Annotated in this window: 48 protein-coding genes, 1 tRNA gene and 1 riboswitch (1 of these 50 running past the window's edge); of the genes, 26 read left to right on the forward strand and 23 right to left on the reverse strand. The window is 36.7% G+C overall.

The genetic code is table 11. The features are described 5' to 3' along the window. Positions 1-55 precede the first annotated feature (55 nt). The 3 genes from Q0794_RS13740 to Q0794_RS13750 form a co-directional block, all read right to left on the reverse strand. Positions 56-265: a hypothetical protein gene (locus Q0794_RS13740; protein ID WP_298942842.1), complete on the reverse strand. Its 210-nt coding sequence runs from the start codon at positions 263-265 to the stop codon at positions 56-58. Positions 266-1142: 877 nt separating this feature from the next. Further along, positions 1143-1781 (reverse strand): cAMP-activated global transcriptional regulator CRP, encoded by a 639-nt coding sequence (crp, locus tag Q0794_RS13745; protein WP_025565472.1) that lies wholly within the window; start codon positions 1779-1781, stop codon positions 1143-1145. A gap of 226 nt (positions 1782-2007) precedes the next feature. Next, on the reverse strand, positions 2008-2238 hold the full coding sequence (locus Q0794_RS13750) for a YheU family protein (RefSeq protein ID WP_298942848.1): 231 nt from the start codon (positions 2236-2238) through the stop codon (positions 2008-2010). Between the two features lie 286 nt (positions 2239-2524). On the opposite strand from Q0794_RS13750, the gene Q0794_RS13755 reads away from it, so the two are divergent. After that, entirely contained in the window at positions 2525-2830 is a 306-nt protein-coding gene (locus Q0794_RS13755; RefSeq protein WP_298942849.1) for a cytochrome c, read from the forward strand. Between the two features lie 101 nt (positions 2831-2931). Here the strand turns inward: Q0794_RS13755 and Q0794_RS13760 are convergent, their stop codons facing one another. From Q0794_RS13760 to Q0794_RS13780, 5 genes are all read right to left on the reverse strand, one after another. Beyond that, the gene (locus tag Q0794_RS13760) at positions 2932-3534 is read right to left on the reverse strand and encodes a peroxiredoxin C (protein ID WP_298942851.1); all 603 of its coding nucleotides are present in this window, start codon (positions 3532-3534) and stop codon (positions 2932-2934) included. 242 nt (positions 3535-3776) lie between these two features. Then, a complete protein-coding gene (gene menB, locus Q0794_RS13765) occupies positions 3777-4619 on the reverse strand; it encodes a 1,4-dihydroxy-2-naphthoyl-CoA synthase (RefSeq protein ID WP_298942853.1) in 843 nt (280 codons plus the stop codon). A gap of 32 nt (positions 4620-4651) precedes the next feature. Beyond that, positions 4652-5437: a 2-succinyl-6-hydroxy-2,4-cyclohexadiene-1-carboxylate synthase gene (menH, locus tag Q0794_RS13770; RefSeq protein WP_298942855.1), complete on the reverse strand. Its 786-nt coding sequence runs from the start codon at positions 5435-5437 to the stop codon at positions 4652-4654. Further along, positions 5424-7187 (reverse strand): 2-succinyl-5-enolpyruvyl-6-hydroxy-3-cyclohexene-1-carboxylic-acid synthase, encoded by a 1764-nt coding sequence (gene menD, locus Q0794_RS13775; protein ID WP_298942857.1) that lies wholly within the window; start codon positions 7185-7187, stop codon positions 5424-5426. Before menD ends, menH begins: the two co-directional genes overlap by 14 nt. A gap of 10 nt (positions 7188-7197) precedes the next feature. Next, on the reverse strand, positions 7198-8520 hold the full coding sequence (locus tag Q0794_RS13780) for an isochorismate synthase (protein WP_298942858.1): 1323 nt from the start codon (positions 8518-8520) through the stop codon (positions 7198-7200). Positions 8521-8693: 173 nt separating this feature from the next. On the opposite strand from Q0794_RS13780, the gene menA reads away from it, so the two are divergent. From menA to Q0794_RS13795, 3 genes are all read left to right on the forward strand, one after another. Beyond that, the gene (gene menA / locus Q0794_RS13785; protein ID WP_298942860.1) at positions 8694-9608 is read left to right on the forward strand and encodes a 1,4-dihydroxy-2-naphthoate octaprenyltransferase; all 915 of its coding nucleotides are present in this window, start codon (positions 8694-8696) and stop codon (positions 9606-9608) included. A gap of 204 nt (positions 9609-9812) precedes the next feature. Beyond that, complete coding sequence (gene fusA, locus Q0794_RS13790; protein ID WP_298942861.1) at positions 9813-11906, forward strand: elongation factor G; 2094 nt, start codon at positions 9813-9815, stop codon at positions 11904-11906. A gap of 168 nt (positions 11907-12074) precedes the next feature. After that, positions 12075-12221, forward strand: coding sequence for a hypothetical protein (locus tag Q0794_RS13795; protein ID WP_298942863.1), 147 nt, complete (start codon positions 12075-12077; stop codon positions 12219-12221). Between the two features lie 423 nt (positions 12222-12644). Here the strand turns inward: Q0794_RS13795 and Q0794_RS13800 are convergent, their stop codons facing one another. Beyond that, positions 12645-13145 carry a PaaI family thioesterase gene (locus Q0794_RS13800; RefSeq protein WP_298942864.1) on the reverse strand — a complete coding sequence of 167 codons (501 nt, stop codon included), beginning with the start codon at positions 13143-13145 and terminating at the stop codon, positions 12645-12647. Positions 13146-13258: 113 nt separating this feature from the next. Here Q0794_RS13800 and Q0794_RS13805 point away from each other — a divergent pair, with 113 nt between their 5' ends. The 9 genes from Q0794_RS13805 to Q0794_RS13845 all read left to right on the forward strand — a co-directional run bounded on the left by Q0794_RS13805 (position 13259) and on the right by Q0794_RS13845 (position 21504). Then, positions 13259-13558, forward strand: coding sequence for a DUF134 domain-containing protein (locus tag Q0794_RS13805; RefSeq protein ID WP_298942866.1), 300 nt, complete (start codon positions 13259-13261; stop codon positions 13556-13558). 11 nt (positions 13559-13569) lie between these two features. Continuing rightward, positions 13570-13962, forward strand: a complete 393-nt coding sequence (locus tag Q0794_RS13810) for a NifB/NifX family molybdenum-iron cluster-binding protein (protein WP_298942868.1) — start codon at positions 13570-13572, stop codon at positions 13960-13962. A gap of 248 nt (positions 13963-14210) precedes the next feature. Beyond that, positions 14211-14352, forward strand: a riboswitch (TPP riboswitch). A 91-nt stretch (positions 14353-14443) separates the two neighbouring features. After that, a complete protein-coding gene (gene thiC / locus Q0794_RS13815; RefSeq protein WP_298942870.1) occupies positions 14444-16438 on the forward strand; it encodes a phosphomethylpyrimidine synthase ThiC in 1995 nt (664 codons plus the stop codon). Between the two features lie 191 nt (positions 16439-16629). Continuing rightward, a complete protein-coding gene (thiE, locus tag Q0794_RS13820; RefSeq protein ID WP_298942872.1) occupies positions 16630-18138 on the forward strand; it encodes a thiamine phosphate synthase in 1509 nt (502 codons plus the stop codon). A 12-nt stretch (positions 18139-18150) separates the two neighbouring features. Beyond that, a complete protein-coding gene (locus Q0794_RS13825; RefSeq protein WP_298942874.1) occupies positions 18151-18900 on the forward strand; it encodes a HesA/MoeB/ThiF family protein in 750 nt (249 codons plus the stop codon). Between the two features lie 54 nt (positions 18901-18954). Beyond that, entirely contained in the window at positions 18955-19155 is a 201-nt protein-coding gene (thiS, locus tag Q0794_RS13830) for a sulfur carrier protein ThiS (RefSeq protein WP_298942876.1), read from the forward strand. A gap of 3 nt (positions 19156-19158) precedes the next feature. Further along, positions 19159-19971 carry a thiazole synthase gene (locus tag Q0794_RS13835; protein ID WP_298942878.1) on the forward strand — a complete coding sequence of 271 codons (813 nt, stop codon included), beginning with the start codon at positions 19159-19161 and terminating at the stop codon, positions 19969-19971. Next, positions 19955-21073: a 2-iminoacetate synthase ThiH gene (gene thiH / locus Q0794_RS13840; protein WP_298942880.1), complete on the forward strand. Its 1119-nt coding sequence runs from the start codon at positions 19955-19957 to the stop codon at positions 21071-21073. Before Q0794_RS13835 ends, thiH begins: the two co-directional genes overlap by 17 nt. A gap of 62 nt (positions 21074-21135) precedes the next feature. Further along, positions 21136-21504 (forward strand): RNA-binding S4 domain-containing protein, encoded by a 369-nt coding sequence (locus Q0794_RS13845; protein WP_298942882.1) that lies wholly within the window; start codon positions 21136-21138, stop codon positions 21502-21504. 107 nt (positions 21505-21611) lie between these two features. On the opposite strand, the gene Q0794_RS13850 is transcribed toward Q0794_RS13845, so the two are convergent. The 5 genes from Q0794_RS13850 to mutH form a co-directional block, all read right to left on the reverse strand. Continuing rightward, complete coding sequence (locus tag Q0794_RS13850) at positions 21612-22256, reverse strand: lytic transglycosylase domain-containing protein (protein ID WP_298942884.1); 645 nt, start codon at positions 22254-22256, stop codon at positions 21612-21614. 1 nt (position 22257) lies between these two features. After that, positions 22258-22443 (reverse strand): hypothetical protein, encoded by a 186-nt coding sequence (locus Q0794_RS13855; protein ID WP_298942885.1) that lies wholly within the window; start codon positions 22441-22443, stop codon positions 22258-22260. A 53-nt stretch (positions 22444-22496) separates the two neighbouring features. Further along, a complete protein-coding gene (uvrA, locus tag Q0794_RS13860) occupies positions 22497-25343 on the reverse strand; it encodes an excinuclease ABC subunit UvrA (RefSeq protein ID WP_298942887.1) in 2847 nt (948 codons plus the stop codon). Positions 25344-25728: 385 nt separating this feature from the next. Next, positions 25729-26058 (reverse strand): hypothetical protein, encoded by a 330-nt coding sequence (locus Q0794_RS13865; RefSeq protein ID WP_298942889.1) that lies wholly within the window; start codon positions 26056-26058, stop codon positions 25729-25731. A gap of 80 nt (positions 26059-26138) precedes the next feature. Beyond that, complete coding sequence (gene mutH / locus Q0794_RS13870) at positions 26139-26810, reverse strand: DNA mismatch repair endonuclease MutH (protein WP_298942891.1); 672 nt, start codon at positions 26808-26810, stop codon at positions 26139-26141. A gap of 652 nt (positions 26811-27462) precedes the next feature. On the opposite strand from mutH, the gene rppH reads away from it, so the two are divergent. Both rppH and ptsP read left to right on the forward strand, forming a co-directional pair. Then, the gene (rppH, locus tag Q0794_RS13875) at positions 27463-27999 is read left to right on the forward strand and encodes an RNA pyrophosphohydrolase (RefSeq protein WP_298942893.1); all 537 of its coding nucleotides are present in this window, start codon (positions 27463-27465) and stop codon (positions 27997-27999) included. 32 nt (positions 28000-28031) lie between these two features. Beyond that, a complete protein-coding gene (ptsP, locus tag Q0794_RS13880; RefSeq protein WP_298942895.1) occupies positions 28032-30302 on the forward strand; it encodes a phosphoenolpyruvate--protein phosphotransferase in 2271 nt (756 codons plus the stop codon). A gap of 124 nt (positions 30303-30426) precedes the next feature. On the opposite strand, the gene sstT is transcribed toward ptsP, so the two are convergent. Next, entirely contained in the window at positions 30427-31659 is a 1233-nt protein-coding gene (gene sstT, locus Q0794_RS13885; protein ID WP_298942897.1) for a serine/threonine transporter SstT, read from the reverse strand. A gap of 370 nt (positions 31660-32029) precedes the next feature. On the opposite strand from sstT, the gene lgt reads away from it, so the two are divergent. Together lgt and Q0794_RS13895 are read left to right on the forward strand one after the other, a co-directional pair. After that, on the forward strand, positions 32030-32866 hold the full coding sequence (lgt, locus tag Q0794_RS13890; protein ID WP_298942899.1) for a prolipoprotein diacylglyceryl transferase: 837 nt from the start codon (positions 32030-32032) through the stop codon (positions 32864-32866). Further along, complete coding sequence (locus Q0794_RS13895; protein WP_298942900.1) at positions 32866-33717, forward strand: thymidylate synthase; 852 nt, start codon at positions 32866-32868, stop codon at positions 33715-33717. The genes lgt and Q0794_RS13895 overlap by 1 nt, the downstream gene beginning before the upstream one ends. 128 nt (positions 33718-33845) lie before the next feature. On the opposite strand, the gene Q0794_RS13900 is transcribed toward Q0794_RS13895, so the two are convergent. Next, the gene (locus tag Q0794_RS13900) at positions 33846-34436 is read right to left on the reverse strand and encodes a LysE family translocator (RefSeq protein ID WP_298942901.1); all 591 of its coding nucleotides are present in this window, start codon (positions 34434-34436) and stop codon (positions 33846-33848) included. Between the two features lie 106 nt (positions 34437-34542). On the opposite strand from Q0794_RS13900, the gene Q0794_RS13905 reads away from it, so the two are divergent. Further along, positions 34543-34986, forward strand: a complete 444-nt coding sequence (locus Q0794_RS13905; RefSeq protein WP_298942903.1) for an Lrp/AsnC family transcriptional regulator — start codon at positions 34543-34545, stop codon at positions 34984-34986. Positions 34987-35060: 74 nt separating this feature from the next. Here the strand turns inward: Q0794_RS13905 and Q0794_RS13910 are convergent, their stop codons facing one another. Continuing rightward, positions 35061-35297, reverse strand: coding sequence for a DUF1059 domain-containing protein (locus tag Q0794_RS13910; RefSeq protein ID WP_298942905.1), 237 nt, complete (start codon positions 35295-35297; stop codon positions 35061-35063). Positions 35298-35952: 655 nt separating this feature from the next. On the opposite strand from Q0794_RS13910, the gene Q0794_RS13915 reads away from it, so the two are divergent. The 3 genes from Q0794_RS13915 to Q0794_RS13925 all read left to right on the forward strand — a co-directional run bounded on the left by Q0794_RS13915 (position 35953) and on the right by Q0794_RS13925 (position 39723). Next, the gene (locus Q0794_RS13915) at positions 35953-36666 is read left to right on the forward strand and encodes a FadR/GntR family transcriptional regulator (protein ID WP_298942906.1); all 714 of its coding nucleotides are present in this window, start codon (positions 35953-35955) and stop codon (positions 36664-36666) included. 439 nt (positions 36667-37105) lie between these two features. Continuing rightward, a complete protein-coding gene (locus Q0794_RS13920) occupies positions 37106-38968 on the forward strand; it encodes a putative nucleotidyltransferase substrate binding domain-containing protein (protein ID WP_298942907.1) in 1863 nt (620 codons plus the stop codon). A gap of 29 nt (positions 38969-38997) precedes the next feature. After that, complete coding sequence (locus tag Q0794_RS13925; protein ID WP_298942909.1) at positions 38998-39723, forward strand: 3'-5' exonuclease; 726 nt, start codon at positions 38998-39000, stop codon at positions 39721-39723. A 678-nt stretch (positions 39724-40401) separates the two neighbouring features. Here Q0794_RS13925 and Q0794_RS13930 read toward each other — a convergent pair. After that, entirely contained in the window at positions 40402-41142 is a 741-nt protein-coding gene (locus Q0794_RS13930) for an oligogalacturonate-specific porin KdgM family protein (protein WP_298942911.1), read from the reverse strand. Between the two features lie 777 nt (positions 41143-41919). On the opposite strand from Q0794_RS13930, the gene Q0794_RS13935 reads away from it, so the two are divergent. Continuing rightward, positions 41920-43719, forward strand: a complete 1800-nt coding sequence (locus tag Q0794_RS13935; protein ID WP_298942913.1) for a transporter — start codon at positions 41920-41922, stop codon at positions 43717-43719. Positions 43720-45025: 1306 nt separating this feature from the next. On the opposite strand, the gene Q0794_RS13940 is transcribed toward Q0794_RS13935, so the two are convergent. The 4 genes from Q0794_RS13940 to Q0794_RS13955 all read right to left on the reverse strand — a co-directional run bounded on the left by Q0794_RS13940 (position 45026) and on the right by Q0794_RS13955 (position 52500). After that, on the reverse strand, positions 45026-46870 hold the full coding sequence (locus Q0794_RS13940) for a polysaccharide lyase family 7 protein (protein WP_298942915.1): 1845 nt from the start codon (positions 46868-46870) through the stop codon (positions 45026-45028). Positions 46871-47156: 286 nt separating this feature from the next. Continuing rightward, positions 47157-48581: a hypothetical protein gene (locus Q0794_RS13945; RefSeq protein WP_298942917.1), complete on the reverse strand. Its 1425-nt coding sequence runs from the start codon at positions 48579-48581 to the stop codon at positions 47157-47159. Positions 48582-49444: 863 nt separating this feature from the next. Then, positions 49445-50809, reverse strand: a complete 1365-nt coding sequence (gorA, locus tag Q0794_RS13950) for a glutathione-disulfide reductase (protein WP_298942919.1) — start codon at positions 50807-50809, stop codon at positions 49445-49447. 563 nt (positions 50810-51372) lie between these two features. Then, positions 51373-52500 (reverse strand): phosphoserine transaminase, encoded by a 1128-nt coding sequence (locus Q0794_RS13955; protein WP_298942921.1) that lies wholly within the window; start codon positions 52498-52500, stop codon positions 51373-51375. Between the two features lie 426 nt (positions 52501-52926). On the opposite strand from Q0794_RS13955, the gene Q0794_RS13960 reads away from it, so the two are divergent. From Q0794_RS13960 to fbaA, 4 genes are all read left to right on the forward strand, one after another. Beyond that, positions 52927-53002, forward strand: a tRNA-Trp gene (locus Q0794_RS13960). Between the two features lie 407 nt (positions 53003-53409). Further along, on the forward strand, positions 53410-54018 hold the full coding sequence (locus Q0794_RS13965) for a MarC family protein (protein WP_298942923.1): 609 nt from the start codon (positions 53410-53412) through the stop codon (positions 54016-54018). 554 nt (positions 54019-54572) lie between these two features. Then, the gene (locus Q0794_RS13970; RefSeq protein WP_298942925.1) at positions 54573-55745 is read left to right on the forward strand and encodes a phosphoglycerate kinase; all 1173 of its coding nucleotides are present in this window, start codon (positions 54573-54575) and stop codon (positions 55743-55745) included. Between the two features lie 122 nt (positions 55746-55867). Further along, a complete protein-coding gene (fbaA, locus tag Q0794_RS13975) occupies positions 55868-56944 on the forward strand; it encodes a class II fructose-bisphosphate aldolase (protein ID WP_298942927.1) in 1077 nt (358 codons plus the stop codon). A gap of 110 nt (positions 56945-57054) precedes the next feature. On the opposite strand, the gene Q0794_RS13980 is transcribed toward fbaA, so the two are convergent. Beyond that, positions 57055-57671, reverse strand: partial view of a fructose bisphosphate aldolase gene (locus tag Q0794_RS13980; protein WP_298942929.1) — the 3' portion only. 277 nt of this gene lie beyond the right edge of the window; 617 of the gene's 894 nt are visible here — the last part of the coding sequence; the start codon falls outside the window, past its right edge; it ends in the stop codon at positions 57055-57057.

A 57671-nucleotide genomic window follows, 5' to 3' on the forward strand; every position in this document is an offset into this window, starting at 1 on the left:
GTGATAGTCAAAGAGTAATAAAAATGTGCACTAGGGATTGGATGAATCTGATCAGCTAATTAGGCGGAATGGTATTAGGTACGAGTGGTAGAGGGCTATGACGGCTTTCCATTGCTAAACACTTAATACGAACATCTCTGTTGACTGACGTCAGCAGTTTTTCATTTAGCGTGTTCAATAATGACTGATGAGTTACGTTGATAGTCTGACGAGTTGACGGACAGGCAAGGTTGACGAGTCGTAGAGCTCTACGACGTATTTCCATTGCCAAGCTTGCTACACTTTAAATACACTAATAATCCCTATTGACTATGAAAGCAGAGATTTTTCGTTTTATCATTTCATTTTATTAGAAGAGCGTTTTTTGACCTTGGGGCGCAGGCTTTAGCCTGCCAGTATGCGAGCCATCGCATACAACGATTAGCAACACTGAGCAAAGCGAAATAATATGATTTTGAATACGTCAAAAGACCAACCTCAAAAAGTCGGCTAACAAGGAATTGTAGAACCCCTCCGCTCAGACTATTAGGCGGCGCCTAATACGGCAACCAGTAATATTAAGCTAAAGCTAAAGCATCATTGTCGTCACTACTTATTAGCGTTCATCATTGAAAGGTATTAAGTAGGTATTGAACTCCATTTACTTCGTTGGCCATAGTTAATACTTTTAAGCATACTGTCAGTTTGAAAAAGGATGTGCACAGAGCTTATTTGCTGATCATATTAACTTACTGGTTAATTTGTCTAGCGCTCCTAATCGTAAGCTCTGCTTAATTACTATCACTACTTATTAATACATTGAAATACTAAAAAGTGTACCAAAGCTTATCACCTGATAAGACTAAACAGTGGTTAACTCTCACTGAATCCTTAATGCGAAGCTTTTACTTAATTGCTGTCGTTTGATTGTATCGACTCTCTATTAGTTTACTTCGCTCACCATGTTTTATCGTTATATACACCGAGGAGGATATTTGTAAGCTCAATAGAGGTTTTCATTGATGTTATTAATATCTCCTATAAAAAGACGCTTAATCCTATTCGTGTGCTTTAGTGATTTATAACATGAGGAACTAAGGGAAGTGTTTAGATATAAAAAAACCGCAATTAAGCGGCTTTTTTATTATTATATTTAGAGACGACTAACGCGTACCAAATACAACGATTGTTTTACCATGAGCAGAGATAAGACCTTGCTCTTCTAACATTTTCAAAATACGTCCAACAGTCTCACGTGAACAACCTACGATTTGACCAATTTCTTGACGAGTAATTTTGATTTGCATTCCGTCTGGATGAGTCATTGCATCAGGTTGTTTAGCTAAATCTAGTAAAGTATTAGCAATGCGGCCTGTTACGTCTAGAAACGCTAAGTTACCTACTTTTTGACTTGTCACTTGCAGTCTATTTGCCATTTGGCGTGAAAGACGCATTAATATCTCTGGATTTACAGTAATTAGCTGAGTAAATTTTTTGTAAGATATTTCTGCAACTTCACATGCTGATTTTGCTTTTACAGATGCGCTACGAATTGGGTTTTCTTCTTTATCAAATAAGCCTAATTCACCGATGAAATCACCTTGGTTAAGATAAGATAGAATCATTTCTTTTCCATCTTCATCTTTAATCACAACAGCAACAGATCCTTTAACAATAAAGTATAAAGTATCAGCTTTTTCACCTGCGTGGATTAGCATGCTTTTTGCTGGGTATTTATGTGTATGACAGTGTGATAAAAACCATTCTAACGTTGGATCGGTTTGAGGTTTGGTAATGATCATAAACTTCCCTTTGTCTGTAGTGAATAGCTAAGCGCTATTTCTTTTAATTTGTTGCACTAAAAAATAGTTATGTATGAATTGTATCGTTTTTTTTTCAAACTCTGTAATATTTATGAGTATTAGTTGTGCAATAAATTAGATCTTTGTCATAAATAAGGTTTAATTATAACTATGATTTTTAATTCTGTACTAGAGCACACTGATTTTAGCTAAAAACTCGATAAAATCATTTTATTTGTGTTTGTTGGAACTCTTGTTTACTAATTAAAGTAACGCTCTCATTTAGCTCTGAATACATGATATAAATATCTTCATTTTTTATTTGCTGGGTAATTTGTGCAGTCTTTTCTTGCAATGAAAATTCAACTTCACCGTAATCTGTACCTTCCCGTAAAATATATTGTTCAATTAAATTATTTAATGTTGTTTGATCAAGTTGTTGATAAGGTATTTTCATAGAGGCTCATTTAGTCTTTTATTTAACAATACATGAATTTACTCGTTAAGTAAGGGGTTGTCAGGGGATTGATTAAAAAAACAATAAGTAATAACTTAATACCCTATTATAATGAGATCCTTTTTTATTATTGAGCGAAACTTAATGGTATAAAATGAATTAACGTTTATTTTAAAAAAATTTAATTGTATTAATATTGATGCATTAATGATTTATATCATATCAATTAATTTGTAAGTGATTAGATTAGCAAAGTATAAAGTGATTGTTTTTATGAGGGATTAAAATGAACAAAAAGTTACTTGGGTTATTATTTGTAGGTCTTCCTTTTTTTGCTCATGCTGCTGATATTGATGCAGGCAAAGCTAAATCTGCTGTTTGTGCTGCATGTCATGGTGCAGAAGGTATCTCTGCTATACCGATTTATCCTAATCTTAAAGGTCAAAAAGAAGCTTATCTTGTTTCTGCATTGAAAGCGTATAAAGCGAATCAACGTCAAGGTGGTATGGCTGCCGTGATGACAGGGCAAGCGACTTTATTAAGTGATGATGATATAGCTAACCTTGCTGCTTATTATTCATCGTTAAAATAATCTAGTGACGATTACTGTCATAAAATCTATTAGATAGTAAGTTGCACGATCAAAAATGGCCTCAAAGAGGCCATTTTATTAATAATCAAACACAATGTTGATTATAGGTCGTCTGAGTGACCAGATAAGTATTTTGCTACGCCTTCTGGAGAAGCTTCCATACCAGCTTTGTCTTTTGCCCATTGTGCAGGACAAACTTCACCGTGCTCTTCATGGAATTGTAATGCGTCAACCATACGTAACATTTCATCGATGTTACGACCTAAAGGTAGGTCATTAACTACTTGATGACGAACAACACCGTTTTTGTCGATTAAGAAAGAACCACGTAATGCAACGCCTGCTTCTTCTAATTCAACATCGTATGCTTTACATATTTCGTGCTTAACATCAGCAACTAGTGGGTATTGAACTGCGCCGATACCGCCATCATTGATAGCAGTGTTACGCCATGCATTATGAGAAAATTGTGAATCGATTGATACACCAATAACTTCAACACCACGAGCCTGAAAATCTCCAAAGCGCTTGTCAAAAGCAATTAGTTCAGAAGGGCATACGAAAGTGAAATCTAATGGGTAAAAGAAGATGACTGTTTCTTTACCATTTGAAAATTCTTTTAGGTTGAAACTATCTACAATTTCACCATTACCTAATACTGCTGCTGCTGTAAAGTCTGGAGCTTGTTTGCCTACTAATACCATGGGATTTTCCTATATATTAATTAAAATGTTGTTATGGTTTTGTTAATGACCATAACGGCCTATGATGCTTTAAATTAATGCTTTATGGAATTGTTTTATCAATTAACTTGATAGGGGTTAGCTATTATAATGTTTTTAATTATATGTATTTAAAAACAGAACAAGTACTGTCCGCACAATGAATGTGCGGATTTACTGGTTGAATATAGATGAAGAGTGTTAAATATTTATTAAGACATCAATTATGGATTTCTGGAGTATTTACTAAAGTCTGGTTTACGCTTTTCATTAAAGGCATTTCGTCCTTCTTGCCCTTCTTCGCTCATATAGAAAAGCATGGTTGCATTACCGGCTAGCTCTTGTAATCCTGCTTGACCATCACAGTCTGCATTGAGTGCCGCTTTTAGGCAGCGTAATGCCATTGGACTATTTTGTAATATTTCACGGCACCATTTCACGGTTTCTTGCTCAAGTTCATTTAATGGGACAACGGTATTCACTAACCCCATGTCGACCGCTTCTTGAGCATCATACATGCGGCAAAGAAACCAGATCTCACGTGCTTTCTTTTGACCCACAATACGTGCCATATAACTAGCCCCCCAACCCCCATCAAAAGATCCTACTTTAGGGCCTGTTTGACCGAACTGAGCATTATCAGCGGCAATGGTTAAATCGCACATCATATGCAAAACATGTCCTCCACCTACTGCGTAACCTGCCACCATTGCAATAACTGGTTTAGGACAAGTACGAATTTGGCGTTGAAAATCTAACACATTTAAATGATGACCACCTTGTTCATCTTTATAACCTGAATCACCACGAACACTTTGATCGCCACCTGAACAGAATGCTAAATCGCCTTCTCCAGTCAGAATAATGACACCTATATCTTGGTCGTAACGCGCATCATTCAAAGCTTGCATCATTTCATTAACCGTATGTGGTCGAAACGCATTACGAACTTGTGGGCGATTGATAGTTATTTTGGCGATACCCTCTGCTTTATGATAATAAATATCTTCAAATGCTAAAGGGCTAGCTTGCCATTGTATCTTTGCATATAAGTCTGATTCGTTCATCGCGGATCCCATCATTAAATTAGGTAAAATTATTAATCATCTAAAAGAATATGTTTAATGTTGTTCGCGTAGTTTATTGGGTCTTGTTGATGCGTGTTATGACCTAGACCATTAAAACATTGAATTTTTATATTTTTTGTTTGTGGAATGAGTGCTGCTATACCTGTAAATTTGGTATCTTTTTGTCCATAAAAATAAGAAATAGGTAAGGTTGTTTTATTTAAAAAGGGCAGTGAGCATTGTTGATTGGCAAGGCTGGTTGAAAGCAACATATTAGCTAAAAAAACACCATAATTATGATTTCTTTTTTCAATGGTGTCGTCTTTTTGCTGATCGCTTAAATCATCAAAAATAGGTTGCTCATACCATTGATATAAACTTTCTTCGATTGACTGTGTAGAGAATCGTTCTGCCCAATTATGATCAAATTGATAACGCTTTTTTTTATCTTGGTCGTTATCTAATCCTACATGACAAGACTCTAACATTAAGTGCTTCAATCGAGGATCGTTCTGAGTACGCGCATAATCTAATGCAATGCGGCCACCTAATGAGTAACCAATTAAAGTAAAAGACTTAATATCAAGTGCATCTAAGGCAAACCGAATGAGCCTATGGCAACTACCAAAACCATCTTCTAATGCCACCGCACTACTCACTGAACGACCGTGACCAGGTAAATCAATGGTGACACAATGAAAATCATTTTTAAGTTCTTCAATAGTACTTTGCCAATCCTTCCGGTTACCTAAAAATCCATGTAAGAAAACTAAAGTAGGGTGTTGATTTGAACCTTGTTGTTCACTATATAATGGCATGTTGTAACTGCTCCTTGATAGCTTGTAACTGAGTTGCGGTTAATTGATTGCTGACACACACTTCAATTAACGTTGTTTTATTATCTTTAGTAATAAGTGCATCTTGATAATGGGTTTTAAATTCAGAGAACGTTGTTGGTTGTTGATAGTTAATTGAAAATTGAGCACAGGTATTTTTGAAGGTTAAACCGTGTGGTAATTGATAAAATACCTGTTTCTCAGATTCAGGGACGGGTAATAAATTAAAAATACCGCCACCATCATTGTTCAATAGCACAATCACAAAAGGTTGTTGTAATTGTGTTAGTAAAGTTAAAGAATTTAAATCATATAAAAAAGAAGTATCGCCAATCACTAGACTCGTAGAGGTCTTCTTATTTTTAGCAATACCGATAGCAGTTGCAACTAATCCATCAATACCGCTTGCTCCTCGATTACTATAAATATGCGCTTTTGTTTGTGCGAACATATCGGCTAAACGAATGGCCATACTGTTTGCTAATACTATGTTGTTAGTACTTTGATTGAGCATATAAGTTGCACAGTTAATTTCACTCATTTGCTCGCCTGTTACATATTCATTAGTGATGGTTGCTAATGCGCTTTTATAACGAGTTACTTTGTTAAACCAATTGCTATCTATGCTTTTATTATTCGTCACTTGTTGAACAAAACAACTTGGATAGGCAACAAAACGTTGTCCTACACAATGGCTAGGATCAAGGCGTTGTGTATGCTCTGAGATTTCCCAAATAGTGGCGGTAGATGAACTGATTAGTTGATTTAAACGCTTACTGATTAAGTGATCGGAAAATTGCAAAATAAGATCGGTTTGTTGCACTAGTTGCTTAAAGTTTTCATTCTCTAATAATAAATCATAGCCATTTATATTATGAGATGAGCCTTGTAGTTGCGATTGAATATCTGAAAATAATATTAAGTTAAATCGAATACAAAACTGTTCAATTGCCAATGCTTGTTTCTTATCTTTAATACGACCGACAACAACCAATATTTTTTGTGCATTCAAATCTATTTTTTGGTTTTCTGGAAATACATTGCTTGAAAGTGATCGGTTCTGCGCAGCGCTATTCGCATGATGATAGATGGTAAAGGGAGATTGATGAGTGTCCCATCCCTTTAAGCTGCTTAAATAAGCTTTGAAATCTATTGTTTCATTGTGAGGATAGAAAGGTTCCGTAAACGCGATATTAAAATGAATTGGGCCTAATTTCATTTGTTGTTGAAATAAACCTTGGTCAATCGTTGTTAATAGAAAGTTGCTTTTAATAGACGTTGTTGGGCTTGGTATTTGGCAAAAAAACACCGGGTAATCAGCAAAGATTTTATGTTGATCAATTGCTTGATTAGCAGTGCAGTCGATCAGCTCAGGTGGCCTGTCGGCAGAAATGATAATCAGTGGAACATGGCTTTGTTTAGCTTCGATCACTGCTGGGTATAAATTGGCAACGGCGGTGCCCGATGTGACGATAACGACAACAGGTTTGGCTGATGCTTGGCTTAACCCTAAGGCAAAAAAACCTAAACCGCGCTCGTCAAAATGTACATGTGTTTTAGCATTAGGATGTTTAGCCGCTGCTAAGGTTAAAGGGGTTGAGCGTGAACCTGGCGCAATACAAAAGTCGTTAATACCATGGCGTACTAATTCTTCAATAAATAAACTAGCCCATAATAAATTAATATTATGATACTTATGAGTGAAGGTATTTTCTTTCTCTACCTGCGCCATCGAGAGTCCTCTAATGTGTACCTAGTATTGTTAAAATAGTTTGTATTTTATTATCGAGTTCTTGCCACTCTTGTTCTGCAATAGAGCCTGTGACGATACCTGCGCCTGCGAATAATTTAATACAATTTTTACTGATTAAAGCGCTTCGTATTGCGACACTAAAATCGCTTTCATGTTCACTTATACAACCAACCGCACCAGCATACCAACCTCTATTATAAGGTTCGTTATCATTAATAAATTGCAATGCAGGTAATTTAGGAATACCACCTACAGCAGGTGTTGGGTGTAATTTATGTAATAAGTGACTATCTTGCGTGTCTTTTGTTAACTGTGCTTTGATCGGGACACATAAATGCTGCACATTTTGTAATTGCATGACATGAGTGGGTAAACAAGTGACTTGGGCTTTTAATTGTTTTAAATTAGCAATAATAAATTCTTGAACGATGTGATTTTCTCGATCTATTTTTTTATCATTTAATAAACTTTGTAATAGCAGTTCGTCTTCGCGCTGATTACGCCCTCTATTAATTGTTCCTGCTAAAGCTTCCGTAGTAATTTGTTGGTGTTGACGTAAAAACAAACGTTCGGGTGAACAGCTAATGAAACTGCGCTGATTAGAAAATTGTAACAGATAGTGAAAACTATTGGGGTTTGCTTGTTGCCATAGCGCCATCATATCCCATGAATCAATAGGCGTTTCGAAGCATATTTCAGTTTGTCGTGATAACACTACTTTGGGTAATAAGGCCTTGTATTCTATTGCTAGCTCGACTAAATCAGCCCATTGTTCTTTAGTCGGGGTATCTTGGCGTTTGAATAACTGTGGTGAAAATGAGATCAAAGGTTGTGGGATATTAAGTGATTTAAGGGTGTTAATTGAGTCCTGGACAGCGTTCCGGCCATTAAACTGAAATATCACTTTGTATTCTTTTTGTGGTGCTTGCTGTAGTACTTGAAATACAATTAAGGGGCGAATAAACAGAGTGGCAGGAAAGTCTGGCCATTGTTCGCCTTGTTGTTGGAATGCTAATCCGCCTATATAGAGTTCATCGTTAGTTGCTTTAGGTATATGATCTAGTTTCTCAATGGCCCCGAAGCTGGCGAGTGTTTTATTTTGTTCTTTATTTTGCCAGTAAATACGCGGTAATAAGTTAGGGTTTTGCTCAATGGCTATGTTTTGTCCTTTTAATAAAGGCAGTAAAGCAATAGCATCAATAATTACATTTAAGTTTTTGTCAGGATATTGACCATTAGCAATACTAAATGATTGTAATTTCTGTATTAATTCTTGTTGGATTAGTTGAAATTGGTACGTGTCTTGATTCATAAGTCAGCGGTATATTTATCCATTTATGTTTGATAATGTAACGCGATATTAACCTCATTCATAGCACTCTTAATAAAATAGTACCGATAACAAATAGTACTGATAATAAAAAGTGTCGTTAAAAAATAGTATAGTTAACCAAAATTATAACCCTCATTTTATAGGATTTTTTAGTGAAGCGACTTCAAGTCTGGATCCAAGCGTGTCGATTACGTACTTTACCTTTAGCAGCAGCATCTATTATTGTGGCTGGTGGGTTAGCACAACAACATCAAGTATTTAACCTTGGGATATTTTTGTTGTCCTTGTTAACAGCGTTGTTATTACAAATATTATCTAACTTAGCGAACGATTATGGGGATGCGTTAACGGGAGCGGATGATCAAAGAGTTGGCCCAGAAAGAGCAATGCAAACTGGGCTTATCACTGCAGGCGCGATGAAAAAAGCAATTATTATTGTGACGGTTGCATGCTTAATCTCAGGTTTATCACTACTTAATCTCTCTTTTGCTGATGACCTTCATCATTGGTTAATTTTTCTGGGGTTAGGTGTTGCTGCTATTACCGCTGCGATCACCTACACCATGGGTAAGTTACCTTATGGATATAGAGCAATGGGAGATATTGCTGTCTTTATGTTTTTTGGATTATTAGGCGTTTTAGGGAGCTTTTATTTACAAGCTCTTTCATTGTCGGCTTCTATTCTTTTACCCGCGTTTAGTGTGGGCTTGTTAAGTGCGGCTGTTTTAAATGTTAATAATATGCGTGATTTTTACAGTGATAAAGTCGCTAATAAAATTACTCTCGTCGTTTTATTAGGGCGTAAAAAAGCATTTATTTATCATTTATTACTTATCTTCACGGCTATGTTATGCAGTGCGATATACATTTATAACTTGCCTGGTAGTCAATTTTGGCAATACTTGTTTTTATTAATTGCGAGTCCATTAATTAAAAGCTGTATTGAGCTTACCGAAGCGATTAATAAAGACGAGCATAGTGGGGATGTTTTTAATGAGCAACTTAAAAATACCGCGATCAGTACCTTTGTCTTTTCAGTCTTATTTGCAATTGCTTTGATCACTTAATATTGTTTGATTATTCGACAAACAACTGGTGTTATAGCCAGTTATTCTGTTTTTTTTTGCTATTTTCATAAAACATGACAAAATAAAGTCGAAAAAAACAACATATTTCCGCTTTTTTCTAAATACTGTGTTCTGTTTAACTACAAAGATTGTATAATGCCGCGGGAATATAGCCTCCAATTTTTTACATACAGAGTATAAAAAATGACAGATTTAAGTAAATACAGAAACATTGGTATTTTCGCGCACGTTGATGCGGGTAAAACTACTACTACAGAGCGTATCTTGAAACTTACTGGACAGATCCACAAAACTGGTGAAGTACATGATGGCGAATCTACAACTGACTTCATGGAACAGGAAGCTGAGCGCGGTATTACTATCCAGTCTGCTGCTGTAACTTGTTTCTGGGATGATCATCGTTTTAACGTTATCGATACTCCTGGACACGTTGACTTCACAGTTGAAGTTTACCGTTCACTTAAAGTATTGGATGGCGGCATCGGTGTATTCTGTGGTTCTGGTGGTGTTGAACCACAATCAGAAACTAACTGGCGTTACGCGAATGACTCAAAAGTTGCACGTATTATCTTCGTAAACAAATTAGACCGTATGGGTGCTGATTTTTACCGTGTAGTTAAGCAAACGCAAGACGTATTAGGTGCTAACCCACTAGTTATGGTTCTACCAATCGGTATAGAAGACGACTTCTCTGGTGTTGTAGATCTATTAACTCGTAAAGCATATGTTTGGGATGACTCAGGTCTTCCTGAAAACTTCGAAATCACTGATGTGCCTGCGGACATGGTTGATAAAGTAGAAGAATACCGTGAAATGTTGCTTGAAGAAGCACTAGGTCAAGATGATGAGCTACTTGAAGCTTACCTTGAAGGCGAAGAGCCATCTTTAGAAGACATTAAACGTTGTATCCGTAAAGGTACTCGTACAATGGAATTCTTCCCTACTTACTGTGGTTCTGCATTTAAAAACAAAGGTGTTCAAAACATTCTTGACGCTGTTGTTGATTACCTACCTTCACCTACAGAAGTTGATCCACAACCTCTTACAGATGAAGAAGGCGAGCCAAACGGTAAATTCGCACTTGTTTCTGCTGAAGAAAGCTTTAAAGCACTAGCATTTAAAATCACAGATGACCGTTTTGGTTCATTAACTTTCGTACGTATCTACTCTGGTACGTTGAAGAAAGGCGATACCATCATGAACGCTGCTACAGGTAAAACTGAGCGTGTTGGTCGTATGTGTGAAATGCAAGCTGATGATCGTAACGAACTTACTTCAGCACAAGCGGGCGATATCATCGCTATCGTTGGTATGAAAGGTAACGTTCAAACTGGTCACACATTATGTGATCCAAAAGATCCAATCATTCTAGAAGCAATGGTTTTCCCTAACCCAGTAATCTCTATCTCTGTTACACCAAAAGATAAAGGTTCTACTGAGAAAATGGGTATTGCTATCGGTAAAATGGTTGCAGAAGATCCTACATTTAAAGTTGAAACTGATATCGACTCTGGTGAAACAATCCTGTCTGGTATGGGTGAGCTTCACTTAGATATCAAAGTTGATATCCTTAAACGTACATACGGTGTTGATTTAATTGTTGGTGAACCTCAAGTTGCTTACCGTGAAACAATCACACAAGCAATCGAAGATTCTTACACACATAAGAAACAATCTGGTGGTTCTGGTCAATTCGGTAAAATTGATTACCGTATCAAGCCTGGCGAACCTGGTTCTGGTTTTGCGTTTAAATCAATTGTTGTTGGTGGTAACGTACCTAAAGAATTCTTCCCAGCTATCGAGAAAGGCTTTAAAAGCATGATGGATACTGGTGTACTTGCTGGTTTCCCTGTACTTGATGTTGAAGTTGAACTTTTTGATGGTGGTTTCCATGCCGTGGATTCATCTGCAGTAGCATTTGAATTAGCAGCTCGTGGTGCATTCCGTCAGTCTATCCCTAAAGCAGGCGCACAACTTCTTGAGCCTATGATGGCTGTAGACGTGTTCACTCCAGACGACCATGTTGGTGATGTTATCGGTGACCTTAGTCGTCGTCGTGGTATGATCGCTGGTCAAGAGCCTGGTGCTTCTGGTGTTCGTATTAAAGCTGACGTACCTCTTTCAGAAATGTTTGGTTACATCGGTTCACTACGTACAATGACTTCAGGCCGTGGTCAGTTCTCTATGGAGTTCAAAAACTACATGCCTTGTCCTTCATCAGTATCTGATGCTGTGATCGAGAAAGTTAAAGCTGAAAAAGCTGCAGCTAAAAAATAATCTTTTTCCTAAATTAGGATAAAGAAATATTTTTAAGTTGATAAACCCTGATAATGAATGTTATCAGGGTTTTTTTATGTCTAATTCTAAATAATAAAAATGTTTGAGCATTAACTTCAGTTCACTAAGTATAATGCTGCAGGGCGAATTAGGCGACAGCCTAATGTTATGAGCGAAGGAACTCTGCGACTCCTTTGGTGGTCAGTTCTCTATGGCATTCAAAACACCATGCCTTACCCTTCATCAGTATCTGATGCGCTTTATGAAGTAATACTCGAGAAAGTTAAAGCTGAAAAAGCGGCAGCTAAAAAATAATCTTTTTCCTAAATTAGGATAAAGAAATATTTTTAAGTTGATAAACCCTGATAATGAATGTTATCAGGGTTTTTTTATGTCTAATTCTAAATAATAAAAGTGTTTGAGCATTAACTTCAGTTCACTACGTGCAATGCTGCAATGCTGCAGGGCGAATTAGGCGACAGTCTAATGTTATGAGCGGAGGAGCTCTGCGACTCCTTTGGTAGTCAGTTCTCTATGGAGTTCAAAAGCCACATGCCTTGTCCTGTTCAGTTTCTGATGCGTTTATGAAGTAATAGTCGAGAAAGTTAAAGCTGAAAAAGCTGCAGCTAAAAAGTAATTCTTAACTCGTCACACTTTTTCTTAAGCTCCGATCATGAAAATGATCAGGGCTTTTTGTCACTGTATATTTCTTAATGTATAGGTGTTTAATTCGGCTAGTTATTCTTTCCTACCAAAGCCTTTAGTCATAAAGCGAGCATTACTTTTTGCCATTAAGATTCCATTTACATATAGCTCTGCTTCTACTTTATGCAGAGGGTGTCGAGAAGAGATAACTCTACCTACCATTAATATTTCACTGTTTACGTTTACTTCATGTAAGAAACGAATATTCATATCACCTGTGACACCTTCGATCTCTTGATTAAAAAGTGCCTGACACATACTGCTGTCCAACAAAGCTGATAAAAATCCTCCATGTAAGATCCCTTCGTAGCCTTGCTGGTGGATTGAACTTTTAAAGTATGCGAATACTTGCTGAATGTGATCGCTATAAAAATTTAGCTTTAAGCCTAAAACAGGGTGACTTCCACATAATACGCAATGTTGATGACTTGGATGTTTGCAGATTAATGTTAAAGAAGGCGTTGATTTATCTTGCGAAAGTAAGTGTAGTTGTTTTATTAATTGCTCTTTTTCTGCTTGGTGAGTAGACGACATTATTGGCCTCTAAGGTGTATCTTACTTAAGTAATTGGCATATGCTAATTACTTAAGTAAGATAGCATGCGTAAGCCTAATTGAGAACCTAAAATAAAATCGTTGAGAGTGTAAATGAGACCGAAAATAAAACGCCATATTTGTACTGATAGTTTTGCTAAGTGCAGTTTATTTAAACCAAATGGGATTCCGGCTTCTGAACTTATCAAAATAAATATTGAAATGGACGAATTTGAAGCCATTCGTTTAGTTGATCTTGAAGGCCTTTCTCAACAGGACGCTGCTAAAAAAATGCAAGTTTCTCGTCAAACTTTTGCCAATATCTTGAAAAAATCACGTTTTAAAATAAGTAATGCATTGATTAATGGTCATGCACTAGTGTTACCCGATGAATTAGTTACTGTTGATAATTAAGGACAAATACCATGATTTACGCTATCGCAATGATCAATAATAAATTGTCTCACCAGTTTTCAAAATCTGAGAGCTTCGCCTTTTATAATGAAAAAAATCAGATCATAGCAGTGCATGATAATCCAGCTTTAGACATCACTGGTTGTTCTGCAAAGTTATTAATTATTCAACTCTTACAAGAAATGCACTGCGACGTTGTGATTGTTAGAAAAGTAGGTGAAAAAACCTTAGCAAAACTACTGAATGCAGGTTTAAAAATAGAGCAAGGTAATACAAGGGATGATATTGAAACATTATTAGAAAGTGCTAAATTACATCGTCGATCTTTAAATGCACCTGAGCAAGGGGTATTAAAAAAAGCATCACATAAAAATGCTGGTGGTCGATGCTGTAGTCATCATTAAACAATATATCCGGTGCTCATCAACTTTATGACTCGGATCTCTTTATTTCTTATCTGGATGATTTTTGCATCTGAATATTAATAATTTTTATTTAATTTCAAATAATAAGTGGTTTAGGTTATTGGTTTAAATCACTTAACTATTTCCTTGTCCAATCCTTAAATGATAATCATCATTTAAGGGTTAAGAACTTTTTTACTTAATTCTCTTCTCCTGTTTAACTTGATTTCTTTTTCTTCTATACTGCCTGCTTCTTGTCGGAGTGCTAATGGGAATTCCCCAAAGGCTGAGACCACACAAAATAATTACTTAATTTTAAAAAGTAATTATGTGGGATCCGTGGAACCTGATTGGGTTAATACCTACGAAGGGAACAAGTAGAAAATACTAAGATCTTAGTATTTCTAACTTCCACACCTATTCGACAAGCACTCTTCTTATTTTTTATAAGTTTTTTATAATAAACCAGGTAAAGAATGCTATGTCTAAAGAAATAAATTCAACATTAAAAACAACTGACCGTAAAGGTTTATCTCGTCGCGAATCACGTCAAGCTGCACAGGACTATATTCAAAATTTGAATAATGAGTCTTACCCTAACTCTGAAAAAATATTTATCGACGGTGACATTCACCCAATTAAAGTCGCAATGCGTCAGATCCACCAAACTGATACCTTTGTTGGTGGCAGTGAAGAAAATCCAGTCTATGAAAAAAATGAGCCCATTCCCGTTTACGATACATCAGGTCCTTATACTGATCCGAATACTAGAATAGATGTTCATGCCGGATTACCAAAATTACGCCAAAGTTGGATAGAAGCGCGTGATGACGTTGAAACACTCGAGGGAGTAACGTCAGAGTTTGCACAAACGCGTTTAGCGGATGATTCATTAGATGAATTACGCTTCTCAAATTTACCTAAGCCTTTACGAGCACAAAAAGGTAAGTGCGTGACACAAATGCATTACGCTCGTCAGGGTATTATCACGCCTGAAATGGAATATATTGCCATTCGAGAGAACCAAGGTCGTGAGCGTATTAAATGTGAAGCATTACACTCACAGCATCTAGGACAAAGCTACGGAGCAAATTTACAGGAATCGATTACGCCTGAATTTGTGCGCTCAGAAGTGGCGAGAGGCCGTGCGATTATCCCATCAAATATTAACCACCCAGAATTAGAACCGATGATCATTGGCCGTAACTTTTTAGTGAAAGTGAATTCTAATATCGGTAACTCTTCTGTCAGTTCTTCAATTGAAGAAGAAGTGGAAAAATTAGTATGGTCAACGCTATGGGGCGGAGATACAGTAATGGATTTATCAACGGGTCGTAACATTCATGAAACACGTGAATGGATTTTACGTAACGCACCAGTACCAATCGGTACCGTACCAATTTATCAAGCCTTAGAAAAAGTAAATGGTGTCGTAGAGGATTTAAGTTGGGAAGTATTTCGCGATACGTTAATCGAGCAAGCTGAGCAGGGGGTGGATTATTTCACTATTCATGCAGGCGTATTGTTACGTTTTGTTCCTATGACGGCAAAACGTGTCACGGGTATTGTTTCTCGCGGTGGCTCTATCATGGCGAAGTGGTGTTTGACTTACCATAAAGAAAATTTTGCTTACGAATACTTCCGTGAGATTTGTGAAATTTGTCAGCAATATGATGTGTCATTATCACTAGGTGATGGATTGCGTCCGGGGTCAGTGGCTGATGCAAATGATGAAGCACAGTTCTCTGAGTTAGAGGTATTAGGAGAACTGACTAAAGTTGCATGGGAATATGATGTGCAAGTGATCATCGAAGGCCCCGGTCATATACCAATGCAGATGATCAAAGAAAACATGGATAAGCAATTAACAGAATGTTTTGAAGCGCCTTTCTATACATTAGGTCCATTAACCACTGATATTGCACCGGGTTACGACCATATCACCTCTGGTATTGGTGCTGCACAAATCGGTTGGTATGGCTGTGCCATGTTGTGTTATGTGACACCTAAAGAGCATTTAGGGCTGCCGAATAAAGATGATGTAAAAGTGGGGTTGATTACTTATAAAATTGCTGCACATGCTGCTGATTTAGCAAAAGGTCATCCTGGCGCACAAATTCGTGACAACGCTTTATCTAAGTCTCGTTTTGAATTCCGTTGGGAAGATCAGTTTAATCTTGGCTTAGATCCGGTTACCTCACGTGAATACCATGATGAAACGTTACCCCAAGAGTCGGGTAAAGTAGCGCATTTCTGTTCTATGTGTGGTCCTAAATTTTGTTCCATGAAAATAACTCAAGATGTACGTGACTTTACTGCTAAATTGGATTCTGGTGAGATATCTATCAAGATATTAGATGAAACTATTGTGATGGCTGCAGGTATGACAGCGGAACAAGGCATGGCCATTAAAGCCAAAGAGTTTACTGATAGTGGTGCTGAAATATATCAACCGCCAGTGCTCGATAAAGCTTAATCGTAGCGAGATTTACCTTAACTCATTATTTAAAGTGATCATTTTTCTTATTCATTGAGCACTTTCTAAGTGAATTAAAGTAAACCTCTTGGTGCTAATTTCCGTACAATATTCAATAAATATAAATGGTTAGTTGTCAGTCAACCACTGGCGACTAACCACAAATAACTAAGATAAGTTAAAGGTAAAATATGAATAATATAGTGTGGACAATCGCAGGCTCAGATTCTAGCGCAGGCGCTGGTATTCAAGCCGATCTTTGTACTTTTCACGACTTAGGGGCAGATGGTTGTTCAGTGATCACCGCGGTCACGGCACAAAACTCAAAAGCAGTTCAATTAGTTGAAAGTGTTTCTGAAAAAATGTTCACACAACAGTTAGCTAGCCTAGCGGAAGATATGCCAGCTAAAGTCATTAAAATTGGTCTTGTTGCGAGCGTTGAACATGTAAAAATCCTTGCGCAACAACTCGCTTTATATAAACAAACTTGGATAAATAAACCCTTTGTTATTTACGATCCTGTCGCAGTTGCTTCCACGGGTGATGACATGGCAGAAGAAGGTATTCTAGAGGTCATCAAAACTGCATTATTACCGCAAATCGATTTATTAACACCCAATGCAAACGAAGTATTAACACTCTCCGGCCATGCGCTTATTTCAGGTGAATCTTTTAAACCAGCCGTCGATAAGTTGATCGATATGGGCTGTGGCAGCGTGTTAATAAAAGGCGGTCACTTTGAGCTGGTGGAGGAAGTCGCATTAGATTATTGGAGTGATGGTAAAAGAGAAATCGCATTAACCAGTCCTCGTTTAAACAATGTTCATACGCATGGAACAGGCTGTACGTTAGCCAGTGCAATAGCGGGAGCAATGGCGCTTGATTATTTTATTGAAGATGCATTAGTGATTGCTAAAGCTTATTTAAACCAAGGTTTAAAAGCGTCTAAAGCACTCGGTGCTGGTGAAGGATCTGTCGCTCATTGTGGTTGGCCAACAGAGCGTGCGGATTTTCCTGAAGTCGTTTTACCTGAATCATCTATTGGTTATGAATTAGATTTACCGGGTCATTTAGAAGCTGGGCCTGGCTTTGAATCTTGTGATACTAACAAGCTTGGTTTATATCCTGTTGTCGATTCTGTTGAATGGGTCGAGCGAGTTTTAAAAATGGGTGTCAAAACATTACAACTGCGTATTAAAGACAAACAACCAGATCAAGTTGAACAGCAAATTATCGACGCAATAGCATTAGGTAAACAATATGATGCACGCTTGTTTATTAATGATTATTGGCAGTTAGCGATTAAACATAACGCTTATGGTGTACATCTTGGTCAAGAAGATATGGATGTGGCTGATTTGCCTTTAATTGCTGATGCAGGTTTACGTTTAGGGTTAAGTACTCACGGTTATTACGAGATGCTACGCGCTAAGCAACTTAAACCAAGTTATATCGCCTTAGGACATATATTCCCAACACAAACGAAAGACATGCCATCGGATCCACAAGGGTTAACGCGTTTAGCTAAATATGCCAATTTAGCGTCAGATATCGCGACGGTAGCCATTGGTGGAATCAACTTAGAACGCGCTCCTGCAGTATGGCAATGTGGTGTTGGTAGTATTGCCGTGGTGACTGCGATCACCTTGGCGGACGATCCACAACAAGTGATTAATCGTTTTAACGACATAATGAAATAAAGGTAATAGAGCATGTTAAGTGATGATGAATTATTGCGTTATAGCCGCCATCTTTTATTAGAAGATGTGGGGAAAACTGGACAAGAAGCTTTAAAAAAAGCCAACGTATTGATCATTGGTATGGGCGGATTAGGCTCGCCAGCTTCTTTATATTTGGCCGCTGCTGGTATCGGTCATTTAGTGTTAAGTGACTTTGACAACATTGAAGTGAGTAATTTACAACGCCAAATAACTTATCAAAGTGATGATATCGGTGAGTCAAAAGTAGAAGTGACTAAACGTAAATTACAACAAATTAATCCAGATATTAAAGTGCGTAGTATTAATAAAGCCATGCCAGAAGAGCAATTAACCATGGAATTAACCATGGCAGATCTGGTGTTAGATTGCACAGATAATATGGCCGCTCGCCAGATGATTAATAAAGCCTGTGTTAATGCAAAAGTACCGTTAATTGTCGGTGCAGCAATCCGTTTAGAAGGGCAGTTAATGTTTTTTGACCACAGCCATGCAGACTCATCTTGTTATCACTGCTTATTTCCAGACTCAGAAGAGCAAACATTAAATTGCAGTAACTCAGGCATTATAGGTCCAGTAGTCGGTACTATCGGTACATTACAAGCATTGGAAGCGATTAAATACTTTGTAGGTTTACCGTCGGGTATTAAAAATAAATTAAAGTTATTCGATGGAAAATCGCTAGATTGGCAAACTTTTGCGATTAACAAAGATCCAAAATGCACAGTATGTGGACAACATTAATCGGACACACTCATTAAATTGCACTGATAAAAAAGGTTAATTGGGCGGTACACAATGAAAATACACGTTAATGAACAAATAGTAGAGCTCGCAGATAATAGTAATATCGAGCAATTATTAACATATTTAGATAAGCCGTTAATGGGAAGCGCTATTGCGGTCAATCAAGAAATTATCAGTCGTTCTCATTGGGCGGACACAATTCTTAATGAGGGTGACAATATCTCTCTATTTCAAGCGATTGCGGGTGGATAAATCATGTTATTTGACGAAATGAACAAAAACGATCAATTGGTTATTGGTGATAAAGCATTTTCTTCTCGTTTGTTTACAGGGACAGGTAAATTTAACGACCAAAAAACCATGGTGGCAGCTTTAAAAGCATCACAATCAGAATTAGTAACCATGGCGTTGAAGCGTGTTGATATGCAACATCGTGATGATGATATTCTTGCACCACTCATTAAAAATGGCATGAATCTATTACCCAATACGTCAGGTGCTCGTAATGCCAAAGAAGCAGTGTTTGCCGCAGAATTAGCACGTGAAGCATTGCAAACGAATTGGATTAAATTAGAAATTCATCCCGATCCTAAGTATTTACTACCAGACCCAATTGAAACATTAAAAGCGGCCGAAATGTTAGCGAGTAAAGGTTTTGTGGTTTTGCCTTACGTTCATGCTGACCCTGTGTTGTGTAAACATTTAGAGGCTGCCGGTTGTGCAGCGGTGATGCCATTAGGTGCACCCATTGGCTCGAACAAAGGTATTAAAACAGCTGATTTTTTAGAAATTATCATTGAACAAGCCAATATTCCTGTGATTGTTGATGCTGGGTTGGGTAGTCCATCTCACGCAGCATTCGCAATGGAAATGGGCGCTGACGCTGTATTAGTCAATACTGCGATTGCTGTTGCCGGTAACCCCGTTGCTATGAGTGAAGCATTTGCAAAAGCCGTACAAGCTGGTCGACAAGGTTATTTGGCTGGTTTAGGCGGACAAAGCTCACAAGCCATCGCATCCAGTCCATTAACTGTATTTTTGGAGGCAGCCTGTGAATTTCAGCGATAAAATAAAAGAATATCAATGGGATGATATTCGCCTATCTATCTATGCAAAAACAGATGCAGATGTACAACGTGCTTTATCAAAACCTCGATTAGACTTAGAAGATTTTAAAGCGTTAATCAGTCCAGCTGCCGAACCTTATTTAGAGCAGATGGCACAAAAATCACAACAATTAACGTTACAACGTTTTGGTAAAACGCAGCAATTTTATATTCCACTGTATTTATCGAACATGTGCAGTAATATTTGTACTTATTGTGGTTTCTCAATGCACAACGCATTACGTCGTAAAACCTTAGATATGCAAGAAATTGAAAATGAATGCCTAGCCATTAAAAAAATGGGATTCGATCATATCTTAATTGTGACGGGGGAATCTGAACGTAAAGTGGGTATGGACTATTTTAAACAAGCTTTACCTGTTATCAAAAAACACTTTGCGAATATCACCATCGAAGTACAGCCACTTGATCAAGATGAATACAGTGAATTGATTGAATATGGGGTCAACGCAGTATTAGTCTATCAAGAAACTTATAATCCAGTGACCTACGCAGAGCACCATTTAAAAGGTAAGAAGTCAGATTTTATTTATCGATTAAATACCCATGACCGACTAGGTGAAGCGGGTATTCATAAAATGGGCTTAGGCAGTTTAATTGGCTTAGAAGAATGGCGAACAGATTGCTTTTATGTGGCTGCACATTTAAATTATCTTGAGAAAAAATATTGGCAAACACGTTATACTATCTCCTTTCCGCGTTTACGACCTTGTGAAGGTGGTATGGAAATTAAATCAGTGATGGATGATAAACAACTAGTACAATTAATTTGTGCTTATCGATTGTTTAATCCTGAGGTTGAGTTATCGTTGTCGACACGTGAATCTGAACACTTCAGAAACAATGTGTTACCGTTAGGCATTACCTCACTCAGCGCTGGTTCAAGTACCCAACCAGGTGGCTATGCAGAACAAGCCGATGTCGCGCTTGAACAGTTTGAAATAAGCGATGAACGCTCGCCTGCTACCATGGCCAATCTTGTAAAAGCACAAGGTTATGAAGTAGTTTGGAAAGATTGGGATCACAGCTTAACGGGTAAATAAAACGATTAAGCCAGTTAAATAGAATTCAAGATTGAATTAGTCATTATAAATGAGAATAAAACATGTCCGATGAACAAGAGATCTACGCGACTTTAATCGAGATCCGCGAAGAGCCCACTGCGTTATATAAAATACTAAAAATCGCCAATCTAGTATCAGGCGGCGGCGAAGCAAAACAAGCCATCGCAGAAGGATATGTTTCATTAAACGGCGAAGTAGAAACGCAAAAACGTAAAAAAATCTACGCAGGTGATTTAATCTACTTCAACGAACAATACTTACAAATAGCTATTGCAGGTGAAACGGAAGGTTATGAAGTTGTAGACGAAACACAACTGAAGACAGAATATGAAGTATCGACTCAGCCTGATGTAAGCAATACCGCGCCAGCAACTAAAGCGAAAAAACCACGTAAGCCGATTAGTTTTTAATATTGTAAAAGTTTAATTTTATGAAAAATATTAATTAAAAATTCGATACGTTAAGTACTTCTCTATTCTCCTTATAAGCCCTATCTATTCGATAGGGCTAACACCTATTATAATAAATTATGCTGATAATATTGGTAAAATGTCAGCACTTTAGACACATACTTTTGAGTCTCAGGGTAAGGCGGTATTTTTCGTTTATAACGCCTGACTGCTCCTTCTCCTGCATTGTAAGCGGCTGCGGCTAACGATCTTGTTTTAAATTCTTTTAATAATATTCTTAAATACTGTGCACCTGCATAGATATTTTGAGTCGGATCAAAAGCATCATTCACACCAAAACGTTTAGCCGTTTCAGGCATTAATTGCATTAACCCTTGTGCACCTGCTGATGAGATTGCATTACGCTGATAAGCAGATTCTGCAGTGATCACTGCATGTAAAAAAGCGGGATCTAACTGGTTCTTTTTCGCTGCTTTAAGAATAATAGGATGGTATTTTTTTTGTAATGTTTTATCGCGCGGTACGGCTATGTTGGTATAGCTTTTAGCTTTCCAGTTTTTAAAACTAACAGGTGCTCGATTAGTATCGCTACGTAATAAGAGTTTATAGTCTTTACTTTCTTTGCGCTCCGAAAAGAACTTATTACCACTTTTATCTATATACATATAAATATCAGCATTTGCGATCTGAGATAGGCTACTTATTAATAAAGCACTAAGGCAAAAAAATAAACGAATTAATGAGAGGTTCATTTTATTCACTAACCTCTTTCCATAACCCTAAACCGATAAGTAGAGAGAATAATATCCAAACAACATTATTAAAAGCTAACTGTAAACCCCTACCTCCTTGGTTGTGCTGGAAGTAGGGCGCGCCTAAGCCCATTAAAAGTGCAAAACTAATAAAGAAGGCACGTGTTAGCTTTTGTTGTAAGTCCATTTATCTCTCATGCTTTTTAACATTTTATTGTTGGTTTTTTATGTGAGTATTTCTTACGATTTACTGTTTTTTTTACTGTTCTTATCTAAAATCGTTTTTAAGAATTGCCCAGTATAACTACCTTTTACTTTTATTACCTCTTCTGGTGTGCCAGCTGCGATGATCTCACCACCACCATTACCACCTTCGGGACCTAGATCAATGATCCAGTCAGCTGTTTTAATCACATCTAAGTTATGTTCAATGATCACTAATGTATTACCTTTATCACGTAACGTATGAATAACTTTTAATAGCTGAGCAATATCGTGGAAGTGAAGCCCTGTCGTCGGTTCATCTAAAATATACAGTGTTTTACCCGTATCTCTTTTAGACAGCTCTTTTGCAAGTTTCACGCGTTGTGCTTCACCACCTGACAGTGTGGTTGCCGCTTGACCTAAACGAATATAAGAAAGACCTACATCCATTAAGGTTTGTAATTTTCTAGCGATAACAGGGACTGGTTCGAAGAATTTAAAGGCATCTTCTACAGTCATATCTAATGTTTCGTGAATATTCTTCCCTTTGTATTTGACCGATAAGGTTTCACGGTTATAGCGTTGGCCTTTACACACATCACATGGCACGTAGACATCAGGCAAAAAGTGCATTTCTACTTTGATCATCCCATCACCTTGGCAGGCTTCACAACGTCCACCTTTAACATTAAAGCTGAAACGACCTGGCTTATAACCACGTGAACGAGACTCTGGTGTTGCTGCAAATAACTCTCGAATCGGGGTGAAAATACCCGTGTAAGTGGCTGGATTAGAGCGAGGTGTTCTACCTATCGGGCTTTGGTTAATATCAACGACTTTATCAAGTTGTGATAAACCACTTATGCTTTTATGTGCGGATGCTTCTACTGTGGTGGCTTTGTTAAGCTTAGTCTGTGCTAGTGGAAATAAGGTATCGTTAATTAGGGTTGATTTACCTGAACCAGATACACCAGTCACACAGGTTAATACACCCAATGGTAAGTCTAAATTTACCGATTTTAAGTTGTTCGCACTGGCCGCTTTAAGTTTCACCCATTTATTGGTGAGTGGTGTACGTTGTGCTGGTATTGCTATCTCTTTACGCCCACTTAAATAGTCTGCGGTCAGTGAGTTTTTAGATTTTAAGATTTTTTGGTAGTTACCTTCTGCAATGATTTCACCACCGTGAATACCTGCACCCGGGCCAATATCAATAATATGATCGGCTTGGCGTATTGCATCTTCATCGTGCTCTACCACGATAACGGTATTACCTAGATCGCGTAGATGGGTTAATGTTTTTAATAAGCGTTCATTATCACGTTGATGTAAACCGATAGAAGGTTCATCTAAAACATACATAACACCCATCAAGCCAGCACCGATTTGGCTTGCTAGACGAATACGTTGTGCTTCACCGCCCGACAATGTTTCAGCACTACGCTCTAAGCTTAGGTAATTCAAACCCACGTTAACTAAGAAGCTAAGTCGCTCTAAAATTTCTTTTAGTATTTTTTCAGCTATTTGAGCTTTTTGCCCGACTAATTTAATGTCTTTGAAAAATTGTTCAGCATCAGCAATAGACAATTCAGAAACATAAGCAAGATTGACGTCATTAATGAAAACATTGCGAGACGATTCTTTTAAACGTGAGCCTCCACAGCTAGAACAAGACTGACGATTCATGTATTTACTTAAATATTCACGCATCGCAGGTGATTCTGTTTCTTTATAACGGCGTGCGCGATTAGGAATAACCCCTTCAAAAGCATGTAAACGTGAAACCTGATCGCCTCTGTCATTACTGTAAGTAAAAGATATTTTTTCTGAACCTGTACCATTTAGCACATACTGTTGGTGTTTTTTAGTTAACGATTTAAATGGCTTAGTGAGTGAAAAGTCGTAATGTGCAGCGACGGCTCTTAATATTTGGTAATAATAATTCGATTTACTGCTCCAACCTTCAATAGCGCCATCGGCTAAACTGAGTGAACTATCGGTGACAACACGTGCTTCATCGAAATATTGTTCAACGCCTAAGCCATCACAGGTTTCACAAGCACCGGCAGGACTATTGAAAGAAAATATACGTGGCTCTAATTCTGAAATACTGTAACCACAGTGCGGACAAGAGAAGTTTGCTGAAAATAATTGCTCTGGTTGGCTATCATCCATATACGCTAAAATAGCAGAACCATTACTGAGATCTAATGTGGTTTCTACGGATTCAGCAAGGCGTTGCTTTAAATCATCTCGTACCTTAAAACGATCGACAACGACTTCAATATTGTGTTTTTTATGAAGCTCTAACTTTGGTGGATCGCTTAAGTCGCAAATATCTCCATCAATTCGTGCACGTAAAAAACCTTGTGCTGCCAGGCTTTCGAATGTTTTAACATGCTCACCTTTACGGCCTTTTACAATCGGCGCAAGTAACATCATTTTGCTACCTTCAGGGCTCTCTAAGATCGCATCTACCATTTGGCTGACGGTTTGTGCATGTAATGTTACGCCGTGTGTTGGACAGCGAGGATCACCAATACGAGCAAAAAGAAGACGTAAGTAATCGTAAATTTCAGTAATAGTGCCCACGGTTGAACGCGGGTTATGAGATGTCGATTTTTGCTCAATAGAAATAGCGGGGGATAAACCTTCTATATGTTCTACATCGGGTTTTTCCATCAATGATAAAAATTGACGAGCATAAGCTGATAATGATTCAACATAACGACGTTGGCCTTCTGCATATAAAGTATCAAATGCTAATGAAGATTTTCCTGAACCAGAGAGGCCTGTGATCACCACTAATTTATCACGTGGGATAGTTAAGCTAATATTTTTTAAGTTATGTGTTTTTGCACCGCGTATTTCAATATTGTTCATTATTTCTCACTCATTAATACATTTGAATTGTCGTATTTGATGTCTGAAAGTCTTTTTATAATCATCATGTTGTATTGTGCATATAGTACACTGTAAATTATTACAGTGGTAGCATCGACATCATTGCTTTATTGGATTTTAATTCATGTCATTTTATGATTATCATGCCTGCTGTTACCCACTCTTGCTTAATTATTAATAATCATTTATCAATAGTTAGTTATCAATAATTAAGATGACTAGGTGATTAGCGTTTTTTAGCAAAATGACATTTCAGATAAATAGGGTAGCCGGAATTGAGTCACTATTGAGATTCAATAGTAAGTAGATACTGGGCCAATTTACTGTAACAAACTAATTACGTGTAAATAAGCTTAAAAGATCATTATTCTGATAGCGTTAAGACTGCATTTTTACCGCCGTCATTCATGCCATTATCAACGTAATCATAAGTACTCTCAGGTAATATAGTGAATTCCTGACCAGCTTCTGACGTGACTTTGTAGATAAATTGAAAGCGTTGAAAATCTTCTGTAGATATATTCTCTACTACTTTAAATTTACCGTTTTTAAATTTTTTAAATTCAATGGGTTGCCAGTGGTTATGCTCAGAGAGTAAATTAATGCTAGCCGCATTATTCGCGAGATCTTTACTAATTTCAAAAGTCACTTTAACAATCGGCTTATTTTTTAAAAATTGCTTTTTAATACTCATGTTAGATCCTCATAAAATATTACTTCACATTTAATCTACTGCAAAAATTGTACAAATTCTAGTCACATAATCAATGAAACTTAATTTAAATTAAATTGTTGGTTAATAATGTCTTGAGTGAATGCTTTTTTTAGGTAGAAACCACGAGGGCGGACTTTAATTAACTCACCATCTTCACCATAGGCATCGGTCACTACTTGTCCGTTGGCAGCCTTTGGGCGTAATTGTAAAACTTGTCCATCACGGGCACTAACTTGCTCTATTTTGCCTAGCGCAATTTTTTCCATTAGCTCATCCCAGTCTTGTTGCATTAATTGTTCTTGTCTTGATGAAGCTGTCCATAAAAAGCCATTGCCAACAATGCGTTCTGAAAGAGGGATTGTGCGTTCTCCTTGGACGGGTAACCACAACACTTTACTTAATTTATTGCGAATATTGCTATTGTGCCACGTTAGATGTGTTGTATGTAATATTGGGGTGCTACACACAAAAGTGGTTTCCAGTACTTTACCTTTGCTATCAATAGGGATGGTTTTTAATTCAATGCCTAAATGCTTAAAGTCTTGCTCTGGTTTGCTGCCAGCTGTTGCCCCTAAGTGCCATTCTATAAGTTGTCCAACCCAGCCTTTATTCTTCCGGAGATTCTCTGGTGTTTCGATATTCGCTATATCAGCAAGTTCCGATAAAGAATAACCTGCAATCGCTTCACAATAGGCTAATAATTGAGCTTCAGATTGTGGTGTAGCCTGCATGATAGCTTCCTTTCGTCAGTTAATAATAAATAGAGGTTTTTATTGTACGCATTTTTCTTATTTGAGGTTATTCATAGTTGTAAAATGAACTTACACAGAGTTATGCACAATTTTAGTGGATAAGTGAATAGATCGTAAGATCTTAATGTTAGTTTTTAAAAATGTGCATAAATATCTTAAAAATCAGTTTTTGTGTTTGTTTTTTGTACAAAAAATGCGGTCGAAGTTAACAATGACTATTTTTTAAACGCAGAAGATATTCACATTCGATTGTGAATTAAAAACACTGGATCTAATGACAGGGTGAAATGAAAATTTATTATATTTTAAGTTCAACTTATTGTTTTTTAATGTGATAATCATAGTATAAATAACATTATAAAGATCTTGTAGTTTGTGTTGTTTCCGTATTTTTTTATTTATGCTTAATTGTGCACATAGTTATGCACAGATTTAGTGGATATATTTTGTTAGCAATTTTCTGTAAACGTGATGTAGGTACTATCGTTTAACCTTTTTATAGTTTATCGGTTTGATGGTAAAGGGGTTCTGTGAAAGAATGCATTAATAATTATAATTTCATTTATTCTATTTTGTCGCTGATTTACTTGTGTATAAATAAGAATAGATCTTAACCTGACTAAGGTTTTTAATGATTGATGCTGACGGCTATCGTTCCAATGTAGGTATCATCATTTGTAATAAAAATGGTCAAGTTTTATGGGCTAAACGCTTCGGTCAGCATTCATGGCAATTTCCACAAGGTGGAATTAAAGAAGGCGAAACGCCTGAAAAAGCAATGTATCGTGAACTGTATGAAGAAGTAGGTCTGAAACCTGAACATGTAAAAATAGTTGCGAGTAGCCGTCAATGGTTACGATATAAATTACCTAAACGTTTAGTGCGTTGGGAATCTCCCGCTCCTATTTGTATTGGCCAAAAACAACGCTGGTTTTTATTACAATTGACTGCAGAAGAAGAGCAAATTGGATTTGAGACTTGTGGACATCCTGAGTTTGATGATTGGCGCTGGGTAACGTTTTGGTACCCTGTTCGTCAAGTGGTGTCATTTAAACGTGATGTCTATAGAAGAGCATTGGCTGAATTTTGCCATGCTGCGTTTTCACTAATGCACAAATCAGATAAAAAAAGAAATAAACGACCTCGCCGAGGTTCTTTTAAACAATAGGTATTGCCTTCCCTCATTAACAGGAGTGTTTTATGTTCAGCCAACTTCGTCAGATTGTAGAGCAATTCGGTGAGGCCAATACTCTTTCTGATGCGATGAATCTATTGGTAGAGCAAACTAAAAGCACAATGATCTTAGATTGTTGCTCTATTTTTGTGACGAATAAAGATACTAAAAAATTATCATTGATGGCGAGTGAGGGCCTAGACAGTCAAGTTGTTGGCGCAACACATTTTAACCTCGATGAAGGTATTGTTGGGTTGGTTTATCAAAAAGGTGAACCAATTAATTTAGCTAATGTTTCTGAACATCCTCAATTCAAATACCTTCCTTCAAGTAACGAAGAGCAATTTAAATCATTTCTAGGTGTACCGATTATTCACAAACGTGAAGTTCTTGGTGTACTGGTTGCACAACAAAGATTACCCCGTCTATTCAATGAACTTGAAGAATCATTCCTCGTTACGTTAGCTGTGCATCTAGGCAGTGTGTTAGGTGGCACGTTATTAGATCTCCCCGATGAGAAAGCACCTAAAAAGCATTCACTCCATCTGCAAGGTAGTCCGGCGAGTTCTGGGATCTCTATTAATAAAGCCCATGTTTTACAAGCTCATCTTTTATTAAGTGATGTTGGCATTGAGTTAAGTGATCAACCTAATAGTGAAATGGAATCCTTTGCTAATGCCGTTCAAGCCTGTGCAGACGAGTTTTCTAAAGTATCAATAACATTAAAAGAACAAGTCTCTAAAGACGCTTTTATGTTATTTGATGTGTATGGGCATTTGTTAAAAGATAAAGCGCTATTGTCTGCGATTGAACTACAAATTAGAGAAGATAAGTTAACCGCTAAAAGTGCCGTCAAACGCGTTGCTGAACGTTATATTGAACAGTTTGAAAGCATGAGTGACCCATATTTGAGGGAACGAGCTGTCGAAATTCGCGATGTAGGTCAGCGTCTTTTATATCATCTTTCAAATCGTGATGATGAAAAACAAGATTTTCCTGATGAGATTATTTTAGTCGCAGAAGAAGTGACTATTTCGATGTTGGCGATGATTCCGCCTGATAAATTAAAAGGCATCGTATCGGTACGTGGTGGGCTAAGCTCTCATGTGGCGATCTTATCTCGAGCACTTGGGATCCCTGCTGTATTAGGTGTGCCTTTAAGGTTAAAAAATGTAGCCCATAAAAATATCATCATCAATGGTTACGCGGGCACCATTATTATTGAGCCTGAAGCTTCTCTGATTGCGGAATATCAAATTCTGCTTGATGAAGAAAATGAGATGAAGGCTTTAGTTGAGTTAGAAGCGAATCAAGCAGCGATCACTAAAGATGGTTGTGAAATTGAAGTGTTACTCAATACTGGTTTAAATACCACACCCGACGTGTTTAAAGAGCAGAACTTCTCAGGGATTGGTTTATACCGTAGTGAACTCCCTTTTATGCTTAACAGTGCCTTTCCGACTGAGCAAGAACAGGTCAGTTCATATCAGCATTTATTGGAAGAATATAAAGATTTACCTGTCACTATGCGGACATTGGATATTGGTGGCGATAAACAACTAAGTTACTTCCCTATTACTGAAGAAAATCCATTTTTAGGTTGGCGTGGTATTCGTTTAACGTTGGATCATCCAGAAATTTTTATTGTGCAGATACGTGCGATGTTACGTGCAAATATTCAGACTCAGAACTTACGTATTATGTTACCTATGGTCGGCTCTGTTGGCGAAGTAGAGGAATCTAAACGATTAATTGTTCAAGCATGGGAAGAAATTTGCTGGGAACAAAAAATGACAGCAGAACAATTTCCATTACCGGATATTGGGGTAATGATCGAAGTACCTTCTGCTATTTTTATTATTGATCAATTAGCGCCGCTGGTGGACTTTCTATCAATTGGTACCAATGATTTAACCCAATATTTATTAGCCGTAGATCGCAATAATAGCCGCGTAGCAGATCTATTTGATAGTTACCATCCTGCTGTATTACAAGCGATGCGCTTAATCTTAGATCAAAGTAAAAAGAATAATATTGAAGTGAGTATTTGTGGTGAATTAGCGGGTGATCCTATCGGGTTACTGATGTTGCTTGGCCTGGGTTATCGAAAACTCAGTATGAATGCGTTTAATATTAATAAAGTTAAATATTTGCTGAATAAAGTCACTATCCCAGAATTAGAAGCTTGTACTCAAGTCGCTTTAAAAGGGCATGATGGCAACTTTATTAAACAAACTTTTATTAACTATTTAGATGAAAAAGGCTTAGGTGGATTTGTACGTGCTGGTAAGAAGTAGGACTTTAATCCTTATTGCTTAGCTAACTTTACTTCGCTAATACTATTTAAATTAATCTTATTTTTACCTATAAAAAAACCGATCAATTGATCGGTTTTTTTGTTTTAAATTAATGGCTAATGCGTTAGCTTTTCGCGGCTAAACTCTTAGCTTCTTCTGCACGACAAGCAGCAGTGGTGAAGATAACATCCGTTGAACTGTTTAACGCTGTTTCAGCAGAGTCTTGTACAACACCAATAATGAAACCAATGGCAACAACTTGCATTGCGATTTCATTTGGCACACCAAATAAACTACAGGCTAATGGAATCAATAATAATGATCCACCAGCTACACCAGAAGCACCACAAGCAGATACTGCAGCAACGACACTGAGTAAAATGGCAGTGAAAATATCAAACTCAATACCTAAGGTATGAACAGCTGCAAGCGTTAAGACTGTAATAGTGATTGCTGCGCCAGCCATATTGATGGTTGCACCTAATGGAATAGATACAGAATAAGTATCTTCATGTAAGTCTAATTTCTCACATAATGCCATGTTCACAGGAATGTTAGCTGCAGAGCTACGTGTGAAGAACGCGGTAACACCTGATTCACGTAAACATTGGAATATTAATGGGTAAGGGTTAGTACCTAGCTTGACATAAACAATGATTGGATTAACAACCAATGCAATAAATAGCATTGAGCCAACTAATACCGCTAATAAGTGAGAGTAGCCAATTAATGAATCAAAGCCCGTTTGTGCAAACGTCGTTGCTACTAAACCGAAAATACCGATAGGTGCTAATCGAATCACTAGTTGTACGATTTTAGAGACGCCATGAGATAGGTCATGTAGCATATTTTTTGTCGATTCATTGGCATGTTGAAGTGCTAAACCTAAACCAACAGCCCACGCTAAAATACCAATGAAGTTACCAGTTACTAAGGCATTGACTGGATTATCTACAATTTTAAATAATAGTGTGTTTAATACTTCTAAAATACCTTCAGGCGGTGATGCCACAATATCGGTTGTTATTAAGACAAGTTCTGTAGGGAATACATAACTAAATAGAACGGCAGTAATAGAAGCTAATAAAGTACCGATTAAATATAAATGAATAACTGGTTTAAGGTTAGTGTGTGTGCCTTTACTCTGGTTTGCTATCGACGATGCCACTAAGATGAAAACAAGAATCGGTGCAACGGCTTTTAACGCACTAACAAAAAATCCACCAAGAAATGAAACGGATGTAGCCGTGCTTGGTGAGTAGGTGGCAAGACAAACGCCTGCAATAATACCAACAACAATTTGTAATACTAAGCTACCGTTCATCATTCGCTGAATAAGGGTGGGGCTTGAACTCATAAGTATGTCCTATCTTTTTATTATTAACAGTGTGTATAAAACGTCTTATGGACACTGTGATTAATGGTTTAACGCTTAGTAGAAGCAAACGCTATTTTGGTATGGTGACTACAAGGTGATTGTAGTGACTAATCTCATATTAGAATTAATACAGATCATAATTTGGCGCAGAAAATAGCATATTTAACAGTAAATTAATTCAGTAATTGCTATTTTTTACTATTAAAAATAAAAGTCCTTTGAAAGTGTACTATATTGACTCTTTTTTCTGGTATTTTTAGTCTAAAAATTTTAATCCTTAAGCTGTATTTAAATATGTATACAAATTACGTTATGATACCGCCATTAAACTCATCAATTAGAGCAAAATATGTCCTCATCTCCTTATGTATTACCCCAGATTGACCCGATTGCGATTAGCCTCGGTCCGATAGATATTCGTTGGTATGGATTAATGTACCTTATTGGTTTTGCTTGTGCGTTTTGGATGGCAAATCGCGCTTGTGATAAATCTAATGGTGTATGGACACGTGAACAAGCAAGTGACCTTTTATTTGCTGGTTTTATGGGCGTAATTTTAGGCGGACGTATTGGTTACGTATTCTTCTATCAATTCCCTACTTTCATCGATAACCCAATGTACCTATTTAGAATTTGGGAAGGTGGAATGTCATTCCATGGTGGGGTGCTAGGTGTACTGACTGCCATTATTATTTATGCAAAACGCCATCAACGCTCTATCTTATCGGTCGGTGATTTTATTGTGCCATTATTACCGGTTGGCTTAGGGGCTGGACGTATTGGTAATTTTATTAACTCTGAATTATGGGGAAGAGTGACTGACTCTCCATTCGGTGTGATTTTCCACAATGCAGGCCCACTTCCTCGCCATCCTTCACAGTTGTATGAGTTTGCATTAGAAGGTGTGGTGTTATTTATTATCTTAATTCTATTTATCCGTAAACCTAAACCAGCGGGTTCAGTCGCAGGTTTATTCTTACTGGGTTACGGTACATTCCGATTCATTATTGAATTTGCTCGCGAGCCTGATGCTCAACTCGGTTTATTAACATTTAATATGAGTATGGGGCAAATTCTGTCCCTGCCAATGGTCATCATAGGAGCTGCTTTAATGTTTTATGCTTATAAAAACAATCCTGTTGAAGCCGTTGCTAGTAAAGCAAAAAATAATAAAGGTAAGCAATAATGAAACAGTATTTACAGCTATGCCAACGTATTATTGATGAAGGTACTTGGATTGAGAATGAACGCACTGGTAAACGTTGCTTAACGGTTATCAATGCTGATTTAGAATACGATGTTGGTAATAATCAATTCCCGATGATAACCACGCGTAAAAGCTTTTATAAGTCAGCGATTGCTGAGTTTTTAGGTTATATCCGTGGTTACGATAATGCAGCTGACTTCCGTGCTTTAGGCACTAAAACATGGGACGCTAATGCTAACTTAAATGACGTTTGGTTGAACAGTTCGCACCGTAAAGGTGAAGATGATATGGGCCGTGTTTACGGTGTTCAAGGTCGCTCATGGGCAAAACCGGATGGCACAACCTTAGATCAATTAAAGAAGATTGTTGATAACTTGAAAAACGGTATTGATGATCGCGCAGAGATTCTGACCTTTTACAATCCAGGTGAGTTTGAGATGGGATGCTTGCGTCCTTGCATGCATACACATACTTTTTCTCTATTAGGTGACACATTGCACTTAACCAGCTATCAACGTTCATGTGATGTGCCATTAGGATTGAATTTTAATCAAGTTCAAGTATTTGCTTTCTTGGCATTGATGGCGCAGATCACTGGTAAAAAAGCAGGTAAGGCGTACCATAAAATTGTTAATGCACATATTTATGAAGACCAATTAGAGTTAATGCGAGGTGTGCAATTGAAGCGTGAACCTTTTGCTTCACCACAATTAAAAATTAATCCTAAAATCACGTCATTAGAAGACTTAGAAACGTGGGTGACAATGGATGATTTTGAAGTCGTTGGTTATCAATGTCATGATCCCATTAAGTATCCATTTTCAGTGTAAGTTATTAATATTATAGTTTGTTATTAACTGACCTGTTATTGGGATTAGCGCTGATTATTATTAAGATATTATTAATGTAAAAAGGCCATTAGCTTAACTCGCTGGTGGCCTTTTTACATTTAGTACAACTATAAACTGAACCCGACAGACACGATTAACAAGACTGCCATCGAATAATTGAAATACATCAATCGTTGTGGGTTCGATAATATATCCCGACTTTTTTTACCTGCCAATGTCCAAGCACAAGCAGAGGGGACATTGACGACTGCAAACACCGCCATAATCATTAATATCGCCGTAATATAGTCAATGTCCGCGCTATAAACTGTAATCGCAGAGAAAGCCATAGACCAAGCTTTAGGGTTAATCCATTGAAAGCTTGCAGCAGAAAGAAGAGACATCGGTTTAAATTGAGATTGCGTTTGATGGCTCACTTTACTCGTTGCTATTTTATAAGCTAAGTAGACTAAATAAATCAAACATACTATTTGTAATGTATTTTGTAGTACAGGGTACTGTAACAAGAATTGCATCAAGCCAAATCCTATCAACAATAACATCACGCTATAACCGGTAATGATTCCGAGCATATGTGGGATAGTACGATAGAACCCCACATTCGCACCTGACGTCATTAGCATAATATTGTTTGGGCCAGGAGAAAAACTACTTACAATTGCAAAACTAAATAACGCCAATAATTGTGTATATTCCATGTACAGTACTCTTTAATGAATTTATGCTTGTATATTAAAGGGAATATTAGTAAATTTTGTGTCTATATTTGTTTGAAAATCATTAATTTCACAAGAAAAGTTGGCTATGGATAGATTTGACGAAAGAATATTGCAAGAGTTAAAGTTGAATGGGCGTTTATCGAATGTTGAGTTAGCAACGCGAATTGGTTTATCACCCTCTGCAACCTTAAGGCGCGTGCAAGAGCTAGAACACAATAAAACCATTGTCGGTTATAGAGCAATATTAAATTCAGTGAAACAGGGTATTGAGTTTATTGCGTATGTTGAAATCGGTTTGTCAGACCATAGTAATGCCACACAAAAGCACTTTGAGTTATCTATTGAAGGAGCGAAAGAAGTGGTCGAATGTCATAATATTACTGGTGCTAAAGAATATTTGTTAAGAGTAGAGACCACTAGCTTATCCGCCTATAAGCAGTTTCATTCAGAAGTGTTAGGTTCTATTAAACAAGTACAGTCTATATCCACATCGGTGGTGATGGATAGTCCAAAGGACTTAAGAGCCTGATGTCTATTTATTCAGAAAAATTGAGGATTAAAAAATAGCTTATTTGCTCAGTAAGCTAACTCTCTCTACTTTAACTAATCTTCTACTAATGCATTAAACTCTTGCTCTTTAGCATCGTACCAAGCTTGGATTGCTGCTGGATCTTTCATTAACGCTTGGATTTTTTGCATTGCTTCAAGGTGTCCTTCATCTTGTTGCATAAACATTTCCATAGCATGTAACTTACTTTGCTCTACTAATTCTTCAAATGTTTTTGCTTGGAAAGATTGTTCACAAGCCCCACCTAATTGTTTACATGACATTGTTTTCATTATGATCCCTTATACGATGATGGTCGCTAACCTTTAGGTAGTGGTTTATATTTATATAAAACCAATATTCATGACTGACTGACTGATTTATTCTGCTGGTGGAAACGATTCACTTTTTTAGTATAAACTTCATAAATAAACTCAGTTCTGAATAAGCAAAGTGATACAACACGACTATTTCCGCGTTAAATTACCTCTCAATAACCCGTTATTGAGAGGTAATTTGCCTTGAACTACGTAAAACTAACTGCACTGACTAGTAAAAAATATAACCTTATGATTTTAAATGTAATTCCGTTTTCATTAACTTGCATTGAGGTTATATAGAACAACCATTGATATTAATGTATATCTGAGGTCTATTTATTTTTGCATGAAATTTAGATCGTATGATTAACACAACCAGTATAGCTCAATGTAAGTGTTTTCTATGTGAACAAATATTATACTATAACCGATAGGGCTACAAAAACTATCATTGGCGAAGCCTCTTTTTTATGCCTAATATGATTGGGTATTAGTTCACATATAATACAAAAGAACACTATTATTTTCCTATGTAAATCACAGAAGATAAAGAGGCATGGTTGATCGTATATCAAACCCACTTTATTTGTATTACTATTAATTCAATATAATAAAGATAAGGGTCCTTATGCAGAATGCATTTGTAGAAATAGCTGGAGTAAAACGTAGCTTACATGTGCAAGTAGCACGTGAAATCGCTCGTAAAATACTGTCAGGAGAAGTTGCTCAAAATGAGATTATTCCTGGTGAAATGACACTATGTGAGCAATTTAAAGTTAGCAGAACCTCATTAAGAGAGGCGATTAAATTACTGACGTCAAAAGGGTTGTTAGAGTCAAAGCCAAAGGTTGGAACACGTGTTACTGATCGAGAAAATTGGAATTTTTTGGACTCTCAATTATTAGATTGGTTAATTGATATTGGTGATAACAATGCTGTTTATCGAGACTTTCTCTCTTTACGTAACGCATTAGAGCCAGAAGCCGCTGCACTTGCTGCAGAAAATGCCACTGCGCAACAACGTATTTTATTATCTGCTACTTTTCAACGAATGGATGATATCTCTAAAGATTTTGAACTGGAAAGCTGGACTGAAGCTGACATGGAGTTTCACCGTTTGATTTTTTTATCTACCGGTAATAGCTTCTATCTACCTTTTGCGAATGTCTTGTGCACGATGTTTAAAAGCTTTATTACACATTCATCGGTTAGAGGTAGTACTTGCATCAATGAGCATCGCGCTATTTACTCAGCGATTATGGCGGGTGATTCCGATAAAGCACGACAAGCAAATATTGATTTGTTAAGTAAAAGTAAGCGCCGTTTACCTGGTAGTAATTAATAATAATGAATGTCTGTTCACTCCTCGCGGTTTAGAGGGAGTTGGCAGTTAAGAAATAGCCGTATTAATAATTATAAAACGTGTTTAAACCACTAGGCCTTAATCTTATATTTGTACTCAAACTAACAGTCAATTTCTAATGTTTTTATCTTTTTATATATGAAAGTACTGCTAGTGTTTATTGTATTACAAATTTTCTAAACCTATTATATTGTTGTGCTTAAACTTAACTTAAATAATATTCATGTGACCCTTTTAGAGCAGAGTAAGCCAGCTTTGAATAGGGCAATGTAATATCAGATCTTAGAAAACTAAGCGCTTGTTATTGAAGCTGTTAGATTCTGTTTATCGCTCTCTAGACTAAGGCAATATGCTAACCATTCTCTAATAATAGAGAATGGCTTTTGCATTAAATGGCTATATTTTTAAAGGATTATTTATGCCTCAAACATTAATTCCCAATATTCACGACTTCCTATCTAAAATTGATCCTTTTGATAAGTTGCCTCAAGAACTACAACGAAAAATTGCCTGCTGTATTAAAATTTCTTATTTAGCGAAAGGCGAACAGGTTCACTTTGGTGGAGAGCATGAATTACGTTATTTATATGTGATTCGCACCGGATCGATGGAACAACGCAAACATAACGGTATGTTACGTGCGAAATTAGGGGCAGAAGACTTATTCGGTTTTACTTTCCTTGACGAGCATAAAGAATCCCAAGAAGACTACAGCGCCATCGCCATAGAAAATACTTTATTATATTTAGTGCCCCACTCTGACTTATTAAACTTGTTAGATGAATACCCAGACTTTGCTGAGCATTTTGCAAGTAATGTGCAGGTGCGTTTACATTCTGCTTTAGATGTTGTGTGGTCAGACAGTGAAAAAGGGGTGTTTGTAAAAAAAGTCTCTGAAGTATCAAGTGATAAAATTGTTGTTGTTGATTCTAGTACACCGATTAGAAAAGTGGCTGAAGAGATAATGGCGGTTTGTTCTCCGACTGCTGTGATTACAGAGAATGGTAAGATCATTGGTTTAGTGACTGACCGAGATATGACTAAACGTGTGATCGTAGCTGGGTTGGATTATAACCGACCAGTTAAAGAGATCATGACGCCTAATCCATTAACTGTTGGGCCTAATGACTTAGTGTTAAAAGCATCATCTATTATGATGCAAAATAACGTACGTAGTTTACCCGTTGTTGAAGGTAATAATGTTTTAGGTGTTTTAACAACAACACATTTAGTGCGTAACAATAGAATCCAAGCGGTTTTCTTAATTGAAAAAATTAAATACGCAAACACCGTTGCCGATCTCACAAAATTAACCCCTGAACGCCAGGCAATATTTGAAGCATTAGTAGAAGGTAAGGTCAGTGGTGACATTATTGGCCATGTAATGACCATGATAATGGATGCATATAACCGCAGATTATTACAAATGGCTGAAGGACACTTTGGCAAACCGCCTTGTGAATTTGCTTGGATTGTAGCGGGATCGCATGCTCGAAATGAAGTGCATATGTTATCGGATCAAGATAATGCCATTATTTTAGCGGATACCGCCACTGCTGCAGATCGTATTTACTTTCAAGGTTTGGCAATGTGGGTGTGTAACTCATTAGATGCTTGTGCTTATCCATTATGTAGCGGTAAATTCATGGCCGTTAATCCTAAATGGTGTATGCCTTTAAAAGTGTGGAAAGCCTCTTACAGTAAATGGGTGGCAAATCCAGAATATGAAAGCTTACTAAATGTAACGGTGTTTTTAGAAACACGCTGGTTATACGGTAATGAAAGCTTTAACAAAGAACTTCAAGCTCATCTATTTTCAAGTATCAAAGATTCACATGTGTTTTTATCTTCTATGGTGCGAGATTCTGTATCGGTTAACCCTCCATTGGGTATTTTTAACTCGCTTGTATTGGAAAAAAGTGGTGAGAACTCTAAAACACTAAATATTAAAAAGTTTGCTATCAATTTATTAGTCGATTTAGCTCGTATTTACGGCTTATCTTCGGGTTCTGAAAAAGCAGAAACAATGGCTCGTTTCACTCATGCTTATGAAAACAACTTATTAAGTGAAGAGATGTTGAAAAACGTACAAGGGTCATTCCAGTTCCTAACACAAGTACGCTTATCTCATCAATTAAGTGCATTAAAAGAAGGAAAAGTACCTGATAATAATATTATTCCAGATACTTTTGGTAGCTTTGAAAGAAAGCATTTAAAAGACGCATTTAGAATTATTGCTGATCTACAAGAATATACAAAATTGAAGTTTGATCGTCAGTAATCAATTACTTTGAGTGAAAGAGAGAATTTATGCGTGCCATTTTAAATCATTTCCACCCATTAAATAAATTAAAGCGCGAACGTGAGCGATATTTAGCTAACCATGAAGTGCCTGATAATATTAAAGCACTATTATCAGCTCCTTTGCCCAGTTTAGATGATGATATTTTTGCTTTGGATTATCTCTCAGTAGATTTTGAAACCTCCGGTTTTGATCCTAAAAGTGATTCATTGTTAAGTGTGGGATATTTACCTTTAATAAAACAGCAGTTGTTACTCAGTGAGGCGGTAGAAACATTGATTCAATCGGCTGAAAATATCAAAGCTGAAACCGCTGTTATTAATCACATTGTCCCAGAGATGCTTGAACAAGGTAAACCGTGGGTGGAAGTGATGGATACTTTGTTAGCGGAATCTGTCGGCAAGGTACTTATTGTACATGGCAGCGTCGTTGAAAAGCGTTTTTTAAATCATTATATTGCTATCAATTATAAATTACCTCCGCTACCTTTATTGTGGGCTGATACACTTCAGATGGAAAAGTCATTGCACATGTATAAAGATGATTCTGCAACGGATGATTTCCGTTTAGGATCTATCCGTGCTCGCCATAATCTCCCTGAATACTCTGCTCATGGTGCTTTAGTGGATTCGTTAGCAACAGGTGAGCTTTTTCTGGCACTACTCAAAATACATTTTGAAGGAACAGATTCAAGCGTACGACACATGAAGTTTGATTATACAAGAGCGCTATAAACCTTATCACTTGTCTTAAAGTCGCCTCCAATAGTTAAAATACTGATTATTGAGAGGTTTTTTGACTTCCGCGTATATAGACCTCTATTTAAACTTAAAGTTTTAAAATAACTTCATAAAGTCACTTTATAAAGTAATACAAATAGATATGTAAGCATCAAAAACCCTTGCATAACATTGATAAAATCTATTTCTTCTAATCATTTATATTAGATTATTGTTCATAAATTTATTTTTGTATTTTATGTTTACTTGACTTTTGTGTCGGTATTTATATTGTTGAAATAGAGATTAGCATTAGTTGGTATTCGATAGGAGTCACTGCTTAAATTGACTATTAATATAAGCTTCTTAAGTGGCTAACATTGTTTGAGGCAGTAAAATTAAATAACCTCAATTCTGGTTAACGGAAGCGAAAGGTTATTTTAAATCATACAGTTATAAAAAATTATTATACAATACTGCTAGTTGTGCGTAGTTCAAGGCAAATTGTTGAAGCAATAACTGGTTATTGGGAAATAATTTAACGAAGAAATTCGCTCAAATAGTGGTGTTGTATCGCTTTTCTTATCCGGAACTGAGGTTAAATACATTGTAGTGTGGATTTATAGATACAAAAAAAGCCACTTAGTTTCGTAAGCGGCTTTTATGATTAGACTCAATTAATCATTTTAAGGTTTAGAATTTGTATTTAATACCTGCACGGTAACGAGCTTGTCTTTTACTTGAACTTGAACTTTCATCTACAGTCCAGAGCTCTGCAAATGGACGCCAGTCACCAAATTGGTAACCCACAACTAGACCTGCGTCATATTCCCAATCTTTACCGTCAAATTGTCTTACTTTATCCCATGATTTAACATAGTTTACTTCGTAACTTAGTTTAAGGTTAGGTAGGTCGTCAATTTTGTAAGAGCCTGTTAATGTTACTTTAGATTTAGTAGGGCGGTTTACTTTCTTACCAGTTTCAACATTTGTATCGCCATCAGTTGGATCTGAGTAATTTGCAAATTCATGACGGTAACGTAATGCAGTTTGTAAACCAAAATCTGATTTATAAACAATACGAATTTGAGGTTTAAAGGTTCTTTTACGGTCTGTTAACGCAATTGGCATACCTGGTTTTATTTGCCATTTACCCATTTTGTAGGTTAAACCCAAGTCTAACTCTGTTTCTGTAAGGTAAGTATTTTCAAGCGTTTTTGTTTTATCGAAGCTTTTAAACTTCATTTCAAGACCAATGTTGGATTTCAAATTGTCAACATTTTCAAATTTAAAGCCCGTGCCTAATTTGATACGGCTAGCTTCTTCATAGTTGTCTGCTTTCCACTCATGGCGGAAATCAATTTGTGCAGCAAAAGCGGCACTTGACAATACTGTTGTTGCAACAGCAAAAATTAATTTGTTTTGTAATTTCATTTTTATCGTCCAATTTGATGTTAGTTTTACATTTTAGTTCTATCACTGCATCTTTTAGAGTGTTGTGTTTATTGTTAAACAATCAATCTTCTCTGTTGCTAGTATTAAAACCGAAAGACTTTTTATGCCACACCTGATTTATATTGGCATTTCATAATACAAATAGGATACATAATTTTTGCTGGTTTGTTCTGTGAGTTCCCTCTAACTTTTTTGTGCCAAATTTTATGGAATTAATTTAATAAAATGTTTTTTGTTAAATATCAGTTGCTTACGATTATTTTATTGCTTTTGATCACATGTTTTTTAGTCCGTATAGAGAGCTGGGTAACATATTTGTTTTTTTTGTGACTTTATTTTTAAACACTTTGTTGTTTTTCTATTTGCTCTGTGGCACAGCGATAATTGACATACAAGTTACAAACTTAAAAGTTAAGAATTAACTGTTAAAATTAATTTCTTGATTTCTTACTTCATTCATAGCCATTTAAAAAAAGTAAGTGTTGTTGAGTATATTAAATCGTCTTATCTATTGTTTTTATTAGTTATAGTGATTTTTTATCTTTACGCTTATCAACCTGTTTTATGTGCTTCTTTATACTTTTTAAGCCTTACTGATGGCATCGCTATTACTTGTTAAATCTGATCTAGATTAAGTTCTTTGCCATCACTGCTCATTAAATATGATTTCAATCACATACTTTTATTATTGTAATACAATTAATCTCTTCTCTGGGATAAGGTCATGTCAATCTTAATAACACAAAGGGTCTTGATATGGATTTTAATATATTAGTGGTAGGGGTTTATTTTCTATTCCTTATTGCCATCGGTTGGATGTTCAGAACATTCACCACAAATACAAGTGATTACTTTCGTGGGGGCGGTAACATGCTCTGGTGGATGGTAGGTTCAACTGCCTTCATGACCCAATTTAGTGCTTGGACCTTTACTGGTGCTGCCGGTAAAGCTTACAACGACGGTTTTACTGTTGCGATTATCTTTATTGCTAACGCATTCGGTTACTTGATGAACTTCTTGTACTTCGCTCCTAAATTCCGCCAACTACGTGTTGTAACGGTAATTCAGGCGGTACGCCAACGCTTTGGTAGTAAAAACGAACAAGTATTTACTTGGACGGGTATGCCAAACAGTGTTATCAACGCAGGTATCTGGTTGAATGGTCTTGCTATCATTGCTTCTGGTATCTTTGGTGTTGATATTGAAACAACTATCTGGGCAACAGGTATTGTTGTATTAGTTATGTCGGTAACTGGCGGGTCATGGGCGGTAATCGCATCTGACTTTATGCAGATGGTTATCATCATGTCTGTAACGATTACTTGTGCGATTGTAGCGCTTAACCAAGGTGGTGGTATTTCAAACATCATTGAAGGTTTTGAGCAAACAAGAGAAGTTACTTTCCTTGTTGGTACACAAATTAACTACTTCAGTATCTTTGCTTTATGGTCTTTCTTCATCTTTGTTAAGCAGTTCAGTATTACTAATAACATGCTTAACTCATACCGTTACCTTGCGGCTAAAGATTCAAAAAATGCACGTAAAGCTGCGTTACTAGCTTGTATCTTAATGACGATTGGTCCAATCATTTGGTTCCTACCAAGTTGGTTCTTAGCATCTACTGGTGTTGATTTAACAGCTATGTACCCTGAAGCTGGTAAAAAAGCAGCCGATTACGCTTACCTTTACTTCGTAGATGAATACATGCCTGTAGGTATGGTTGGTTTACTTATCTCTGCAATGTTTGCGGCGACTATGTCTTCAATGGATTCAGGTCTAAACCGTAACTCAGGTATCTTTGTTAAAAACTTCTACCAAGTTGTTTTACGTCCAAAGGCAACTGAAAAAGAGTTAGTAACTTGTTCTAAAATTACGTCAACGGTATTTGGTATTATCATTATTTTAGTGGCGTTATTTATTAACTCATTAAAAGGTCTGAGCTTATTCGATACAATGATGTACGTAGGTGCGTTAATCAGCTTCCCTATGACTGTTCCAGCGTTCTGTGGATTCTTTATCCGTAAAACACCTGATTGGGCAGCTTGGGCAACATTGATTGTTGGTGCTGTTGTATCTTACTACGTAGGTTTAGTTATCTCTGCAGCTGATATCCAAAACTGGTTCAACTTAGATACAGCGTTAACGGGTCGTGAGTGGAAAGATCTTAAAGTTGGTCTGGGTCTACTAGGTCACATCGTTATTACCGGCGGTTTCTTCTGTAGTACTATGTTGTTCTACAAAAAACTATCACCTGAACGTGAAAAAGATGTTGATACTTTCTTCAATAACTTAGCGACTCCTCTACACAACGAGTCTAACGCTCAACAACGTCTTGATAACAAACAACGTAAAATGCTTGGTCTATTAATTAGCTTCGCTGGTGTTGGTATTATGACAATGTTCTTCTTACCAAACGCATTCATGCAAAGCTTAATCTTTGTATTATGTGGCGGTATTGTACTAGCTATCGGTTTACTGTTAGTTAATGCGGTTGATAGCAACGTAAGTAATGATGACGATGATGAAGATAAAGATAGATTACCTGAAGTAAATTAATTTACTTTGGCAGTCTCTTTACTCTGATTAACATCAGTTAACAAAAACGGTTAGTTTATCTAACCGTTTTTTTTTGCTTTTTATTTATGATTAAACAGAGAGCAATAACCATATAAATGACTATTCTATTTTTCGATGTGTCGATTAGATACTTAATTTGATCGCCATTAATTAAAAGAGTCGTTAGTAAATTTAGTGGTGAGTAGTAGGAAGATTAGTAGTAGATAGGTGAGTAGCAAAGAGGTGAGTAGTAAAGAGGTAAATAATATAAGACGATGGGGCTAAGCTTTTTGTTTATAGTGCCCAGATTGCTCTCTGGAGTTAGTTATATAAACAACTAACAAAGTAGACAGGTTAATCGTTATGGTCATCTAGACTCTCTCATTGACGTTATATTGGCCATTTTTTGTCTAGTCTATTGTCTGTAGTGGCACAGTCCTCTAATACCCTTCAATCGGTGTAAAAACATAAACTTCCTAGTCTGGTTTATTTCAATGATGTTAAGTTTCACTGCAGGCTCTTTGAAATTAATGATTATTCTCATTAAACGATGATCCGTAATAGAGCCAATTATCTCATCATTAACCTTATATATTATTCATCGCTTTTAAAATCAAATGGCTTGTTCATGACTATTTAAAGTATTTGTCGTACTTTAAAATCATATCCCCGTTACCAATCGAGATACTTTATTCAGCCGTTAACCCGGACAGTAAGGGAAGGTGCAACATGATGGTAATAGTGAATCCTTATTGAATGTTGTAACGCTGAATTGCTTTTCGAGTTAACGATTTACTCGGCAAGTTGTGAGGTAAGCATCTTCGTTGTTAGAAAGTATTGATTGAACTCGTTAGATCTTCAACCAACATGATGTGTAGTTGATTGAATATAGAAAGCCGTGAAAACTAAGGAGATTTTAATGTTATGGAAACTTATTGGTTAAGTTTAGTCGTTCACCTCAGTTCTGGATAAGCCAAGCGATACAACATTTCTATTTCCGGGTGTTTCTACGTTAAATTACCTCTCAATAACCTTTATTACTTCAATGATTTACCTTTAATTTCGTAAAACTAACAATACTGACTAGTAAAAAATATAATCCCATGATTTTAAATATAATTCTGATTTCACTTACTACTGAACTCAAGGCAGAATTGAGATTAGTTAATATTGGAAGTGCTTTTTTGTAAGGGGTGATGATATAAAAAAGCCTATTATTAATTGCTTAATAATAGGCTAAATAAGTTGATTTAACGATATGACTGAAAAGGATAATGTCTATACACTATTTTCAGGGCATTATTTGTTAATGTGTTTTACTTAAAGCATAGAAAGTGACTTGTACATAATCAGAGGTCTCACCTGAATTGTTTTGGTTGTAAGCACCCGCTTTAAAGTACATGTAATCTTCGAGTGTTTCTCCATCTTTGACATAGTATCCATCATAACCACTGTTTTCCATATCGACGGTTTGAGTGATCGTATCTTTCCCATCACGTATAATGCTAACGTTAAGAGTTGTGCCAACCACATCAATTTCATAGCTGAATTTTTCGTCCAGTGCGATGCCATCTTCAGGATCACTTGCACTATTACTTCTTGAACCAATCATGGTGTACCACTGTTCACTGTTACCATTACTTGGTTCGTGAGCAATATAAATTGAACCTTTAGTATGTCCATCTAATAAACGGTAATATAGGCGAACTGGCTCATCACTTGCTGCATGGATTTGACCAATAATGACACGACCCTGATGAGAGCTATCACCTGTACTTGTTACATGATTAACGGCTAGCGTCGCCACCATATTGCCATCTACGCCACCTGCATCGTTTTGTTGATCTTCTGGTGCATTGCTAAATACCCAGTTGTTTTCATTAACACCTTGAGTACTGATACTGGTATCTTCCCCTCGCAACATTTCACGGAGTTCTGTGCGAGTATATGACGTGCCTGATGATGTGCGAGCTCCACCGATATAATCTCTAAAGACCATGCCACCGTCAGTTGTATCGGTCCAAAAGTAATTGTCTAGTTCATAGCCATTATTTAATTGCTCTACTGTGATTGTCGTTGCTTTTGCATAACCATCACCTTCGCCATTATCAATTGGTACACTTAAGTTCCAGGTAGAAAGATCGAAGTTATCAGACGGTGGAAGATCTGGGTCTAGTGCATTCATTTCTAGTGACGTTGTTTCATCACTATAATCACTTTCACTATAAGTCACTGTCTTGAACTGGACGACACTATTACCATCCGTATATTGGTTATAAACACCCGCTTTAAAATAGCTGTATAAACTTGCCCAGTAATCGATACTAATATTAACTTTATTGTCATCATCGACATTAATAATTAATGTTTCATTACCGACTATAATTTCAAAATTAGTTGGGTTATTTGCATCGTAATTAGTCAAATAATAGAAGTCGTATGAGTCTGGGCAATTATCATTGTAGTTAGGGTTACTTTCATTCTTACACTCATAAGCATTTGTTTTAATGATTGCCCAATAAGCATTGCTATATGAAGCACCAGTGGCATCGTCTGTTCGGCTTTCCCCATCCCAGACAACACGTAATAAAGGATGTGATAAAACAGTGTCATCAGTGACACCGTTCTCACCTTTATTATGTACTTGTAATAATGTTATCTCTTCACCATCGCTACTATTTTTAACTGATTCAGAAGGAAAAATAGGTAATATATCCGCAGTTAACGTATATTTTGTCTCTGCCGAGTCAGTTAAAAAGTTTTCTTTGAAGCGAAGTTCAGTACGATTACTATCACCTTCCATTTCAAAGGTTAGCCAACCAGAATCCGCATCAATATAAAAATATTCGCTGTCGTAATTTTCATATTCTCCTGCATCTACAACATCAGACTTTGAACAACTATTGTTGATGTCATTATCAGTACAATCAGATAGATCAGTTTGTTGTAAATTTGCATTATCAAGTGCATTTACATATTGAGAATAATCATAAGGTACACCCGTATACTCAATGCTAGATTCTGAATCTGTTGAGTCAGAGTTAGTTGAGCTTGTTTCTGTTGAAGTCGAGTCAGAAGAGCTACTACCTCCACCGCCACAAGCGCTGAGCAATAATGTTAATAAAAGAGTGCTTGTTAATTTATATTTCACAGTAAAAATTCCATTTAATAAAGGTTAATGAGCGCATTGTCAGATTAGCGTTGTATCTTTATTTTAAGTCTGTAATGACAGTAAGGTTCAATTATAATACAAATAAAAAATGGGCAAATTATAATGTTTAAAAAGTGATAAGTTGGTAGTCAATCTTAATGTAAAGATGATTAATGCCAGAGATATGTTTTTTGTATTAGTAGAAGAAAATATGGGGTATTTTAATGGGGTATAAAAAAGGCCAACTAGATAGTTGGCCTCAATGATTATTTAATAGTTCAAATAATTAAAATAAATCTGAATCTAAGTTATCAAAGTATGCACTATTAACGAAACTGCTTGAGTCACCAGTATAGACAGTAAATTGCGTTGGCGTATCTGAGCTTAAGCCGAGCAATGTTTGGTCAATATCTGTTGCTACTTCAGTACCATCTAGTGATACAGTTACTAAGTCTGCATCTGTCCATGCAATCGTGACTGTATGCCAGTTATCTTTCGAGAAATCAGTCTCTAGTGTTACATCACCATCGGTAGAGTTTTCATATCCCAGAGAGCTGCTTAATCTAACTTCAAAGTATCTATCTGAGTTATTTTTGCCAGTACCGACATTAATGTAGGTTGTTTTAGTATTATCTGAAGGAGTATATACATCTACAGATACTGAACCTGCTGTTGATGTACCTGCAAATGATCTATAAGCATAAGGCTTACTATCATCATTATCTGCTAAGTATAAAGATTGTGTACCACCATTTGCTTGGTCTTCGCTTACTTCTGCAACACTACCTGCATCAATATTTGCAGTAGACCAATCTGAGCTGGCATCACTAATTGCATCACCTACAGTATAAGATTCAAAGTCATCTGTAACTGAATCAGTTTCTTCTTCAGTTTCATCGGAGTCTGTTGCGCTATCAAAATCCATTAGTTCTGATGTTGCTTCTGAAGAGCTACTGTTATACGGAGGAACAAGAGTTGTACCTTCAGTATCATCATCAAAACTATCTGTGAATACTTCAACACCTTCATCTTCAATAGTAATATCATCAACATTAAATTCATATGAAGACTGCCCTGAAGTATCACCAAGTTTAAACGAAATGACGGTTACTGCTGTTTCATCTCTACTAGCATAAGGGCCAAAGAAAGTTGTTCCACCATCTACAGAAAATGAGTATGTAGCCTCATCCCAGGTCGCTACAAATTCTATTGCTTCACCTTCGGTGTAAGTTGCACCATCAACTTCTATTTGACTTCCTGTTTCATCACGTTGTTTAATAATGCCATCACTTGCAAATATTATATCACCATGTAGGTTTGATGATGAAGTACCATCAGAATATAACGATACGTAAGCTGTATTTTTACTGCCATCAGATGCAATTGTTGAGTCTGTATCTTCTTGTAATTGAATAGTTGCACTAACTTGTCCAGTTACAATCTCACTAACAGAAGCTTGGTCGCTAAGTTTGATTCTTAGTTCACCGCCGTCGTCTGTAAGCGTGTCTAATATTTGAGCGCCTAGATTTATACTAGTTGTATCGTCAGTACTGCTATCACCTGTATCTGTTTCTTCACTACCGCTATCTGTATCAGTAGATGTCGTTTCTTTAAATTCTAAATCATCACAACCAAAAATTAATGCTGCACTCAGCGTAACTGCCGCTATTTTAGTTAACTGCATTTTTTTTCCCTTTTTAATTTTGCTCATGTATTGCTCCTTAATGAATTATTTTTGTGTTTGCCAGATGATTGTTAAGGAATAGCTAAAAAGGGTCAAACTCGATGGCACTATAAAATGATCTTGCTCTCATTAGTTTTTTTATATGTATCATAAAGTAGATCTAGACATCACTTTTCAGAGTATTTTGAAATTTATTTGTATGTTTATTTGATGGATTTTGACATGTAAAATCTATTTTATCTTTTTAAACTATATTGTTTTTTATTTTAAAAAAGTAAATTACGAAGCCAATATTTATATTAATCATATATATATCAATTACTTGTGGGTGTTTTTGTTTTTTATTTTCAAGAGTACTTTAACTTTAGTATATAAATACTAATATTTCAGTCATGTAATGCTATTTATAGTTTTGTATGAACAATGAGTTTGGGACTGTTTATTAAAGTTATAAATTTTTAATACAGATCAGTGACTTATAATATGTTCTTATTGTCACTTTCACTGTTGACAATAAACGTAGGCTTGCTGGTTTTATAGGTGCGACTTAGTCATTATTAATTGAGTCTTTAAAGAAAAGCTCAGCTTGGAAATTATTATGCGAATCTAGGATCTGATTGAATTAAGTCAGTGCGTATTATCCAAGTTATTAACGATGAATAGATTAATGAATCATTCTTTTGAGTAAATGATGGTGCCGTGAAGTAAGAAAATATGAATATAGCGATAAGGAAAAGTATCGCTTCTAAGGGACATAGAAGTTAAAAACGTAAGCTGAAAGATGATAGTTAAAAAGCAATAGTTAAAAGTAACGCATCAGAGCAACATAAAGCCCATCAGCGTTACTTTTGAATACGGTAACTATATAAAGTTTACCGTCATAAGTGCGCTTATCGCATAGTAACGAACTCTTCAGAACCCGTTGGATGTATTGCTACAACACTATCGAAGTCTGCTTTCGTTGCGCCCATTTTCATTGCGATACTAAAGCCTTGGATCATTTCATCAACGGCGAAACCAATTCCATGCAAACCAACAACAACTTCATTTTCACCAGCACAAACCAATTTCATTTTACAAGGTTGACGATGCTGAGTGATGGCTGTGTACATTGCTGTGAAACCTGATTGATATACTTTTACGCTTTTTTCACCGTACTGCTCAATGGCTTGTTGTTCCGTTAAGCCGATAGTACCAATAGGTGGGTGGCTGAATACAACGGTAGGGATTAAATCATAATCCATTTTTGCATCCGGTTTGTTATTAAATAAACGTTCAGAAAGTTGACGTCCTGCTTTAACCGCAACAGGTGTCAATTCAACACCGCCTTCCATAATGTCGCCTACACAATAAATACCCGGAATATTAGTTTCTTGGTACTCATCGACTTTTATGTAGCCTCTATCGTTCGTTTCAACACCCGTCACTGCTAGGTTAATTGAATCGGTTGCTGGGTGACGCCCAATAGCCCAAATCAGTGTATCAACATTTTGGCTATTACCATTTTCAAGGTGTAGCGTAATACTGCCGTCATCTTCTTTAACGACTTCTTTAGGTGTTGAATTCGTATGTAATGTTGGGCCTTCTGCTGCCATTACTTCAACTAATGTATCGATGATTAATGGATCAAAACTACGTAAAGGTGATTCTTTACGCACGAATAGATGTGTTTCTGTTCCTAGTGCGCTTAATACGCCTGCGATTTCAACTGCGATATAACCCGCACCAACAATCGCAACACGTTTAGGTTGTTCAACAATGTCGAAGAAACCATTAGAATCAATACCAAGTTCTGCGCCCGGTACGTTAGGGATAGTAGGGCGGCCACCTGTTGCAATAGTAATATGTTGAGCTGTGATCTGTTTACCATTCACTTCTATTGTATTTTTATCAACAAAAGTGGCAAAACCTTTAATAACTTCAATGTTATTATTACCTAAAACACGATCATAAGATTCATGGATGCGTCCGATATAAGCTTGGCGATTTTCAACCATTTTTGCCCAGTTGAATCCTTTAACATCTAAATCAAAACCATAATCTTCAGCATAAAGGTTAATTGCTTCAGCAACTTGTGCACCATGCCACATCACTTTTTTAGGAACACAACCAACATTGACACAAGTGCCACCTAGATCTTTAGCTTCAATTATTGCTACTTTTGCACCGTACATTGACGCTCGGTTAGCTGATGCAATACCGCCACTGCCGCCACCGATACAAATGTAATCAAAATCGAATTGTTTGTTGCTCATGGTGCACCTCATTTTTCTAGTGTTGTATGTTAGGTCGTAAGACTGATTTAATTATTTTTATGAAGAGTAAGTTACAGCATTGCAGTAAAAAACTATAGGACTTGTAATTAATTTTGTGTTTTATGGAGACAAATTTTTTGTATGTTAAATGTGTATTTTCAGTATTCGTGGTTAAATTGTGTTTGGCTTAAAAGCTAATAATGAAAAAACTATTTTATGGTTTTTAGCTTTTGACCTTAACTTCTTCACCCTTCGTGGTTAAACGGTTTTGATTTAAAAACCAAACGACCACGAAGCGCTTCGCTTCACGAAGGACACGAAGAAAACCTAATAATGAAAAAGCTATTTTATGGTTTCTAGTTTTTTGATCTTAACTTCTTTACCTTTGTTGTCTTCGTGGTCAATGCTTTTGACTTAAAAGCCAAACGACCACGAAGCGCTTCACTTCACGAAGGACACGAAGAAAAGCTAATAATGAAAAAGCTATTTTATGGTTTTTAGGTTTTGACCTTCACTTCTTTATTCTTCGTGTCTTCGTGGTTAAATTGCTTTTGAGTTAAAAACTAAGCGTCAGTAACCGTTTGATAAGCCCATGTTAACCATGGCATTAGCGCTTCTAAATCACTTTGTTCAACAGTACTACCACACCATATACGTAAACCACTTGGTGCATCTTTGTAAGCGCCAATATCAAATGCAGTTTCATTATCTCCAAGTAACTTAATAAATGCTTTTAACTGTTGTTCGCTTAAGTCTGCAGATAAACAAACGCTTGTGTTAGATCGGGTACTTGGTGTTTCTGCTAAGAAATTAATCCAATCATTATTAGCAACGTAATTAGTTAATACCGCTAGGTTTGCTTGTGATTTCGCAATACACGCATCAACTCCGCCTAAAGACCGAACCCAATCTAATGCATCTTGATAATCTGCAACACAAAGCATAGAAGGGGTGTTGATCGTCGCACCAGTAAAGATACCGTCAATTAATTTTCCGCCAGCAGTTAAACGAAATATTTTTGGTAGAGGCCAACTCGGAGTGTAACTCTCTAAACGTTCAACAGCGCGAGGGCTTAAAATAATTACACCGTGCCCACCTTCACCGCCTAATACTTTCTGCCAGCTAAACGTAGTGACATCTAATTTTTCCCATGGCATGTCCATCGCAAATACCGCAGATGTTGCATCACAAATGGTTAAACCTTCTCGGTTATCACTAATAAAGTCTGCATTCTCTACTTTTACGCCAGAGGTCGTACCGTTCCAGGTAAAGATACAATCATTCTCTGGTTTTACTTGTGTTAAATCTGGTAGCAGACCGTAATCTGCTTTAATTTCATTTACGTTGGGTAGTTTTAATTGTTTAGTGATATCTGCATACCAACCTTGACCAAACGATTCCCAATAACAAATATCAATAGCGCGTGGACCTAACATTGACCACATGATCATTTCCATTGCACCGGTATCTGAAGCGGGAACAATACCAACACGATAACCTTCTGGTAAGCCTAATAATTCAGCGGTATCTGTGATCACCTGTTGCAGTGCATTTTTACCGATATTAGAGCGATGTGAGCGGCCTAACGTACTTAAATCTAATTTGTTAATATCGTAACCAGGACGTTTAGCGCAAGGGCCAGATGAGAAATTAGGTGTCGTTGGTTTAATCGTAGGTTGTGGGCTGCTCATTCGTTCAGATCCTTTTAAAGAAACAATTGCATGATATTGATTAATAACTAAGTGTATTACTAAGCTGATAGAGGGGGAAGTTAAAAAATAATTTTATTTAACGATATTGTACTGCATATTAGGTTCAGATTATGAGGGAATAACAAACGGTGCTTATTGTTATTTATTATTATTTATTATTATTTATTGTTATTTATGATTATTTATGATTATTTATGATTATTTATGATTATTTTGAATCGTTTCTTGATTATCTCTTTTTTGTTAATGTTTAAGATAACCCTTCCACAATCTAAGCTCGGTCCATTAAGGTCATTATTGATATCAGGTGATTATCAAATTTGTTTGTTTTACAAGCAGTCATTTAAGTTTGGAAAAAAAGCGCTTTACTTTAAAATTGGCTTAGGTATTATCCGTTCGGTCTGCAGGGGTGTAGTTCCAACGGCAGAACGACGGATTCCAAATCCGTATGTTGGGAGTTCGAATCTCTCCACCCCTGCCACATTCAGATGAAGCCCTAGTGAGAAATCTCTAGGGCTTTTTCGTTTCTAGCTTATCTATTTCTAAACTATTCACTCATAAACGACCAATACGTCAACATCTAATCGACTCGTAATATTTCTATTTGTTTCAGCCTGTTTACTATCATATTGCCAGTGCCCCTCCAGTGGTTTTCTCTATCTCTTTATTGAACTCGTCACCTTGTATTTGCATTCTTGTGGCTATGCGTGTTTAAACTGATTGGTATAAATAATGGTTTTATTTAGCGGGTTAAAATAACTAATTTATACTTGTAATAAAGCCGTTCCATAATGCAATATTAAGGCGGTATAGTAGATTATTAATAATGAAGAATTGTTCAAAATAGATGTAACGATGGAAATTAACCCTTACTAAGATGGAACCGATATGATTGATTACGTTGCTACTTTTATTTTTTTGTTTGCGGTTATAGACCCTATCGGCACTATCCCTGTTTTTATTGCAGTGACAAGTCGTTTTAATAAAAAAGAGAAAAGGAAGGTCGCGATAAAAGCCTCATTATACGCGGCGATTATCTTGCTTTTTTTCTTGGCCGCAGGGGAATATATTTTAACGTCAATTGAGATACCTTTATCGGCATTTCAAATAGCGGGGGGCATTATTTTATTCCTATTTGCGCTTTCAATGATTTTTGGAGAAAGTAAACCAGATACTGAGCTTAAGATCGCACCTAAAGAAACTGAAACAGCGATCTTTCCATTAGCGACACCTTCAATCGCAAGCCCTGGTGCGATGTTAGCCGTTGTTTTGTTAACGGAAAATGCGAGTTACTCCTTTTGGGAACAAACACAAACTGCTTTAGTGATGATCTTAGTGTTAATTATTACACTTATATTAATGTTACTAGCGAGTCATATTCACCGTGTTATTGGTAATGCGGGAGCAAGTTTGATTAGTCGTGTCATGGGGATGATATTAGCTTCTGTGGCAGTGGCGAATGTATTGGCAGGTATTAAAGAATATTTTTTCATGTGATGTTTAAATAAATTCACTGTAAATATTTGGTTTAGTTATTAATAAGTGTCATTAATAGCTAAACATTGATCGCTAAACATTAATAACTGAAGCAGAGGGCAGGTAAGTCATTACTCTTTAAAAGCTTGTTCTTGCTTCTATTCCACTTCATAACTATACCAATTCCACTTGATAGTGATTGTTGATTCCACTTAATAATTTATTAATTTTCTTTTTAAATAAACAATTACTATGTTGGTCTTTTCATAAAAAAGAACCATTATTTATATAATATGTTGCTTTGCCTTTACTCACTTTTAAATTTGATTCGTTATCTTTCATAAAAAGCGCGTTATTAAATGATTCAAATCAAACCATTGCAGCGTACTAAAAAGGTAAATTACACACCATTGTTATTTGTGATCGATGTAACAAACAGTTTGGTTTATAATGCGCTCGGTATTAAAGAACAGTTCGACAATGTTGCACTTCAGACTGTGTGATAGCTGAGCCTGCTAATTGGCAGGTAAGAAATAAGAATTCTATAGTTTTCAAATAAAATGAGAGGACACATCATGTCAGTAAAAAAAATGGTTGATCTAGATTTAGCCGGTAAACGTGTATTTATCCGTCAAGATCTTAATGTTCCAATTAAGGACGGCAAAGTTACATCTGATGCGCGTATTCGTGCTTCTATCCCAACAATCAAGTTAGCACTAGAAAAAGGTGCGAAACTAATGATTACTTCTCACCTAGGTCGTCCTACTGAAGGTGCTTCAGCTGAAGAAAATGCAGCATTCTCTCTACAACCTGTTGTTGATTACTTAAATGAAGCTTTAGATGTACCTGTACGTCTAGCGACAGATTACTTAAACGGCTTAGAATTAAATGCTGGTGAAGTCGTTGTACTTGAAAATGTTCGCTTTAATAAAGGCGAGAAGAAAAACGATGAAACATTATCTAAGCAACTTGCTGCGTTATGTGATGTTTACGTAATGGATGCATTTGGTACGGCTCACCGTGCTCAATCTTCTACTAACGGTGCTGGTCTATTTGCTCCTATCGCTTGTGCTGGCCCTTTATTGGCTGCAGAACTTGAAGCACTAGGTAAAGCAATGGATAACCCTGCTCGCCCATTAGTTGCGATTGTTGGTGGTTCTAAAGTATCAACTAAACTAACTGTTTTAGAATCTTTATCTAAAATTGCTGACCAATTGGTTGTTGGTGGTGGTATTGCGAATACATTTATCGCAGCACAAGGTCATAATGTTGGTAAATCATTATACGAAGCGGATTTAGTAGAAACAGCTAAAAAATTAATGGTTGATTGTGCAATCCCTGTTGCCACTGACGTTGCCTGCGCAAAAGCATTTGACGAAAACGCTGAAGCAGAAATCAAAAATGTTGCTGACGTGCAAGATGACGATATGATTTTTGACTTAGGTCCTGACTCAACAGCTGTATTAGCAGGTATCTTAAAAGATGCAAAAACAATTCTTTGGAATGGCCCAGTAGGTGTTTTTGAGTTTAAAAACTTTGAAGCAGGTACGGCAGGCATCGCTAAAGCAATCGCTGAATCAGATGCCTTCTCTGTTGCTGGTGGTGGTGATACATTGGCTGCAATTGATAAATTTAACATCACAGCTGACGTATCTTACATTTCAACGGGTGGCGGTGCTTTCCTTGAGTTTGTTGAAGGTAAAGAGTTACCAGCGGTGGCAATGTTAGAATTACGTGCCAACGATTAATCAAATGTTTATAGCGAGGTTTTTATCTCGCTTTTTTATACGAATTCTTTGTGACATAATTAACTAAGAATTAGAAAAAATTAGACTCAATTTAATTTTTAACAATAGATAGGATATATCTCATGACTAAGATTTTAGACGTTGTACAACCTGGTGTTATCACTGGTGATGATCTTCAAAAAGTATTTGCAGTTGCAAAAGAACATAAATTTGCACTTCCAGCGGTAAACGTTGTTGGTTCTGATTCAATCAATGCTGTACTTGAAGCTGCTGCTAAAGTTAAAGCACCGGTTGTAATCCAGTTCTCTAACGGTGGCGCTGTATTTAACGCTGGTAAAGGCCTTAAACTTGACGGTCAAGAAGCTGCTGTTCTTGGTGCTGTTTCTGGTGCTAAGCACGTACACGCAATGGCTGCTGCTTACGGTGTTCCAGTTATTCTACATACTGACCACGCTGCTAAAAAATTACTACCATGGATTGACGGATTACTAGACGCTTCTGAAGCACACTTTGCAGAAACTGGTAAGCCATTATTCTCTTCTCACATGATCGATCTTTCTGAAGAGCCTCTAGAAGAAAACATCGAAATCTGTGGTCGCTACCTAGCGCGTATGGCTAAAATGGGCATGACGTTAGAAATCGAACTAGGTTGTACTGGTGGTGAAGAAGACGGCGTTGATAACTCTGATATGGATGAGTCTTTACTTTACACTCAACCATCTGAAGTTGATTATGCATACGTTGAATTATCAAAAATCAGCCCTCGTTTCACTATCGCTGCTTCTTTTGGTAACGTACACGGTGTATACAAGCCAGGTAACGTTAAATTAACGCCTACTATTTTACGTGATTCTCAAAAATTCGTTTCTGAAAAACACGGTCTTGTTGATAACTCATTAAACTTCGTATTCCACGGTGGTTCTGGTTCTTCTGAAGCAGAAATCCAAGAGTCTATCGGTTACGGTGTTATCAAAATGAACATCGATACAGATACACAGTGGGCATGTTGGGATGGCGTTCGTGTTTACGAAGCTGCTAACCGTGACTTCCTACAAGGTCAAATCGGTAACCCAACGGGGCCTGATGCGCCTAACAAAAAATACTACGATCCACGTGTATGGTTACGCGCAGGTCAAGCATCAATGGTTACTCGTTTAGAGAAAGCATTCTCTGATCTTAACGCAGTAGACGTACTATAATTTAACCTTTTATCAGGTTTCATTATAAGTAAATAGAGCCAGCTTAATTGCTGGCTTTTTTTTACCATTTTTTCGACTTCATTTTCTTATTCTAGATTCACATAAGAAGCTTAAGTTTTTGAAGCAATATAAATGGGTTCAATTGTCGCAGATAATTCTGCGTTAAAATCGTCGTCTGCTTGCCCTGAAAATAAATTGTTAGTGAGTACTCTTGAGAAACTAGCAATCACGCCATTATTATCAGTTAATCGACGATTTGCTTCTTCAATTGGATAACCACCAGACAAAGCAACGACTTTAACCACATTAGGATGAGCAATACACTCTTGATAGAAGTTTGCTGACTCAGGTAAAGATATCTTGAGCATCACCAATTCATCGCTATTCAAAAGCTCTAATTGTTTTAAAATTTCTGTTTTTAATAGCGCTTCAGCGGCTGCTTTTTCTGGACTGTTGATATCAATTTCTGGTTCAATAATAGGGACTAAACCTGCTGCACAAATTTGTTTAGCGACTTCAAATTGTTGCTCAACTAATTTCTGTATACCCACTGGATCAGCTAATTTGATAACTGAACGCATTTTGGTACCAAATACATCTTTCGCTTTTGCTTTTTTTAATAACGCCTCTAAGCCAGGAATGGCCTTCATAAGTTGTACACCGTTAACTTGTTCTTCTAAGCCTTTATCAACCTTAAGGAAGGGCACTATATTTTTTTCTTCCCATA

This window comes from uncultured Psychromonas sp., from assembly GCF_947489755.1.
Classification (GTDB): Bacteria; Pseudomonadota; Gammaproteobacteria; order Enterobacterales; family Psychromonadaceae; genus Psychromonas.

Coding starts and splice junctions, on each gene's coding strand:
- Q0794_RS13740 (WP_298942842.1), bottom strand. CDS start 265: ATGGAAATACGTCGTAGAGCTCTACGACTCGTCAACCTTGCCTGTCCG.
- crp (WP_025565472.1), bottom strand. CDS start 1,781: ATGATCATTACCAAACCTCAAACCGATCCAACGTTAGAATGGTTTTTA.
- Q0794_RS13750 (WP_298942848.1), bottom strand. CDS start 2,238: ATGAAAATACCTTATCAACAACTTGATCAAACAACATTAAATAATTTA.
- Q0794_RS13755 (WP_298942849.1), top strand. CDS start 2,525: ATGAACAAAAAGTTACTTGGGTTATTATTTGTAGGTCTTCCTTTTTTT.
- Q0794_RS13760 (WP_298942851.1), bottom strand. CDS start 3,534: ATGGTATTAGTAGGCAAACAAGCTCCAGACTTTACAGCAGCAGCAGTA.
- menB (WP_298942853.1), bottom strand. CDS start 4,619: ATGAACGAATCAGACTTATATGCAAAGATACAATGGCAAGCTAGCCCT.
- menH (WP_298942855.1), bottom strand. CDS start 5,437: ATGCCATTATATAGTGAACAACAAGGTTCAAATCAACACCCTACTTTA.
- menD (WP_298942857.1), bottom strand. CDS start 7,187: ATGGCGCAGGTAGAGAAAGAAAATACCTTCACTCATAAGTATCATAAT.
- Q0794_RS13780 (WP_298942858.1), bottom strand. CDS start 8,520: ATGAATCAAGACACGTACCAATTTCAACTAATCCAACAAGAATTAATA.
- fusA (WP_298942861.1), top strand. CDS start 9,813: ATGACAGATTTAAGTAAATACAGAAACATTGGTATTTTCGCGCACGTT.
- Q0794_RS13795 (WP_298942863.1), top strand. CDS start 12,075: ATGAGCGAAGGAACTCTGCGACTCCTTTGGTGGTCAGTTCTCTATGGC.
- Q0794_RS13800 (WP_298942864.1), bottom strand. CDS start 13,145: ATGTCGTCTACTCACCAAGCAGAAAAAGAGCAATTAATAAAACAACTA.
- Q0794_RS13805 (WP_298942866.1), top strand. CDS start 13,259: ATGAGACCGAAAATAAAACGCCATATTTGTACTGATAGTTTTGCTAAG.
- Q0794_RS13810 (WP_298942868.1), top strand. CDS start 13,570: ATGATTTACGCTATCGCAATGATCAATAATAAATTGTCTCACCAGTTT.
- thiC (WP_298942870.1), top strand. CDS start 14,444: ATGTCTAAAGAAATAAATTCAACATTAAAAACAACTGACCGTAAAGGT.
- thiE (WP_298942872.1), top strand. CDS start 16,630: ATGAATAATATAGTGTGGACAATCGCAGGCTCAGATTCTAGCGCAGGC.
- Q0794_RS13825 (WP_298942874.1), top strand. CDS start 18,151: ATGTTAAGTGATGATGAATTATTGCGTTATAGCCGCCATCTTTTATTA.
- thiS (WP_298942876.1), top strand. CDS start 18,955: ATGAAAATACACGTTAATGAACAAATAGTAGAGCTCGCAGATAATAGT.
- Q0794_RS13835 (WP_298942878.1), top strand. CDS start 19,159: ATGTTATTTGACGAAATGAACAAAAACGATCAATTGGTTATTGGTGAT.
- Q0794_RS13845 (WP_298942882.1), top strand. CDS start 21,136: ATGTCCGATGAACAAGAGATCTACGCGACTTTAATCGAGATCCGCGAA.
- Q0794_RS13850 (WP_298942884.1), bottom strand. CDS start 22,256: ATGAACCTCTCATTAATTCGTTTATTTTTTTGCCTTAGTGCTTTATTA.
- Q0794_RS13855 (WP_298942885.1), bottom strand. CDS start 22,443: ATGGACTTACAACAAAAGCTAACACGTGCCTTCTTTATTAGTTTTGCA.
- uvrA (WP_298942887.1), bottom strand. CDS start 25,343: ATGAACAATATTGAAATACGCGGTGCAAAAACACATAACTTAAAAAAT.
- Q0794_RS13865 (WP_298942889.1), bottom strand. CDS start 26,058: ATGAGTATTAAAAAGCAATTTTTAAAAAATAAGCCGATTGTTAAAGTG.
- mutH (WP_298942891.1), bottom strand. CDS start 26,810: ATGCAGGCTACACCACAATCTGAAGCTCAATTATTAGCCTATTGTGAA.
- rppH (WP_298942893.1), top strand. CDS start 27,463: ATGATTGATGCTGACGGCTATCGTTCCAATGTAGGTATCATCATTTGT.
- ptsP (WP_298942895.1), top strand. CDS start 28,032: ATGTTCAGCCAACTTCGTCAGATTGTAGAGCAATTCGGTGAGGCCAAT.
- sstT (WP_298942897.1), bottom strand. CDS start 31,659: ATGAGTTCAAGCCCCACCCTTATTCAGCGAATGATGAACGGTAGCTTA.
- lgt (WP_298942899.1), top strand. CDS start 32,030: ATGTCCTCATCTCCTTATGTATTACCCCAGATTGACCCGATTGCGATT.
- Q0794_RS13895 (WP_298942900.1), top strand. CDS start 32,866: ATGAAACAGTATTTACAGCTATGCCAACGTATTATTGATGAAGGTACT.
- Q0794_RS13900 (WP_298942901.1), bottom strand. CDS start 34,436: ATGGAATATACACAATTATTGGCGTTATTTAGTTTTGCAATTGTAAGT.
- Q0794_RS13905 (WP_298942903.1), top strand. CDS start 34,543: ATGGATAGATTTGACGAAAGAATATTGCAAGAGTTAAAGTTGAATGGG.
- Q0794_RS13910 (WP_298942905.1), bottom strand. CDS start 35,297: ATGAAAACAATGTCATGTAAACAATTAGGTGGGGCTTGTGAACAATCT.
- Q0794_RS13915 (WP_298942906.1), top strand. CDS start 35,953: ATGCAGAATGCATTTGTAGAAATAGCTGGAGTAAAACGTAGCTTACAT.
- Q0794_RS13920 (WP_298942907.1), top strand. CDS start 37,106: ATGCCTCAAACATTAATTCCCAATATTCACGACTTCCTATCTAAAATT.
- Q0794_RS13925 (WP_298942909.1), top strand. CDS start 38,998: ATGCGTGCCATTTTAAATCATTTCCACCCATTAAATAAATTAAAGCGC.
- Q0794_RS13930 (WP_298942911.1), bottom strand. CDS start 41,142: ATGAAATTACAAAACAAATTAATTTTTGCTGTTGCAACAACAGTATTG.
- Q0794_RS13935 (WP_298942913.1), top strand. CDS start 41,920: ATGGATTTTAATATATTAGTGGTAGGGGTTTATTTTCTATTCCTTATT.
- Q0794_RS13945 (WP_298942917.1), bottom strand. CDS start 48,581: ATGAGCAAAATTAAAAAGGGAAAAAAAATGCAGTTAACTAAAATAGCG.
- gorA (WP_298942919.1), bottom strand. CDS start 50,809: ATGAGCAACAAACAATTCGATTTTGATTACATTTGTATCGGTGGCGGC.
- Q0794_RS13955 (WP_298942921.1), bottom strand. CDS start 52,500: ATGAGCAGCCCACAACCTACGATTAAACCAACGACACCTAATTTCTCA.
- Q0794_RS13965 (WP_298942923.1), top strand. CDS start 53,410: ATGATTGATTACGTTGCTACTTTTATTTTTTTGTTTGCGGTTATAGAC.
- Q0794_RS13970 (WP_298942925.1), top strand. CDS start 54,573: ATGTCAGTAAAAAAAATGGTTGATCTAGATTTAGCCGGTAAACGTGTA.
- fbaA (WP_298942927.1), top strand. CDS start 55,868: ATGACTAAGATTTTAGACGTTGTACAACCTGGTGTTATCACTGGTGAT.